The 57267-nt window shown below is 71.1% G+C and carries 51 protein-coding genes, 2 rRNA genes and 1 pseudogene (1 of these 54 only partly in view); 37 read left to right on the plus strand and 17 right to left on the minus strand.

The window, feature by feature from the left end:
• The 4 genes and pseudogenes from G3I56_RS43405 to G3I56_RS34725 all read left to right on the plus strand — a co-directional run.
• Nucleotides 1-105: ribosomal RNA gene (locus G3I56_RS43405) — 23S ribosomal RNA — on the plus strand; the annotation flags it as partial.
• Between the two features lie 106 nt (nucleotides 106-211).
• Nucleotides 212-328 (plus strand): 5S ribosomal RNA (gene rrf, locus G3I56_RS34715).
• Nucleotides 329-470: 142 nt separating this feature from the next.
• Nucleotides 471-1922: pseudogene (locus tag G3I56_RS45160) on the plus strand (hypothetical protein); the annotation flags it as partial.
• Nucleotides 1923-2159: 237 nt separating this feature from the next.
• Nucleotides 2160-2975, plus strand: coding sequence for a tetratricopeptide repeat protein (locus G3I56_RS34725; protein ID WP_164416088.1), 816 nt, complete (start codon nucleotides 2160-2162; stop codon nucleotides 2973-2975).
• A gap of 64 nt (nucleotides 2976-3039) precedes the next feature.
• Here the strand turns inward: G3I56_RS34725 and G3I56_RS34730 are convergent, their stop codons facing one another.
• Nucleotides 3040-4344 carry a DUF1015 domain-containing protein gene (locus G3I56_RS34730; protein WP_164416090.1) on the minus strand — a complete coding sequence of 435 codons (1305 nt, stop codon included), beginning with the start codon at nucleotides 4342-4344 and terminating at the stop codon, nucleotides 3040-3042.
• 73 nt (nucleotides 4345-4417) lie between these two features.
• Here G3I56_RS34730 and G3I56_RS34735 point away from each other — a divergent pair, with 73 nt between their 5' ends.
• The 4 genes from G3I56_RS34735 to G3I56_RS34750 all read left to right on the plus strand — a co-directional run bounded on the left by G3I56_RS34735 (nucleotide 4418) and on the right by G3I56_RS34750 (nucleotide 8485).
• Nucleotides 4418-5452 carry an HAD hydrolase-like protein gene (locus G3I56_RS34735; protein WP_164416092.1) on the plus strand — a complete coding sequence of 345 codons (1035 nt, stop codon included), beginning with the start codon at nucleotides 4418-4420 and terminating at the stop codon, nucleotides 5450-5452.
• A gap of 74 nt (nucleotides 5453-5526) precedes the next feature.
• Nucleotides 5527-6570, plus strand: coding sequence for an iron chelate uptake ABC transporter family permease subunit (locus G3I56_RS34740; RefSeq protein ID WP_164416094.1), 1044 nt, complete (start codon nucleotides 5527-5529; stop codon nucleotides 6568-6570).
• Nucleotides 6567-7631, plus strand: coding sequence for an iron chelate uptake ABC transporter family permease subunit (locus G3I56_RS34745; protein WP_343240139.1), 1065 nt, complete (start codon nucleotides 6567-6569; stop codon nucleotides 7629-7631). Before G3I56_RS34740 ends, G3I56_RS34745 begins: the two co-directional genes overlap by 4 nt.
• Nucleotides 7628-8485, plus strand: coding sequence for an ABC transporter ATP-binding protein (locus G3I56_RS34750; protein WP_164416096.1), 858 nt, complete (start codon nucleotides 7628-7630; stop codon nucleotides 8483-8485). Before G3I56_RS34745 ends, G3I56_RS34750 begins: the two co-directional genes overlap by 4 nt.
• 6 nt (nucleotides 8486-8491) lie before the next feature.
• Here the strand turns inward: G3I56_RS34750 and G3I56_RS34755 are convergent, their stop codons facing one another.
• Entirely contained in the window at nucleotides 8492-8839 is a 348-nt protein-coding gene (locus tag G3I56_RS34755; RefSeq protein WP_164416098.1) for an alkyl sulfatase C-terminal domain-containing protein, read from the minus strand.
• Between the two features lie 42 nt (nucleotides 8840-8881).
• Between G3I56_RS34755 and G3I56_RS34760 the strand changes: the two genes are divergently transcribed.
• The 5 genes from G3I56_RS34760 (at nucleotide 8882) to G3I56_RS34780 (ending at nucleotide 14271) form a co-directional block, all read left to right on the plus strand.
• Entirely contained in the window at nucleotides 8882-9226 is a 345-nt protein-coding gene (locus G3I56_RS34760) for a hypothetical protein (RefSeq protein WP_203691374.1), read from the plus strand.
• Nucleotides 9227-9233: 7 nt separating this feature from the next.
• Nucleotides 9234-10049, plus strand: a complete 816-nt coding sequence (locus G3I56_RS34765; protein WP_164416100.1) for a TlyA family RNA methyltransferase — start codon at nucleotides 9234-9236, stop codon at nucleotides 10047-10049.
• Nucleotides 10046-10951, plus strand: coding sequence for an NAD kinase (locus tag G3I56_RS34770; protein ID WP_164416102.1), 906 nt, complete (start codon nucleotides 10046-10048; stop codon nucleotides 10949-10951). The genes G3I56_RS34765 and G3I56_RS34770 overlap by 4 nt, the downstream gene beginning before the upstream one ends.
• Before the next feature lie 217 nt (nucleotides 10952-11168).
• Nucleotides 11169-12911 carry a DNA repair protein RecN gene (gene recN, locus G3I56_RS34775; protein WP_203691375.1) on the plus strand — a complete coding sequence of 581 codons (1743 nt, stop codon included), beginning with the start codon at nucleotides 11169-11171 and terminating at the stop codon, nucleotides 12909-12911.
• A gap of 229 nt (nucleotides 12912-13140) precedes the next feature.
• Nucleotides 13141-14271: a glycosyltransferase family 4 protein gene (locus tag G3I56_RS34780; protein WP_164416106.1), complete on the plus strand. Its 1131-nt coding sequence runs from the start codon at nucleotides 13141-13143 to the stop codon at nucleotides 14269-14271.
• Nucleotides 14272-14287: 16 nt separating this feature from the next.
• Here G3I56_RS34780 and G3I56_RS34785 read toward each other — a convergent pair whose 3' ends face one another.
• From G3I56_RS34785 to G3I56_RS34800, 4 genes are all read right to left on the minus strand, one after another.
• The gene (locus G3I56_RS34785) at nucleotides 14288-15931 is read right to left on the minus strand and encodes a PucR family transcriptional regulator (RefSeq protein WP_164416108.1); all 1644 of its coding nucleotides are present in this window, start codon (nucleotides 15929-15931) and stop codon (nucleotides 14288-14290) included.
• Nucleotides 15932-15997: 66 nt separating this feature from the next.
• Nucleotides 15998-17380: an FAD-binding oxidoreductase gene (locus G3I56_RS34790; RefSeq protein ID WP_164416110.1), complete on the minus strand. Its 1383-nt coding sequence runs from the start codon at nucleotides 17378-17380 to the stop codon at nucleotides 15998-16000.
• A gap of 211 nt (nucleotides 17381-17591) precedes the next feature.
• Nucleotides 17592-17807, minus strand: coding sequence for a DUF6243 family protein (locus G3I56_RS34795; RefSeq protein WP_343240141.1), 216 nt, complete (start codon nucleotides 17805-17807; stop codon nucleotides 17592-17594).
• A 69-nt stretch (nucleotides 17808-17876) separates the two neighbouring features.
• Nucleotides 17877-19682, minus strand: a complete 1806-nt coding sequence (locus tag G3I56_RS34800) for a glycoside hydrolase family 15 protein (protein WP_164416237.1) — start codon at nucleotides 19680-19682, stop codon at nucleotides 17877-17879.
• A gap of 533 nt (nucleotides 19683-20215) precedes the next feature.
• Between G3I56_RS34800 and G3I56_RS34805 the strand changes: the two genes are divergently transcribed.
• The 12 genes from G3I56_RS34805 (at nucleotide 20216) to G3I56_RS34860 (ending at nucleotide 34227) form a co-directional block, all read left to right on the plus strand.
• Nucleotides 20216-21883 (plus strand): CTP synthase, encoded by a 1668-nt coding sequence (locus G3I56_RS34805; RefSeq protein ID WP_164416239.1) that lies wholly within the window; start codon nucleotides 20216-20218, stop codon nucleotides 21881-21883.
• Nucleotides 21884-22007: 124 nt separating this feature from the next.
• On the plus strand, nucleotides 22008-22637 hold the full coding sequence (locus G3I56_RS34810) for an NUDIX hydrolase (protein WP_164416112.1): 630 nt from the start codon (nucleotides 22008-22010) through the stop codon (nucleotides 22635-22637).
• 181 nt (nucleotides 22638-22818) lie between these two features.
• Nucleotides 22819-24915: a tetratricopeptide repeat protein gene (locus G3I56_RS34815; RefSeq protein ID WP_164416114.1), complete on the plus strand. Its 2097-nt coding sequence runs from the start codon at nucleotides 22819-22821 to the stop codon at nucleotides 24913-24915.
• 143 nt (nucleotides 24916-25058) lie between these two features.
• Nucleotides 25059-26174 (plus strand): alanine dehydrogenase, encoded by a 1116-nt coding sequence (gene ald, locus G3I56_RS34820; protein ID WP_164416241.1) that lies wholly within the window; start codon nucleotides 25059-25061, stop codon nucleotides 26172-26174.
• A gap of 434 nt (nucleotides 26175-26608) precedes the next feature.
• Nucleotides 26609-27745 carry a ParA family protein gene (locus G3I56_RS34825; protein ID WP_164416116.1) on the plus strand — a complete coding sequence of 379 codons (1137 nt, stop codon included), beginning with the start codon at nucleotides 26609-26611 and terminating at the stop codon, nucleotides 27743-27745.
• Complete coding sequence (locus G3I56_RS34830) at nucleotides 27730-28323, plus strand: hypothetical protein (RefSeq protein WP_164416118.1); 594 nt, start codon at nucleotides 27730-27732, stop codon at nucleotides 28321-28323. Before G3I56_RS34825 ends, G3I56_RS34830 begins: the two co-directional genes overlap by 16 nt.
• 18 nt (nucleotides 28324-28341) lie before the next feature.
• Nucleotides 28342-29394, plus strand: coding sequence for a segregation/condensation protein A (locus G3I56_RS34835; protein WP_164416120.1), 1053 nt, complete (start codon nucleotides 28342-28344; stop codon nucleotides 29392-29394).
• A complete protein-coding gene (scpB, locus tag G3I56_RS34840) occupies nucleotides 29391-30053 on the plus strand; it encodes an SMC-Scp complex subunit ScpB (protein WP_164416122.1) in 663 nt (220 codons plus the stop codon). Before G3I56_RS34835 ends, scpB begins: the two co-directional genes overlap by 4 nt.
• Nucleotides 30053-31273 (plus strand): pseudouridine synthase, encoded by a 1221-nt coding sequence (locus G3I56_RS34845; RefSeq protein WP_164416124.1) that lies wholly within the window; start codon nucleotides 30053-30055, stop codon nucleotides 31271-31273. Before scpB ends, G3I56_RS34845 begins: the two co-directional genes overlap by 1 nt.
• A gap of 315 nt (nucleotides 31274-31588) precedes the next feature.
• Nucleotides 31589-32434, plus strand: coding sequence for an NUDIX domain-containing protein (locus tag G3I56_RS34850; RefSeq protein ID WP_164416126.1), 846 nt, complete (start codon nucleotides 31589-31591; stop codon nucleotides 32432-32434).
• Nucleotides 32431-33453 (plus strand): ADP-ribosylglycohydrolase family protein, encoded by a 1023-nt coding sequence (locus G3I56_RS34855; RefSeq protein WP_164416128.1) that lies wholly within the window; start codon nucleotides 32431-32433, stop codon nucleotides 33451-33453. Before G3I56_RS34850 ends, G3I56_RS34855 begins: the two co-directional genes overlap by 4 nt.
• 21 nt (nucleotides 33454-33474) lie before the next feature.
• Nucleotides 33475-34227 carry a nucleotidyltransferase domain-containing protein gene (locus tag G3I56_RS34860; RefSeq protein WP_164416243.1) on the plus strand — a complete coding sequence of 251 codons (753 nt, stop codon included), beginning with the start codon at nucleotides 33475-33477 and terminating at the stop codon, nucleotides 34225-34227.
• Here the strand turns inward: G3I56_RS34860 and G3I56_RS34865 are convergent.
• The 4 genes from G3I56_RS34865 to G3I56_RS34880 are packed head-to-tail and all read right to left on the minus strand — an operon-like array spanning nucleotide 34153 to nucleotide 36676.
• Nucleotides 34153-34953, minus strand: coding sequence for a nucleotidyltransferase domain-containing protein (locus G3I56_RS34865; protein WP_275406916.1), 801 nt, complete (start codon nucleotides 34951-34953; stop codon nucleotides 34153-34155). The two genes, G3I56_RS34860 and G3I56_RS34865, sit on opposite strands and share 75 nt — an antisense overlap.
• Nucleotides 34954-34975: 22 nt before the next feature.
• Nucleotides 34976-35383 (minus strand): Rieske (2Fe-2S) protein, encoded by a 408-nt coding sequence (locus tag G3I56_RS34870; RefSeq protein ID WP_164416130.1) that lies wholly within the window; start codon nucleotides 35381-35383, stop codon nucleotides 34976-34978.
• Nucleotides 35380-35964, minus strand: coding sequence for a DUF6529 family protein (locus tag G3I56_RS34875; protein ID WP_164416132.1), 585 nt, complete (start codon nucleotides 35962-35964; stop codon nucleotides 35380-35382). The genes G3I56_RS34870 and G3I56_RS34875 overlap by 4 nt, the downstream gene beginning before the upstream one ends.
• 34 nt (nucleotides 35965-35998) lie before the next feature.
• On the minus strand, nucleotides 35999-36676 hold the full coding sequence (locus G3I56_RS34880; RefSeq protein ID WP_164416134.1) for a hypothetical protein: 678 nt from the start codon (nucleotides 36674-36676) through the stop codon (nucleotides 35999-36001).
• Nucleotides 36677-36947: 271 nt separating this feature from the next.
• Here G3I56_RS34880 and aroH point away from each other — a divergent pair, with 271 nt between their 5' ends.
• From aroH to der, 5 genes are all read left to right on the plus strand, one after another.
• A complete protein-coding gene (aroH, locus tag G3I56_RS34885) occupies nucleotides 36948-37310 on the plus strand; it encodes a chorismate mutase (protein WP_164317736.1) in 363 nt (120 codons plus the stop codon).
• Entirely contained in the window at nucleotides 37307-38392 is a 1086-nt protein-coding gene (locus G3I56_RS34890; RefSeq protein WP_164416136.1) for a prephenate dehydrogenase, read from the plus strand. Before aroH ends, G3I56_RS34890 begins: the two co-directional genes overlap by 4 nt.
• Before the next feature lie 194 nt (nucleotides 38393-38586).
• Nucleotides 38587-39264 carry a (d)CMP kinase gene (cmk, locus tag G3I56_RS34895; RefSeq protein ID WP_164416138.1) on the plus strand — a complete coding sequence of 226 codons (678 nt, stop codon included), beginning with the start codon at nucleotides 38587-38589 and terminating at the stop codon, nucleotides 39262-39264.
• Nucleotides 39222-39947, plus strand: a complete 726-nt coding sequence (locus tag G3I56_RS34900) for a lysophospholipid acyltransferase family protein (RefSeq protein WP_343240142.1) — start codon at nucleotides 39222-39224, stop codon at nucleotides 39945-39947. Before cmk ends, G3I56_RS34900 begins: the two co-directional genes overlap by 43 nt.
• Before the next feature lie 91 nt (nucleotides 39948-40038).
• Nucleotides 40039-41511 (plus strand): ribosome biogenesis GTPase Der, encoded by a 1473-nt coding sequence (gene der, locus G3I56_RS34905; protein WP_164416142.1) that lies wholly within the window; start codon nucleotides 40039-40041, stop codon nucleotides 41509-41511.
• An 83-nt stretch (nucleotides 41512-41594) separates the two neighbouring features.
• Here the strand turns inward: der and G3I56_RS34910 are convergent, their stop codons facing one another.
• On the minus strand, nucleotides 41595-42068 hold the full coding sequence (locus G3I56_RS34910; RefSeq protein ID WP_164416144.1) for a hypothetical protein: 474 nt from the start codon (nucleotides 42066-42068) through the stop codon (nucleotides 41595-41597).
• A gap of 155 nt (nucleotides 42069-42223) precedes the next feature.
• Entirely contained in the window at nucleotides 42224-42997 is a 774-nt protein-coding gene (locus G3I56_RS34915) for a hypothetical protein (protein ID WP_164416146.1), read from the minus strand.
• 541 nt (nucleotides 42998-43538) lie between these two features.
• On the opposite strand from G3I56_RS34915, the gene G3I56_RS34920 reads away from it, so the two are divergent.
• Complete coding sequence (locus tag G3I56_RS34920) at nucleotides 43539-44252, plus strand: transglycosylase family protein (RefSeq protein ID WP_164416148.1); 714 nt, start codon at nucleotides 43539-43541, stop codon at nucleotides 44250-44252.
• 88 nt (nucleotides 44253-44340) lie between these two features.
• Here G3I56_RS34920 and G3I56_RS34925 read toward each other — a convergent pair whose 3' ends face one another.
• The 3 genes from G3I56_RS34925 to G3I56_RS34935 are packed head-to-tail and all read right to left on the minus strand — an operon-like array spanning nucleotide 44341 to nucleotide 48152.
• Complete coding sequence (locus tag G3I56_RS34925; RefSeq protein WP_164416150.1) at nucleotides 44341-44988, minus strand: ATP-binding cassette domain-containing protein; 648 nt, start codon at nucleotides 44986-44988, stop codon at nucleotides 44341-44343.
• Nucleotides 44985-47624, minus strand: coding sequence for an ATP-binding cassette domain-containing protein (locus G3I56_RS34930; protein ID WP_164416152.1), 2640 nt, complete (start codon nucleotides 47622-47624; stop codon nucleotides 44985-44987). Before G3I56_RS34930 ends, G3I56_RS34925 begins: the two co-directional genes overlap by 4 nt.
• Before the next feature lie 3 nt (nucleotides 47625-47627).
• Complete coding sequence (locus tag G3I56_RS34935) at nucleotides 47628-48152, minus strand: hypothetical protein (RefSeq protein WP_164416154.1); 525 nt, start codon at nucleotides 48150-48152, stop codon at nucleotides 47628-47630.
• Nucleotides 48153-48286: 134 nt separating this feature from the next.
• Between G3I56_RS34935 and G3I56_RS34940 the strand changes: the two genes are divergently transcribed.
• From G3I56_RS34940 to G3I56_RS34955, 4 genes are all read left to right on the plus strand, one after another.
• Nucleotides 48287-48862, plus strand: coding sequence for a hypothetical protein (locus tag G3I56_RS34940; RefSeq protein WP_164416156.1), 576 nt, complete (start codon nucleotides 48287-48289; stop codon nucleotides 48860-48862).
• Nucleotides 48837-50150 (plus strand): ABC transporter substrate-binding protein, encoded by a 1314-nt coding sequence (locus G3I56_RS34945; protein ID WP_164416158.1) that lies wholly within the window; start codon nucleotides 48837-48839, stop codon nucleotides 50148-50150. The genes G3I56_RS34940 and G3I56_RS34945 overlap by 26 nt, the downstream gene beginning before the upstream one ends.
• An 82-nt stretch (nucleotides 50151-50232) precedes the next feature.
• Nucleotides 50233-51228, plus strand: a complete 996-nt coding sequence (locus G3I56_RS34950) for a YafY family protein (protein WP_164416159.1) — start codon at nucleotides 50233-50235, stop codon at nucleotides 51226-51228.
• A gap of 402 nt (nucleotides 51229-51630) precedes the next feature.
• Nucleotides 51631-51843 carry an I78 family peptidase inhibitor gene (locus tag G3I56_RS34955; protein ID WP_164416160.1) on the plus strand — a complete coding sequence of 71 codons (213 nt, stop codon included), beginning with the start codon at nucleotides 51631-51633 and terminating at the stop codon, nucleotides 51841-51843.
• Nucleotides 51844-51868: 25 nt separating this feature from the next.
• Here G3I56_RS34955 and G3I56_RS34960 read toward each other — a convergent pair whose 3' ends face one another.
• On the minus strand, nucleotides 51869-52909 hold the full coding sequence (locus G3I56_RS34960) for a phosphatase PAP2 family protein (protein ID WP_164416162.1): 1041 nt from the start codon (nucleotides 52907-52909) through the stop codon (nucleotides 51869-51871).
• Between the two features lie 220 nt (nucleotides 52910-53129).
• A complete protein-coding gene (locus G3I56_RS34965) occupies nucleotides 53130-54326 on the minus strand; it encodes a mannosyltransferase family protein (protein ID WP_164416247.1) in 1197 nt (398 codons plus the stop codon).
• Nucleotides 54327-54636: 310 nt separating this feature from the next.
• Here G3I56_RS34965 and G3I56_RS34970 point away from each other — a divergent pair, with 310 nt between their 5' ends.
• Together G3I56_RS34970 and G3I56_RS34975 are read left to right on the plus strand one after the other, a co-directional pair.
• Complete coding sequence (locus G3I56_RS34970; RefSeq protein ID WP_164416164.1) at nucleotides 54637-56247, plus strand: MFS transporter; 1611 nt, start codon at nucleotides 54637-54639, stop codon at nucleotides 56245-56247.
• A gap of 481 nt (nucleotides 56248-56728) precedes the next feature.
• On the plus strand, nucleotides 56729-57267 hold the start of the coding sequence (locus G3I56_RS34975) for an acyl-CoA dehydrogenase family protein (protein WP_164416166.1). Its footprint extends 658 nt past the window's final position; only the first 539 of its 1197 coding nucleotides appear in the window; its start codon is at nucleotides 56729-56731; its stop codon lies off the right edge, out of view.

Here is a 57267-nt window from a genome sequence, read left to right on the forward strand (position 1 = left end):
TAGATGGGGTAAGGCTCCCAGTAGACGACTGGGTTGATAGGCCAGATCTGGAAGCCCGGTAACGGGTGGAGGTGACTGGTACTAATAGGCCGAGGGCTTGTCCTCAGTTGCTCGCGTCCACTGTGTTAGTTCTGAGACAACGACCGTTGTCGGCTTTCGAGCTAGAACATCTAACTGAAGAGTGTGCTTGTTCGCTCGAAACCAATAGGGTTTCGGTGGTCATAGCGTGAGGGAAACGCCCGGTTACATTCCGAACCCGGAAGCTAAGCCTTATAGCGCCGATGGTACTGCAGGGGGGACCCTGTGGGAGAGTAGGACGCCGCCGAACAATCTTTGGAGGACCCCTGGTCCCAGCGTTCACGCTGGGACCAGGGGTCCTTTTGTTTTTTAACAAGCGCACTGCCCGGAGCGCGCCGACTTGTCGGCTGCGCGAGAATGACTTGCGGTACCGATGACAGGAGTCACCCATCATGTCCACCAACTCTCCCGACGAGCGCCCGGAGCGCGACCAGCGCCGACGGGACAGTGGTGACCGCGGCGATCGTGGCGGGTACCGAGGGGCTCCCCGGCGCGACAACGATCGCCGCGACGACCGTGGTGCTTCTCCCGACCGTGGTGGCCGGCCAACGGGTGGCTACGGTCGTAGTGACGACCGGTCCGCAGCCCCTCGTCGTGACGACCGGGGCGATCGTCCCGCCGGCGGTGGTTTCCGCCGAGACGACAACCGTGGCGGTGGCGAGCGTGGCGGTCCTGCGCGCCGCGATGACCGCCGTGACGGAGACCGTGGTGCTCGTCCAACTTTCCGGCGTGACGACCGTTCGGACCGGCCGGAGCGCTCGGACCGTCCTGCGGGACCCCGCCGTGACGACCGTGGGGACCGTCCCGCTTTCCGGCGGGATGACAACCGTGGTGGTGGCGGTGACCGCGGTGGCTTCGTTCGGCGTGATGATGACCGTGGTGGTGGCGGTGACCGCGGTGGCTTCGTTCGGCGTGATGATGATCGTGGTGGGTTCCGTGGGCGGACGGATGACCGTGGTGGTCGTCCTGCCGGTGGTGGCTTTGCGCGTCGCGATGACCGTCAGGATGATCGTGGTGGTCGTCCGGCCAGTGGTGGTGGGTTCCGCCGCGACGACAACCGCGGTGGTGGCAGCGACCGCGGCGGTTTCCGTCGCGAAGATGACCGCGCTGGGTTCCGGGGCCGGAGTGACGACCGTGGTGGTCGTCCTGCCGGTGGTGGCTTTGCGCGTCGGGACGACCGTCAGGATGATCGTGGTGGTCGTCCGGCCGGTAGCGGCGGGTTCCGGCGGGATGACAACCGTGGTGGTGGCGGTGACCGCGGTGGCTTCGTTCGGCGTGATGATGATCGTGGCGGGTTCCGTGGGCGGACGGATGACCGTGGTGGTCGTCCTGCCAGTGGTGGCTTCCGTGGGCGTGACGATCGGCCGGCAGCTCCCCGTCGCGATGACCGACGTGATGACCGGCGGGACGGAGAGCGTTCCAGTTTCCGTCGGGATGATGATCGTGGTGGGTTCCGTGGGCGGACGGATGACCGTGGTGGTCGTCCTGCCGGTGGTGGCTTTGCGCGTCGCGACGACCGTCAGGATGATCGTGGTGGTCGTCCGGCCAGTGGTGGTGGGTTCCGCCGTGACGACAACCGCGGTGACCGTGGCGGATTCCGTCGAGACGATGACCGTGGTGGCAGTCCCGCCGGAGGTGGCGGCGGGTTCCGTGGACGCGATGACAACCGCGGTGACCGTGGTGGCTTCAAGCGTGATGACGACCGTCGTGAAGGTGACCGTGGCGGTTTCCGCCGGGACGACAGCCGTGGCCGGGACGACAGCCGGGACACCAACCGTGGTGAGCGCGGCGGCTTTGTCCGTCGGGATGATGATCGTGGTGGGTTCCGGGGCCGGAGTGACGACCGTGGTGCCCGTCCCACCGGAGCTGGCGGTGGCTTCCGGGGGCGGAGTGACGACCGTGGAGGCCGGCCCGGTGGCGGTGGCGGCGGTTACCGGGGACGTGACGACAGCCGGGGCGATGACCGGCGTGGTGGCGGGTTCCGTGACGAGCGTGACCGGGACCGGGAGCCGATCAAGCGGCTGCCGATCCCCGAGGAGGTCACGGGCGACGAGATCGACAAGGACGTACGCCAGGAGCTGATGAGCCTGCCAAAGGGGCTGGCGGAAGAGGTCTCCAAGAACCTGGTGATGGTCGCCCGGCTCATCGACGAGGACCCCGAGGGGGCCTACGGGTACTCGCGGGTGGCTCTGCGACTGGCCTCGCGTGTGGCCGCCGTACGAGAGGCGGCCGGGTTCGCCGCGTACGCGAACCAGAAGTACAGCGAGGCGCTTGCCGAGTTCCGTGCGGCTCGGCGGATGACCGGGCACGTCGAACTGTGGCCCGTCATGGCCGACTGCGAACGTGGACTCGGGCGGCCCGAGAAGGCGCTCGAGATGGCCGGCGCGCCCGAGGTGCACAAGCTGGACAAGGCCGGACAGGTCGAGATGCGGCTCGTCGCGGCCGGTGCCCGGCGTGACATGGATCAGCTCGACGCGGCCATCGTGACCCTGCAGAGTCCCGAGCTGGCCTCCAACTCCGTACAGCCGTGGACCGCGCGCCTGCGGTACGCGTACGCCGACGCTCTGCTCGCCGCCGGGCGTGAGGACGAGGCGCGGGAGTGGTTCGCCAAGGCCGTCGAGTCCGACAAGGACGGGAGTACGGACGCCGCGGACCGACTTGCCGAGCTTGAGGGCGTGGAGTTCGTCGACGCCTTTGACGAGAGCGAGGACGAGGACGGGGATGAGGGCGACCTTGATGACAAGGGCGTCGAGTCCCTCGAGGTCGAGTCTGCCGATGTCACCGAGTCTGTCGAGGTGACTGCGGTGGTCGAGGTGCCCGAGACGGTTGAAGCGGTTGAGTCCGCCGACGACAGCGACGACAGTGCTTCGGACGATGTCGAGGGTGACAAGCGCTGACCTGCGGTAAGCAGTAGATCGGTGAAGGGCGGGATCCCGGTAAGGGGTCCCGCCCTTCTGCGTTTCAGTGCGACAGCGTGCGCAGGACCAGGCCCGAGGCCGGTTTGGGGCCGAAGGACGTCGACTTGCGGGGCATCGTGACGCCCTGGCGGGCCAGGTCCCGTACGACCTCCTCGCGGACCGGGTGCATCAGGACGGCTGTACCGCCGTCCTGTTCGGCCTTCTCCACGGTGGCCGCCGTGTCGTGGATGTACGCGATGCGCGCAGGTGAGTCCTCGGGGATGCGCCAGATGTGGTCGAGGAGCGTGGCGTGCAGGACCGTCGCGTCCAGGGTGCGCCAGGCCTGCGGGCGGTCGGCCGGGATCGTACGGTCCAGAAGGGCCGGGTCCGGGCGGTCCACGAGGTGGAAGGCGCCGTCTCCGGCCAGGAGGAAGGCGTTGCCCGTAGTGGCCGCATCCGCGAGGGTGGTGAGGGCCTCTGGGAGCGCGGTCGTCAGGTGACGTACCCGGAAGTGGCCCGCCAGGGCCGCCAGGGCCTCGGAGACCGGCAGGCCGTGCAGGAGGCGGTGGATCGCACGGACGCGCAGGGGGTAGCGGGCGGTGTCCACGAGGAGTACCAGGCCGTGGTCCCAGGGGCTGGGGGACGGGTGCTCCGCGCGTAGACGCAGATACGTGGCCCAGCGGTGGTGGCCGTCGGCGATCAGGGCCTGGTGGTGTGTCAGGTCCGTCTGGATCCCTGCGAGTTCGGCGGGATCGGTGATCGCCCAGAGGCGGTGGCCGAAACCGTCCTCCGTGGTCGTCGAGAGCAGCGGAGGACGGGCGGCCGTGCGTTCGACCACCGCGCTCGTGGTGCACGGTGACGCGGTGGCGGAGTCGTCGCTGCGGTAGGTGAGGAGGAGGGGTTCCAGGTTCGCGTACGTGGCGCGCATCAGGGCCGCCCGTTCCGCGACCACGTGCGGCATGACGTCCTCGTGCGGCAGGACCACCCCCTCCGACGGCTCCGAGAGGCGCAGGGCGCCGATGACTCCGCGTTGGAGGTGGCCGGTCGTGTCGCGCTGTTCGTAGACGTACAGGGCGGGCTCGGGATCGGCGGTCAGGATGCCCTCGGCCAGCCAGTCGTCCAGGGTGTCGGCCGCCTGTTCGTTGCGGATGGACGGGGTGGCCGCCTGGGGGAGGATCAGCCGGACGATGTTGTGCGGGTCGGCCGATTCGAGGTGTATCAGGCCGTCCGGGCGCACGATGACGTCGTACGGCGGAGAGGTCACGGCGGCCAGGCTGCCGACCCGGTCGGGGTCGTAGCGCAGGCCCCGGAAGGGGGTCAGTTGAAGGCCCATGCGAGCCGGTACGTCCGCGGGACCTGCAGTGTTCATTGGTGCATCGTAGGGCTGTCAGTGGCATGGGGGATGATCGGGGGAAAGCCGGTCGAACGAGGAGCGATGCACAATGAGCCAGACCGTCAGGACGCGGCCCGAGGGCAGCGCGCGGGCCCTCAGTGAGGCGTACGACACGGCGCTGCTCGACCTCGACGGGGTGGTGTACGCGGGGGGCAACGCGATCGTGCACGCCGTCGAGTCGCTCGGTGTCGCGCGGGACGGCGGAATGCGGCTCGCTTATGTCACCAACAACGCGCTGCGGACTCCGGACGCGGTGGCCGAGCACCTCACCGAGCTGGGCATAGCGACGGAGGGGTCCGACGTCATCACCTCGGCGCAGGCCGTGGCCCGGCTGATCGCCGACCAGGTGCCTGCGGGGGCGCGGGTGCTGGTGATCGGCGGGGAGGGGCTGCGGGTCGCGCTGCGCGAGCGCGGGCTGGAGCCCGTCGAGTCGGCCGAGGACGAGCCGGTGGCGGTCGTGCAGGGGTACGGCGGGCCCGAGTTGCCCTGGGGACGGTTCGCGGAGGCGTGCTACGCCATCGCGCGCGGGGTGCCCTGGTTCGCGTCCAACACCGACCTGACGATCCCCGGCGCACGCGGGATCGCGCCGGGCAACGGGGCCGCGGTGGAGGTAGTGCGTATCGCGACCGGGGCCGAGCCCCAGGTGGCGGGCAAGCCGTTGCCACCGATGCACCGGGAGACGGTGCTGCGGACCGGCGCCGAGCGGCCACTGGTCGTCGGGGACCGGCTGGACACGGACATCGAGGGCGCGTTCAACGGGGAGGTCGACTCCCTGCTGGTGCTGACCGGTGTGGCGAACGGCGCCCAGCTGCTGGCCGCGCCGCCGCAGCACCGGCCCACCTATGTCGACGCCGACCTGAGGGGGCTGCTGACCGGGCAGCCGGAGGTGACGGAGGTGGACGCGGGCGGCGGTTTCCGCTGCGGGGGGTGGACCGCCGGCGCGGGGGAGGAGCAACTGGAGCTGACCGGGGACGGGGAGGTGCTCGACGGGCTTCGCGCGCTGTGCGCGGCGGCCTGGACGGCGGCCGGGGACGGCGTGTGCGGGCTGGACGGGGGGAAGGCGCTGGCGCGGCTGGGGCTGTGAGGGACGATCGTGCTCGGGGGGCGCTCGTGGGGACGGATGACGAGACGGTAGTCAGGGTAGGCTAACCTAACTACGTGTTTGTCGACAGTCCTCCTGAGCCGCGTGCGGAGACCGCCCCCGCGCCCCCGAAGCGTCGGACGATACGGGCAGTTGGGCTCCTCGTCTCCCTGGGGATCCTGCTTCTCGTCGCCCTCGCGAGCATCGCGATCGGCGCGAAAGAGCTGTCCCTGGAGCAGGTCTGGCACGGGCTGTTCCAGGGCTCGGGGACCTACGGGGACGTCGTCGTCGGCGAGCGCGTCTCACGCACCCTCCTCGGACTGCTCGTGGGCGCCGCGCTCGGGCTGTCCGGAGCGGTTCTCCAGGCGCTGACCCGTAATCCGTTGGCCGATCCCGGGCTGCTCGGCATCAACGCGGGCGCGTCGGCGGCCGTCGTCACCGCGATCACCTTCTTCGGCGTCACCTCGCTGGGCGGCTATGTGTGGTTCGCCTTCCTCGGGGCCGCCGCCGTCGGAGCCCTGGTCTGGTTCCTCGGGGGCAGCCGGGGTGCCACGCCTGTGCGGCTCGCGCTCGCCGGCACCGCGATCAGTGCCGCGCTCTACGGCTATCTCCAGGCCGTGATGATCACGGATGACGCCGCGCTCAGCAGGATGCGCTTCTGGACGGTCGGTTCGCTGGCCTCGGCCACGGACGACACCATCACGCAGGTCCTGCCGTTCATCGTGGTCGGCACGGTCCTCGCGCTGCTGCTCGCCCGGCCGCTCAACGCCGTGGCGATGGGCGACGACACCGCCCGCGCGCTCGGCGCGAACCTGAACCGCACCCGCGCGCTGTCCATGGCCGCCGCGACCGTACTGTGCGGGGCCGCGACCGCCGCCTGCGGTCCGATCGTCTTCGTCGGGCTGATGGTCCCGCACGTCGTACGGTCCTTCACCGGGCCCGACCTGCGCTGGATCCTGCCGTACGCGACCGTCCTCTCGCCGGTGCTGCTGCTCGGTGCCGATGTCGTCGGGCGGATGGTGGCCCGGCCCGCCGAACTCCAGGTCGGTATCGTCACCGCGGTCATCGGCGGCCCGGTCTTCATCTTTCTCGTACGACGGCGGAGGACGGCGCAGCTGTGAAGAGCAACCCCGCACTGCGAGGCCGCCGTGCCAGCCGTGTCGTACGGACCCCGGGCGGCCTCTCCCTCCGGCTGGACGTGCGCGCGCTGTTCGTCGTCGTGGCGCTGCTGCTGACCGTGCTCACCGCGAGCGTGGTGCTGATCGGCACCGGTGACTTCCCGATCCCGGCCGGGGACGTCCTCAAGACCCTGCTGGGCGACGGGAACGCGGGCCAGGAGTTCATCGTCAACGAGCTGCGGCTGCCCCGGGTCCTGGTCGGGCTGCTGGTCGGGGCCTCGCTCGGGCTGGGCGGTGCGCTGTTCCAGTCCATCTCCCGCAATCCGCTGGGCAGTCCGGACGTACTCGGCCTCAGCCAGGGCTCGACGGCCGGCGCGCTGGTCATGATCGTGCTGTTCTCCGGGAACGCCGCCCAGGTCACCGCCGGGGCGCTGGTCGGCGGACTGGTGACCGGGCTCGCCATATATCTGCTGGCCTGGAAGCAGGGCGTGCACGGGTACCGGCTGGTGCTCGTCGGCATCGGGGTCTCCGCGGTCGTCACGGCGGTCAACGGCTACCTGATCACCAAGGCCGACCTCGTCGACGCGGCCCGCGCGGTCGTGTGGATGACCGGATCCCTCAACGGGCGGGACTGGGACCAGGTCTGGCCGCTGCTGTTGCTGTGCGCGGTCCTCGTACCGGTGGTGCTCGCGAACGCGCGCGGGCTGCGGATGACAGAGATGGGCGACGACGTGTCGTACGCCCTCGGGGTGCGCGTCGAGCGCGTACGGCTGGTGCTGATGCTGGCCGCCGTACTGCTCACCGCGGCTGCCACGGCCGCAGCGGGGCCCGTGGGCTTCGTGGCGCTGACCGCGCCGCAGCTCGCCCGGCGGCTGACCCGCTCGCCGGGACCCAACCTGGTGCCGTCCATGTGTATGGGCGCCACCCTGCTGATCGTGGCCGACTGGGCCTCTCAGCGGCTCTTCGGCGCCGATCAGCTGCCCGTGGGGGTGGTGACCGGGGTGCTCGGCGGGGTGTATCTGCTGTGGCTGCTGGTTACGGAACGGAAGGCGGGGCGGATATGAGCGACTCCGCGAACGAGAACGTCAAGAAGGGCACCAACACCGTGAACCGCCTGTCCGCCGAGAGTGTGACCCTCGCCTACGACCAGCGTGTGATCGCCGAACAGCTGTCGGTGGAGATCCCTGACAACTCCTTCACTGTCATCGTCGGCCCGAACGCCTGCGGCAAGTCCACGCTGCTGCGGGCCCTGTCGCGGATGCTGAAGCCGAGCGAGGGCCGGGTGCTGCTGGACGGGCAGATCATCCAGTCGATGCCCGCGAAGAAGGTCGCGAGGACGCTCGGGCTGCTGCCGCAGTCGTCGATCGCGCCCGACGGGATCACCGTCGCCGACCTGGTGGGCCGGGGCCGTTACCCGCACCAGGGCATCCTGCGCCAGTGGTCCCACGACGACGAGCGGATCGTCCGGGAGTCCATGGAGTCGACCGGTGTCGCCGAACTCGCCGACCGATACGTCGACGAGCTGTCCGGCGGTCAGCGGCAGCGTGTGTGGATCGCGATGGCGCTCGCCCAGCAGACACCGCTGCTGCTGCTCGACGAGCCGACGACCTATCTCGACATCCAGCACCAGATCGACGTCCTCGACCTCTGCGCCGAGCTGCACGAGGAACAGGGGCGGACCCTGGTCGCCGTCCTGCACGACCTCAATCACGCCGCCCGGTACGCCACGCATCTCATCGCGCTGCGCGAGGGCTCGGTCGTCGCCGAGGGCGCGCCGGGCGACATCGTCACGGCCGGGCTGGTCGAGGAGGTGTTCGGGCTGCGCTGCCAGGTCATCGACGATCCGGAGACGGGGACGCCGCTGGTGGTGCCGGCCGCGCGCAAGGCCCGTACCAGGGCGACCGCGGAAGCCTCCTGAGGGCGGCTAGAGGAGTTTCCTGAGGCGGAGCAGGTCCCGCAGGCCCGCCTCCAGTTTGATGCGTCCGGAGCCCCACGCCTTCGCGAAGTTCAGCTCGCCGGCGACCATCGCCACCAGGTCGTCGCCGGACATGGTGAGCCGGATCTCGGCCTTCTCCGGGGGCGGGCCCTGGAGGGTGTCCTGGACCTCGATACGGCCGCCCCGCAGCCGTCCCACGAAGGTGACGTCCAGATCGGTGATACGGCAGCTCAGCGAGCGGTCCAGGGCCGCCGCCTCGCGTACGTCCCCGCTCGCGCCCGCCATGTTGTCCGAGAGCTTGTCGAGTGCGCTGCGGCACTCCTCAATCGTCGCCATCGCGAACGACGGTACCTCAGCCGTTCGCGGTAGCGTCAGGGCATGAACGACTCAGTGCGGTCGGCCGAGGGCCCGGAGGAGGCACCGGTTCCGATTTCGGATCCGGTTCCGGTCGCGGTGCCGGATGTGGATGCGGTTCCGGAGGCGGTCGTCGCGCCCGAGGCCGACCCCGACGCCCCGGCCCCGCTGAACGTCCCCCGCGCGCCCACGGGCAACGCCGACGTCGACGCCCTGCTCGACCGGCTCGGTGACGCCGACCACCTCGCCACGGACGGACACGTGGAGGTGTACGAGGATGTACACCGGGGGCTGCGCGACACGCTCACCGCGCTCGACGCCCGCCCGGGACCTCCGGCGCCCTCATCGACGTACGGCAATAGGAGCTGAACCGAACGTGGCAGGAGTGGCACGCCGCCGCCTTGACGCCGAGCTGGTGCGGCGGAAACTCGCCCGCTCGCGCGAGCACGCGAGCCAGCTGATCGCCGCCGGGCGGGTCACCGTCGGCAAGACCGTCGCGACCAAGCCCGCCACCCAGGTGGAGACCGCCGCCGCGATCGTCGTCGTGGCCGACGACAACGATCCCGAGTACGTCTCCCGGGGCGGCCACAAGCTGGCCGGCGCCCTGGAGGTCTTCGTACCGCAGGGACTGAAGGTCGGCGGACGGCGGGCGCTGGACGCCGGCGCGTCCACCGGCGGATTCACCGACGTACTGCTGCGAGCCGGTGCCGTACACGTCGTCGCCGTCGACGTGGGGTACGGACAACTCGCCTGGTCTCTCCAAAGCGATGAACGCGTCACCGTCAAGGACCGTACGAACGTACGCGAGTTGACGCTCGAAGCGATCGATGGGGAACCAGTGGATCTTGTCGTGGGGGATCTGTCCTTCATCCCGCTCGGTCTCGTGCTGCCCGCCCTTGCGCGGTGTGCGGCACCTGATGCCGATCTGGTGATGATGGTCAAACCACAGTTCGAGGTGGGGAAGGAACGGCTGGGCAGTGGAGGAGTCGTACGCAGTCCCGAACTGCGTGCCGAGGCAGTACGCGGAGTTGCCACCCGCGCCGGGCAGTTGGGGCTGGGTGTGCAGGGCGTGACCGCCAGCCCGCTGCCCGGGCCGTCGGGGAACGTCGAGTACTTTCTGTGGCTGCGGGCCGGCGCACCTGAACTCAACCCGGCCGACGTTGACCGTGCAGTGGCGGAGGGGCCTCGTTGACTCAGACCCGAGATCGTACTGTTTTCCTGCTCGCCCACACCGGGCGGCCGGCCGCGATAAGAAGCGCCGAGCTCGTGGTCCAGGGGCTGGTGCGCTCCGGACTCGGGGTGCGGGTGCTCGCGGCGGAGGCGGCCAACCTGCCCCTGCCGCCGGAAGTTGAGCTGATCGAGGAGGCCACCGCACAGTGCCTCGACGGGTGCGAGCTGCTCATCGTGCTGGGCGGTGACGGCACGCTGCTGCGTGGCGCCGAGTTCGCCCGGGCGTCCGGGGTGCCGATGCTCGGCGTCAACCTCGGTAGCGTCGGCTTCCTCGCCGAGGCCGAGCGCGACGACCTCGACAAGGTTGTCGACCGGGTGGTGACGAAGGCGTACGAGGTCGAGGAACGGATGACCATCGACGTCGTCGTCCACCAGAACGGGAACATCGTGCACACCGACTGGGCGCTGAACGAGGCGGCCGTGCAGAAGGTGTCCGCGGAGAAGTTGCTCGAGGTCGTGCTGGAGATCGACGGGCGGCCGGTCACCGGGTTCGGGTGTGACGGCATTTGCCTGTCGACGCCCACTGGATCGACCGCGTATGCCTTCTCCGCCGGTGGGCCTGTGGTGTGGCCCGAGGTCGAGGCACTGCTGATGGTGCCGATCAGTGCGCACGCGCTGTTCGCGAAGCCGCTGGTGACCTCGCCGGATTCCGTGCTCGCCGTGGAGGTTCTGCCGCACATTCCTCCGGGGGTGCTGTGGTGTGACGGGCGGCGGACCGTGGAGTTGCCTCCTGGGGCGCGGGTGGAGGTTCGGCGGGGGGCTGTGCCGGTTCGGCTGGCTCGGCTGCACCATGCGTCGTTCACTGATCGGCTGGTGGCCAAGTTCGCGTTGCCTGTTTCCGGGTGGCGGGGGGCTCCTCACTAGCGCCTGCTGTGGGGGGTGGCTCGGTCTCGTCGGTGGGTGCGGGCGCGCTGTGGTTGTTCGCGCCCACGCGGCGGAGCCGCACATCAGATACAGCCCCGCGCCCCTATCGGGGCACGTCCACTCCCCTGGGTGACATAGCGGGGCCGATCTTCTTTCGTTACCTGCGGGTTCTCTCATTCGAGGTGGGGGGCGTCGCACTTTGGTCGGCCGACCTCGTATGGTCGTGTTCGTGTTGGAGGAGATGCGGATACGGTCGCTCGGCGTCATCGACGATGCGGTCGTCGAGCTGTCGCCAGGCTTTACCGCCGTGACCGGTGAGACCGGTGCGGGTAAGACCATGGTCGTGACCAGCCTGGGGCTGCTGCTCGGTGGCCGGGCTGATGCGGCGTTGGTGCGGATCGGGGCCAAGAACGCGGTCGTGGAGGGGCGGATCACCGTGCCCCCGGGCGGTGCTGCCGTCGTACGGGCCGAGGAGGCCGGTGCGGAGCTGGACGACGGGGCGCTGCTCATCAGCCGTACCGTTTCCGCCGAGGGGCGCTCCCGGGCGCATCTGGGCGGGCGTTCCGTGCCCGTCGGTGTGCTGGCCGAGCTGGCCGACGAGCTGGTGGCCGTGCACGGGCAGACCGACCAGCAGGGGCTGCTCAAGCTGTCCCGGCAGCGGGCGGCGCTCGACCGGTACGCGGGGGACGCGGTCGCCGCGCCGCTCACCAAGTACGGGGAGGCGTACCGGAGGCTGCGGGCCGTCGCGAACGAGCTGGACGAGATCACCACGCGCGCGCGTGAGCGAGCCCAGGAAGCCGACATGCTGCGGTTCGGGCTCGACGAGATCGCCGCCGTGGAACCGCGGGCCGGTGAGGACACCGAGCTCGCCGAGGAGGCCGAGCGGCTCGGGCACGCGGAGGCGCTGGCCTCGGCCGCGACCGTCGCCCACGCCGCCCTCGCCGGTAACCCCGAGGATCCCGAGGGTGTCGACGCCGCCACGCTCGTCCACGGCGCCCATCGGGCCCTGGAGGCCGTACGGTCGCACGACTCCGCCCTGGCCGCACTCGCCGACCGGATCGGTGAGGTCGGCATCCTGCTCGGGGACGTAGCCGGGGAGCTGGCGGGATACGCCGACGACCTGGACGCCGATCCGCTGCGGCTGGCGGCCGTCGAGGAACGGCGGGCCGCGCTGACCGCGCTGACGCGGAAGTACGGCTCAGGCGTTGCCGGAGTGCTCACCTGGGCCGAGGAGGGCGCCGCGCGGCTGCTCGAACTCGACGGCGATGACGAACGGACCGGCGAGCTGACCGCCGAGCGGGACGCGCTGCGCGGCGAACTGAGCGGGATGGCGCAGGCGTTGACGGACGCGCGGACGGAGGCCGCCTCGCGGTTCGCGGACGCCGTGACCGCCGAGCTGGCCTCGCTGGCCATGCCCCACGCGCGCGTGTCGTTCGACATCCGCCAGACCGAGGACCCCGAGGGTGTCGAGGTCGACGGCCGTACGGTCGCCTACGGACCGTCCGGCGCCGACGAGGTCGAACTGCTGCTCGCCCCGCACCCGGGGGCGCCGGCCCGGCCCATCGCCAAGGGCGCGTCCGGGGGTGAGCTGTCCCGCGTGATGCTTGCCGTGGAGGTCGTCTTCGCGGGGACCGACCCGGTGCCCACCTATCTGTTCGACGAGGTCGACGCCGGGGTGGGCGGCAAGGCGGCCGTGGAGATCGGGCGCCGGCTGGCCCGGCTGGCGAAGACCGCGCAGGTCGTCGTCGTGACACACCTGCCGCAGGTCGCCGCGTTCGCCGACCGGCAGCTGTTGGTCGAGAAGACCAACGACGGGTCGGTGACCCGGTCGGGCGTGAAGGTCCTGGAGGGTGAGGACCGGATCCGGGAGCTGTCGCGGATGCTGGCCGGGCAGGAGGACTCGGAGACGGCGCGGGCACACGCGGAGGAGCTGCTGGCGACGGCTCGGGCGGACGGCTGACGTTCGAACAGCTGACGTCCTGTGGGGTCCCGCTCACCCGTGTGAGTGACCCGTCCCACCCCTCCGTGGTCCGGAACACCCGTACGTACTGGCATCCTTGAAGGAGCACGGAATACCCCCGTACACGGAGGAAGTGGCGCGGTACACCCCTTCCGCCCGAACCTTCTGTACGTTTCTCCGTGTCCTTTCTTCGTGACCGCCCGATGCCGAACCAGGAGCCCCCGGCCACGTGAGCCCCGCGAGCAGCCACTCACCGCACGGCCAGTCGCCGCTGCGCACCGTGCAGGTGCTCGGCGGCGGCAACGCCGGTAGCAGCGCGCACGTGCGTTCGCTGGCCGCGGGGCTCGTCGAGAGAGGCGTGCGCGTCACCGTGTGCGCCCCTTCCGACGCCGACAGTGCCTACGACTTCACGGGCGCCGGTGCCGAACACGTGCCCATCCCGCGCAGCAGCGACCCCGGCTCGGTGGCGGCGCTGCGCGCGGCCTGTTCGAACGCGGACCTCGTACACGCGCACGGGCTGCACGCCTCCTTCCGGGCCGCGCTCGCGCTCAGCGGGCGCCGCACTCCGCTCGTCGTCACCTGGCACAACCGCGCCTACACCGAGGGGCCCCGCGCCCAGCTGCTGAAGGTGCTGGAGCGGCGGGCCGTGAAGGCCGCCGCCGTTGTCCTCGGGACCTCCTCCGACCTGGTGGACCGGGCCCGGCGGCGCGGGGCCAGGGACGCCCGGCTGTCCGCCGTGGCGCTGCCCGCCCCGCGCGGGGCCCTGGGCCGGGACGAGTCCGACCGCTGCAAGACGCGGGCCGAACTCGGAGCCACGGACCGCCCGTTGCTCATGGCCGTCGGCACCCTCGACCGGCACCGGGGGTACGACGTCCTGCTGGACGCCGTACGCGCGTGGCGCGGTCTCGATCCCGCGCCGCTCCTTGTGATCGCCGGGGAGGGGCCGCTGCGGGCGGAGTTGCAGGGCCGCATCGAGAACGAGGGACTGCCGGTCCGGCTCATCGGGCGGCGCGACGACGTGAGCGAACTGCTCCTCGCCGCCGATCTCGCACTTCTGCCCAGCCGTTGGGAGTCGCGCTCCGTACTCGCCCAGGAGGCCCTCCACGCGCGCGTGCCGTTGATCGCGACCGCCGTGGGAGGCGTTCCGGAGCTGGTCGGGGACGCGGCCGAACTCGTTCCGTACGGCGACTCGGTGGCGCTCGGCAGGGCCGTCGTACGGCTCCTCGGGGACCCGGAGCGCCAGGAACTCCTCCGGGAGCGGGGCGTCCGGCAGATCGGCACCTGGCCCACCGAGGACGAGACCGTCGCCCAAGTGCTGAGCGTCTACGACGAGTTCACTCAGCCCCGGCCGCTGAGCTGAACGGGCTGCTGCGGATCTAGGCCACGTGCCTGCGGGCCCGTAGTGCCAGGCTCAACGCCAGTACCGTCTGCGGGTCGTCGAGGTCCGTGCCCAGCAACTCCCCGATCCGCGCGAGGCGGTTGTAGAGGGTCTGGCGGTTGAGATGGAGCTCGCGGGCTGTCTCCGCCTTGCGGCCCGCATGGGCCAGATACGTCTCCAGGGTGGGCAGCAGCGGCGGCTTGGAGCGGTCGTCGTGGGTACGCAGCGGGCCGATCGCGCGGTCCACGAAGGCCGCCAGGTCGGGCTGGTCGCGCAGGCGCCACAGCAGCAGGTCGATGTCCAGGCGACGGGCGTCGTACCAGGGGCGGTCCGGCAGGCCCTGAGCCGCCGTCGCCGTCTCCGCCGCGTGCCGCAGACCCGCCGAGGCCGCCGCCCAGCCGCCGGCGACGCCGACCACGACGACCGGCGGCCGGGCACCCGGGCGCTGCATCCCGGCGCGCTCCACACCCGCCCGCAGCGCCGCCGCGACCCGGTCGGCGACCGCCGGGCGCTCCGCCTCCGTACGCAGGCCCACCAGCAACGGCACGCGCCCCTCGACCGGCCGTACGCCCAGCAGTACCGGTACGCCCACCGACGCCAGCTCCTCAGTCACCGCCCGCGCCAGCACCGCCCAGCCGCCGCCCGGTGACACGGTGTCGCCGAGCCGCATCACCATCGGCAGGAGCAGGCCGGAACCAGGCTTGAAGCCGAGGACGCGGGCCTGCGCGGGCGCGGCCTCCGCCTCGACGCGGCCCTCGGCGAGGTCGGTGAGGAAGTCGCCGCGGCCACGCGCCGCCAGCTCCTCCTCCTGGCGGGCCTGCATCAGGACGACGGCCAGGATGCCCGCGGCCCGCTCGGCGGCCATCCGGTGCACGGGAGCAAGAGGTTCGAGGACGGGCAGCAGCACCAGGCGTGCGCGGACCGAGCCGGTGCCGGGGCCGCCCCCGGGGACGTCGACGAGTACGGAACCGGCGGACGGCGGCGCGTCCTTGTGGTGGGCGCGAAGCCCCTCCCACACCTGGAGCGGGTCGGCGCCCTCGGGACCGGCGCCGGCGGCGTACAGGAGCTGGCCGTCCGTCGTCTCCAGGAACACCGGGTTGCCGCTGAAGTCGGCCAGGATGCCCAGGACCTGCGGGATGCCGCCACCGCCGAGCAGGGCCTCCGTGCAGCGCCTGTGGACCTCCTCGGCCCGCTGGAGCAGTGCGTAGTGGCCGTTGACGATCTCGGTGTGGATCTCCTCGGTGACGGCCACGAACGGCACCTCGCGGTGCAGCTGGACCAGGGGGAGACCGGTCGAGCGGGCCGTCTCGACGAGGGCCGCGGGCAGCCGGGTGAAGCGGGGGCCCAGCTCCACGACGAGCGCCGCGATGCCCCGCTCGGCGAGGGTACGGACGAAGGCGCGTTGCTCGGCCGGACGGGTGCCGAGCCCGTACCCGGTCGTCAGGAGCAGCTCGCCGCCCTTCAGCAGCGAGGCGATGTGCGGGACCTCACCCGCGTGCACCCAGCGCACGGTCCGCCCCAGCCGGTCGGCGCCCGCCAGGATCTCCGGCAGCCCGCTGCGCAGCCCGGGCAGCTCCAGCGCCCGCCGCACGGTGATGCCGGCGCCCCGGTTCTCGAAACGGCTGTCCGCGCGGCTGTCCATGCAGCGGACGCTACCCGCACCTACGTACGGTTGACGACCCGCGCATCGGCGGCACCACCGGCTCGTCTACGCCGGAACGATGTTGTGGTTGAAGCGGAACACGTTGTCCGGGTCGTACTGGCGTTTCACCGACGCCAGCCGGCGCGTGTTCTCGGCGCCCAGGCCCGCGATCACGCGCTCCGCGCCCTCGTCCCCGATGAAGTTGAGGTAGACCGCGCCGGTGCTCCACGGCCGGACAGCGGTACGGACGTCGTGGACCCACTGGACGCAGCGCTGGTCGTCCGCCGGGTCCTCCCAGATGCCGAAGGGGTGGACGGCCCACGGGGCGTCCCGGTAGGGGACGGGGTACTCGGACGGGCCGTCGGCGACCGAGCCGCCCAGCGGGAACAGCACATGCGTGGTGCCCGTCGGCGCCGGTACGGAGTTCCCCGCGGCACAGAACACGGCCACGAAGTCGTCGGGCGCACCCGTCAGATACTCCGCCGACCAGTAGTTCCGCATGCCGGGCGGGTCGTCGAGCATGCACTGCAGGTCCGCGTACGGGATCGCGGTGACGACCGCCGCCTCGTGGGGCAGCGCCAGCAGCGGTTCGGCGAGCTTGCGCATGTCCTCCTCGGGACCCGCGTACGCCAGCAGAGCGCCGCACAGCAGTTGTCCGACCAGGTGCGGCGGTACGAACTCCTCGGGCGGGCCGGTGAGATAGATGACTCCGCCGCTCGCCTCGACCGGGCCCGCCTCGATCATGTCGCGGTAGGTGCGGGTCGCCTCCTCGCCGAACTCCGGCAGGTATAGGACCAGGGCCATGGAGAACGCGGGCAGCTCGTGCAGCTTCAGGGTCAGTGCGGTGGCGACGCCGAAGTTTCCGCCGCCGCCGTGCAGAGCCCAGAACAGCTCCGGGTTCTGCTCGGCGCTCGCGTGCACCGCGGTGCCGTCGGCGGTCACCAGGTCGACGGCGATGAGGTTGTCGACGGCGAGGCCGCAGGAACGCTCCAGCCAGCCGCTGCCGCCGCCCAGCACGAAGCCGCCGACCCCGGTCGTGGAGACCCGGCCGCCGGTGGTCGCCAGCCCGTGCGGCTGGGTCGCCCGGTCCAGGTGGCTCATCAGGGCCCCGCCCTGGACCCGTACGGAATGGGCCGCCCGATGGACGGTCACCTCGTGCATCCGGCGCAGATCGATCACCAGACCGCCGTCGTTCAAGCTCATGCCCGCCACGCTGTGGCCGCCGCCGCGCACCGCGATCGGCAGGTCCAGATCGCGGGCGAAGCGTACGGAACGGGCCACATCGGCTTCGTCCGCGCACTGCGCGATCACTGCCGGACGCCGGTCGATCATGGCGTTGAACACGGTTCGGGCATCGTCATATCCCGGATCCCCCGGGGCGAGCACGTCGCCGGTCAGATCCTCGCGCAACGCGGCGAAAGCCGCGCCGGCCTTCGAGGGGGAAGCCATGGCCGTCCCCTTCCGACGCAGGGGCAGGTGTGTGTTTCCAGCCTAGGCGCTCTGTAGGAAGGGCGCCGTTTCGAGCCGCAAATGTCAGGTTCCCGCACCCCTGGGGGGTGCGGGAACCTGATGGCAGCTGTTGTAGGTTCCGCGTCGGGCTGTCCGCCGCCGAGGTCGTTCTGACCAGCGGGTTTCGTGGAGAGCGACCGGCGGCGGTATGTCAGCTCTGTGCGGTGTCGTCGCCCGACTGTCCGGCGGCCTCGGCCGCGCCTGTCTTCTCGCGCATCTTGCGCACCAGCTCCGCCTTCTGGTCGGCCGCGCCCTGGCGGTCGAGATTGCGGTGGGGACCGTTGTTCTGCCGTTCGGCGCGGGACAGCTTCTTGCGCTTGCCGCCGCCCATGCCCACGGGGTTGTTGATGTTCTTGCTCACGGTCACGGGTTCTCCCGGTAATGATGTGAAGTGATCTACGGATTCATCGGCGGGATCCGGGATCCCACAAGGTGTTCAGCCGCCGTACGCCCCCGAAGCCGTCAGCCTCAGGGCCGTGTCGATGAGCGGGACGTGGCTGAAGGCCTGGGGGAAGTTGCCCACCTGGCGCTTGAGGCGCGGGTCCCACTCCTCGGCCAGCAGGCCCAGGTCGTTGCGGAGGGCGAGGAGCTTCTCGAAGAGCTTGCGGGCCTCGTCGACCCGGCCGATCATCGCCAGGTCGTCCGCCATCCAGAACGAACAGGCGAGGAACGCGCCCTCGTCGCCCGGCAGACCGTCGAGGTTCTCGTCGCCGCCCGAGGTCGTCGGGTAGCGCAGGATGAAGCCGTCCTCGGTGGACAGCTCGCGCTGGATGGCCTCGATGGTGCCGATGACGCGTTTGTCGTCGGGAGGCAGGAAGCCCATCTGCGGGATCAGCAGCAGGGAGGCGTCCAGTTCCTTCGAGCCGTACGACTGCGTGAAGGTGTTGCGCTCCTTGTCGTAACCCTTCTCACACACGTCCCGGTGGATGTCGTCACGCAGCTCGATCCACTTCTCCAGCGGGCCGTCCGCGTCGCCGGACTCGATGAGCTTGATCGTGCGGTCCACCGCGACCCAGGCCATGACCTTCGAGTGCACGAAGTGACGGCGCGGGCCGCGCACCTCCCAGATGCCCTCGTCGGGCTCGTCCCAGTGCTGCTCCAGGTAGCGGATCAGCTTGAGTTGGAGCAGGGAGGCGTAGTCGTTGCGGGCCAGACCCGTCATATGGGCCAGGTGCAGGGCCTCGGTGACCTCGCCGTACACATCCAGCTGGAGCTGGTGCGCGGCGCCGTTTCCGACCCGGACGGGGCCCGAGTTCTCGTAGCCGGGCAGCCAGTCCAACTCGGCTTCACCCAGCTCCCGTTCGCCCGCGATGCCGTACATGATCTGCAGGTTCTCGGGGTCGCCGGCGACGGCGCGCAGCAGCCACTCGCGCCAGGCGCGGGCCTCGTCGCGGTAGCCGGTGCGCAGGAGGGAGGAGAGGGTGATGGCCGCGTCGCGCAGCCAGGTGTAGCGGTAGTCCCAGTTGCGCACGCCGCCGATGTCCTCCGGGAGGGAGGTGGTGGGAGCGGCCACGATGCCCCCGGTCGGCGCGTACGTCAGCGCCTTCAGGGTGATGAGCGAGCGGACGACGGCCTCCCGGTAAGGGCCGTGGTACGTGCACTGATCGACCCACTCGCGCCAGAACTCCTCGGTGGCGTCGAGGGACTGCTCCGGCTCGGGCAGCGCGGGCGGCTGCTTGTGCGAGGGCTCCCAGGAGATCGTGAACGCGATCCGGTCGCCCGGCGCCACCGTGAAGTCGGCGTACGTCGTCAGGGACTTGCCGTAGGTCTCGGCGGTGGTGTCGAACCACACCGAGTCGGGGCCCGCGACGGCGACCGTCCGCCCCTCGTGCTTGTGCACCCACGGCACGACACGGCCGTACGAGAACCGCATGCGCAGGGCAGAGCGCATCGGCACCCGGCCGCTGACGCCCTCCACGATGCGGATCAACTGCGGGGCGCCGTCGCGGGGGGGCATGAAATCGGTCACTCTGACAGTGCCGCGCGGGGTGTCCCACTCGGATTCGAGGATCAGCGAGTCGCCCCGGTAGCGGCGGCGGGCCGCTACGGGCGGTGCCGCGTCCGCCGCGTGCGCGGGACCGAGGCGCCAGAAGCCGTGCTCCTCGGTTCCGAGCAGTCCCGCGAAGATGGCATGGGAGTCGAAGCGCGGGAGACACAGCCAGTCGACTGTGCCGTCCCGGCAGACCAACGCGGCGGTCTGCATGTCCCCGATGAGTGCGTAGTCCTCGATGAGCCCGGCCACGTGCAACTCCAGTCGAAAGGCCACGTCGCCCCCAAAAAAAGGAAAACGGGGGTCTCGATCTTGCGGTCAAGGGTTCGTTGTCCAGCATCGTTGAGCGGTGAAGCAAACACCAATTTTTGCTCAACGGACTGACGAGCGCTCGTTGTTCCGGGGTTACGGGCGGGGGTGGTGCCGTGTTGCCGGCCGGGCTCGGCAGCGAGTGTCCGAGGAGCATACGACGCACTCAGATGATCCGCGTGCCGCTCCGGACAACCCGGGTCCGCTGAACGAGTGAAGCTCGGGTGAGCGGACACTGTTTCGGGTGAGCGCCGGACAGGGTGATGGTGACTCGTGTACGGGATGCGTGGCCGCGTGTGCGCGGAGCGTGGCCGGAAGCCATCTCCCCGGGTCGCTGATACCCTGGTAGCCCGTGGACCGGTGGGCAGGAAACCCCCGAACCGCAGCGACGGCTCCCCAGCGAAAACCCGGAAAGCTCCGGGCCCGGGCGGCCGTACCGCACCCCAGACCGCGACCACGGGAGCCCCACCTTGGCCATGACACCCGCTGCTTTTCGAAACAGCAACGCCACGACGACCAAGCACATCTTCGTCACCGGGGGTGTCGCCTCCTCGCTCGGCAAGGGTCTGACCGCCTCCAGCCTCGGCATGCTCCTCAAGGCGCGCGGACTGCGGGTCGTCATGCAGAAGCTCGACCCCTACCTCAACGTCGACCCCGGCACGATGAACCCCTTCCAGCACGGTGAGGTGTTCGTCACCCATGACGGCGCCGAGACCGACCTGGACATCGGCCACTACGAGCGCTTCCTCGACCGCGACCTCGACGGCTCGGCCAACGTCACCACCGGCCAGATCTACTCGACGGTGATCGCGAAGGAGCGGCGCGGCGAGTACCTGGGCGACACCGTCCAGGTCATCCCGCACATCACCAACGAGATCAAGCACCGCATCCGCCGGATGGCCACCGACGAGGTCGACGTCGTCATCACCGAGGTCGGCGGCACGGTCGGCGACATCGAGTCGCTGCCCTTCCTGGAGACCGTGCGTCAGGTCCGTCACGAGGTCGGCCGTGACAACGTCTTCGTCGTCCACATCTCGCTGTTGCCCTACATCGGCCCCTCCGGCGAGCTGAAGACCAAGCCGACCCAGCACAGCGTGGCGGCCCTGCGGAACATCGGTATCCAGCCGGACGCGATCGTGCTGCGCTGCGACCGCGAGGTCCCCACCGCGATCAAGCGCAAGATCTCCCTGATGTGCGACGTCGACGAGGCCGCGGTGGTGGCCTGTCCGGACGCCCGCTCGATCTACGACATCCCCAAGACCGTGCACCGCGAGGGCCTGGACGCCTATGTCGTCCGCAAGCTGGACCTGCCCTTCCGGGACGTGGACTGGACGACCTGGGACGACCTCCTGGACCGGGTCCACAACCCCGCCCACGAGATCAACCTGGCCCTGGTGGGCAAGTACATCGACCTGCCCGACGCCTACCTCTCGGTCACCGAGGCGCTGCGCGCGGGCGGTTTCGCCAACCACGCGCGTGTGAAGATCAAGTGGGTCACCTCGGACGACTGCAAGACCCCGGCGGGTGCCAAGAAGCAGCTGGAGGACGTGGACGCGATCTGCATCCCGGGCGGCTTCGGCGACCGCGGTGTGTCCGGCAAGGTCGGCGCGATCCAGTACGCCCGCGAGCACAAGATCCCGTTGCTGGGGCTGTGCCTGGGCCTCCAGTGCATCGTCATCGAGGCGGCCCGCAACCTGGCCGGCATCGAGGACGCCAACTCCACCGAGTTCGACGCCGCCACCGCGCACCCGGTCATCTCGACGATGGCCGAGCAGCTCGACATCGTGGCGGGCGACGGCGACATGGGCGGAACGATGCGCCTGGGCATGTACCCGGCCAAGCTCGCCGAGGGCTCCATCGTGCGCGAGGTGTACGACGGCAAGGAGTACGTCGAGGAGCGCCACCGGCACCGCTACGAGGTCAACAACAGCTACCGCGCCGAACTGGAGAAGCAGACCGGTCTCCAGTTCTCCGGCACCTCGCCGGACGGCAAGCTGGTGGAGTACGTCGAGTACCCGCGCGAGGTGCACCCCTACCTGGTGGCCACGCAGGCCCACCCGGAGCTGCGCTCCCGCCCCACCCGCCCCCACCCCCTCTTCGCCGGCCTCGTCAAGGCCGCCGTCCGGCGCAAGACGGGCAAGTAACGCAAGGGCTGTACGGTGACCGGGGTGCGCGCCTTTGGGGGTGCGTGCCCCGGTTTTCTGTGCCGGCTCCGGGGCCGGTTTCTTGTGTACGGGCGGGACGCGGGATGCGGAAGGACAAGTCGACATGACCACCATCAAGGACACTCCGGAGGAGTGGGAGATCCGGGCCACGGAGACCCCCTTCGTGGGCAACAAGACCTCCGTGCGCACCGACGAGGTGGTCATGCCCGACGGCTCGGTCGTGGGCCGCGACTACCAGGTGCACCCCGGCTCCGTGGGCGTTCTCGCCCTCGACGCCGAAGGCCGGGTCCTGCTGATCCGCCAGTACCGCCACCCGGTCCGCCAACGGATGTGGGAGATCCCGGCCGGGCTGCTCGACGTACCTGGCGAGAACCCGCTGCACGCCGCGCAGCGCGAGCTGTACGAGGAGGCGCACGTCAAGGCCGAGGACTGGCGGGTGCTGACCGACGTCTACCCCACGGCGGGCGGCTGCGACGAGGCCGTACGGATCTTCCTGGCCCGGAATCTGTCCGAGGCCGAGGGACAGCGCTTCGAGGTCGAGGACGAGGAGGCCGACATGGAGCACGCGCGCGTGCCCGTCGACGAGCTCGTCCGGGGTGTCCTCGCAGGCGAACTGCACAACAACTGCCTCGTCGTGGGCGTCCTTTCGCTGGTGGCGGCCGAGAGGGGCGACGGACTCGACGCACTGCGCCCCGCCGAGGCGCCGTGGCCGGCTCGGCCGTTCGAGGCCTGAGGAGGCCTGAGGCGCTCTCAGGGGTCGTCGGCCGTGTCTGGTGTGAACATCGCCTGATCCGATCGGGCGACCTGCCAGCCGCGCTCCGCGCAGATCGTTGCAGAGCGTGAACTAGGCTCTGGAAACGCCCGAACCGGAGTCCCGGCGGGCTTGCGCGTGCAGGTGGACGGGAGTGTGGCCCGTGGCGGATCAGGCGGTGGACACAGACGGCGCGAAGCTGTCCGGAAACGATCGGCCGCCCGTTCCAACGGACAGTCAGTTTCTCGGTAGGACAAGAGAGTTGAAGGAACTGCGCGCCGACATCGAGCGCGCCGGACTCGACACTCTCGCGGGCCGGAAAGCACCCCGCGCGCGCGTGCTGCTCATCGCCGGCAAGCCCGGCTCGGGCCGCACCGCGCTCGCCGAGGAGCTGGCCCGGCAGGTCGCGGACAGTTACCCGGACGGTGTGCTGCGCGCCCGGCTCGCCGAACCCGACGGCACGCGCGTGCCGACCGAACGGACCGCTCGCGAGCTGCTGACCGCCCTGGAACTGCCCACCCCGCCCGGCGCCGACGAGGACGAGCTGTCCGAGGCGCTGCGCGACGCGCTGGCCGACCGGCGGATGCTGCTCCTGCTCGACGACGCGGCCGACGCCGAGCAGGTCGACGCGCTGCTGCCGGACAACCCCGACTGTCTGGCCGTCGCCGTCTCCGGGGGCCCGCTGACCGGGATCTCCGACGTCCGCCCGTGCACGCTGGGCGGCCTCGACACCAAGTCGGCCGTGGAACTGCTCGAAGGCTTCACCGGGTCGGTGCGCGTCACCGTGGACCCGCGCTCCGCCGAGGGGCTCGCCGAGGTGTGCCAGGGGCAGCCGGCCGCGCTGATGCTGGCCGGCGGCTGGCTCGCGGCCCGGCCCCAGGCGGCCGTCTCCGACCTCGCCAAGCAACTGCACGCAGAGGGCGACGAGGGCACCGCCCTGAGCCGCGTCTTCCGCCTCGTGTACGCCTCACTGCCTACCCCGGCCGCCCGGATACTGCGACTGCTCGCACTGGCCCCCGGCGGCCTGGTCGACCCGCAGACGGCCTCGGCGCTGGCCGGCTGCTCTGTCGGCGGCGCCCGCGCCACCCTGGACGACTTCGTCGCCCTGAGCCTCCTGACGGCCGTGGAGTCGCCGCTGCCGCAGTACGAGGTCCCAGGCTGCCTGCTGCCCCTCCTGCGCCCTCTCGCGGAGTCCCAGGACCGCCCGGCCGAGCTCCAGTTGGCCCGGGCCCGGATGCTGGAGCGGACGGTACGGCTGCTGGTGTCCTGCCGGGCGATCACCGAGACCGACAGCCCGCTGGCCCGCGAGAAGCTGCTCGGCACGCCCAGCTCGCTGCGCTTCCCGAACCCGAGGGCGGCGGCGGACTGGCTGGAGATCCGCCGGCCCGCCCTGCTCGCCGCGGCCCGCCTCGCGGTGGCCGACGGGGAGCTGGACACACTGGCCCGGCGCCTGATGTCCGCCCTGGTCAAGGCGATGGTCGCGCACGTCGGCACCCAGGCCGCCGCGCCCGACCTGTACGGCGTCCACCGCCTCGTCCTCGATGTCGCCGAGCGCCGCGAACTGCCCCGCGAGCGGGCCGCCGCCCTGCTGAACCTCGCCGACCTGGACGCGCAGACCGGCCGTACGAACGACGCGCTGGCCCGCTACCGGGCCGCTCTGGACGCCGGTCGCGAGGCGAACGACCCGTATGCGACCGGGCGCGCGATGGAATCCGTAGGGGGCGCGCACCAGGAGCTCGGGGACTACGACCGCGCCGCCGACTGGTACGGGCGTGCGCTCGCCCAGCGCCTGGCGCGCGACGAGCGCGAGGACGCCGCCCGGCTGTACGGCCGTATCGCCACCGCGCACACCTATGCGGGCCGCTACGGCGAGGCGCTGCGCAACTGGCGGGCCGCGGTGGCCGGTCACCGCAAGAACGGCGATGTGGCCGCGCACGCACGGGCGTTGAGCGAGGTGGCGCGGGTCCAGGAGTACGCGGGACGGCCCGAGGAGTCGCTGGGTACCTGCCAGGAGGCGCTGGAGTGGGCGCGCCGCGCCGACGACGTACGGCTGCAGGCGGCGCTCCAGCTCCGGTCGGCCGACACGTTGGAACACCTCGGCGATCCGGTGGCGGCCAGGCTGCACCGGGCCGCCGCCGAGCGGCTGCTGAGCGAGGAGCCGGACCCCCAGGAGAGTGAGCCGGACGCCCCCGAAGGTGATCCTGACCTGGAACACGACGCTAACGCCTACGAAATCCGTAGTACATCAGTCGAAGATTGATGCTTTGAAAGGCTAGACACCGAGAACGCCTTCATTAGACTGGCTCTACCGCGCCTTCTCCTGCGGTCTCCTGGTGTGCCCACGCACGTCCGGGTATGTATTGCTATGCCCCCGCACCCTCTGAGCCAAGGACCGTGATCGACGTGAAGGTCGGCATCCCCCGCGAGGTCAAGAACAACGAGTTCCGCGTCGCCATCACCCCCGCCGGCGTGCACGAACTGGTGCGCCACGGCCACCAGGTCGTCATCGAGCGGAACGCCGGCGTCGGCTCCTCGATCACGGACGACGAGTTCGTGGCCGCCGGCGCGCACATCCTTCCGACGGCCGACGAGGTGTGGGCCAGTGCCGACCTGCTGCTGAAGGTCAAGGAGCCCATCGCCGAGGAGTACCACCGGCTCCGCAAGGACCAGACGCTCTTCACCTACCTGCACCTGGCCGCGTCCAAGGAGTGCACCGACGCGCTCGTCGGGTCCGGCACCACGGCGATCGCCTACGAGACCGTCGAGCTGCCCGGTCGCGCCCTGCCGCTGCTCGCCCCGATGTCGGAGGTCGCCGGCCGGCTGGCCCCGCAGGTCGGCGCGTACCACCTGATGCGCTCGGTCGGCGGGCGTGGCGTGCTCCCCGGCGGCGTCCCCGGCACGCAGCCCGCGCGGGCCGTCGTCATCGGCGGCGGCGTCTCCGGCTGGAACGCCACGCAGATCGCCGTCGGCATGGGCTTCCATGTCACGTTGCTCGACCGCGACATCAACAAGCTGCGCGAGGCCGACAAGGTCTTCGGCACCAAGGTCCGGGCGATCATGTCCAACTCCTTCGAGCTGGAGAAGGCCGTCCTGGACGCCGACCTCGTCATCGGCGCGGTGCTCATCCCCGGTGCCAAGGCCCCGAAGCTGGTCACCAACGAGCTGGTGTCGCGGATGAAGCCGGGGAGCGTTCTCGTCGACATCGCGATCGACCAGGGTGGCTGCTTCGAGGACTCGCGTCCCACGACCCACGCCGAACCGACCTTCCCGGTCCACGGATCGGTCTTCTACTGCGTCGCCAACATGCCCGGCGCGGTGCCCAACACCTCGACCTACGCGCTCACCAACGCCACGCTGCCGTACATCGTGGAACTCGCCGACCGCGGCTGGGTGGCCGCGCTGCGCCGCGATCCCGCGCTCGCCAAGGGGCTCAACACTCATGACGGCAAGGTCGTCTACCGCGAGGTCGCGGAGGCGCACGGGCTGGAGCACGCCGAGTTGGACTCGCTGCTCGGCTGACCTTCCCGGCCCCTTCGTAGGTGCTCCCGGTCGACTAAACGACCAAGTCATCAGCGGGTAAAAGGCGATACGTCAACAGGGATCGTCAACACCCCGCACCCCGCCGGACCTTGGCCGACAGGGTCCGGCCGGATGTGTGTATGGTCACTTTGCGAAGCTCGTTCAACTCGCCTCGAACGTAACGCTTCAACCGATTCGCGCACCGGTGAACCCTGCCGTGCGACGGCCGTACGCCCTTGACAGAGGGATGTTTCATTGCCGACACATCGGGCCGGGTCCGGCGGATTGTGTTGCTGCGAACGGCCGACACGCCATAGAGTCGCCAACCGTCGGCATGGTGCCACGCTGACCTATCGAGAAGTTTCCTGGTCACCAAGGAGGTAAGACGACTTGTGAATGAGTCGACATTTACTCCCGGGGGTGGTCAACCAGGAATGCCGGCGCGGCAATCGGGCCCCGTAGGGCTCGCGGCGGTCGGCTCCGTCGCTGTCCGCACCTTCGCAGCCCATCAGGGTCACCAGATGTCCGGGGTGACCCAGCCAGGACACATGAGCATGGATGGCCATCACGTGAACGCCATGGCCGGCGACGGTAGTGGCGGGGTCCACAACCACTTCGCCGACTACGACGAACTGCCCGACGGGCACTTCTACGACCCCGACGCCGAGTACGAGCCCGATCCGGAGTACGCGGCCACGCTCGCGCCCGACGCGGCCCGTCAGCGCCGCGAGCGCATCGGCCCCACCGGACGCCCGCTGCCGTACTTCCCGATCCCGGGTCCGCTGACCAGTCACGGGCCCGCGACGATCGTCGCGATGTGCAACCAGAAGGGCGGCGTCGGCAAGACGACGTCGACCATCAACCTGGGTGCGGCTCTCGCGGAGTACGGACGCAGGGTCCTGCTGGTCGACTTCGACCCGCAGGGCGCCCTCTCCGTGGGCCTCGGTGTGAACCCGATGGAACTCGACCTGACGGTCTACAACCTGCTCATGGAGCGGGGGATGTCCGCGGACGAGGTCCTGCTCAAGACGGCGGTCCCGAACATGGACCTGCTGCCGAGCAACATCGACCTCTCCGCGGCCGAGGTGCAGCTGGTGTCGGAGGTCGCGCGCGAGTCGACGCTCCAGCGCGCCCTGAAGCCGCTGATGGCCGACTACGACTACATCGTGATCGACTGTCAGCCCTCGCTCGGCCTGCTCACCGTGAACGCCCTGACGGCGGCTCACAGGGTGATAGTGCCTCTGGAGTGCGAGTTCTTCGCGCTGCGCGGTGTCGCGCTGCTGACGGAGACCATCGAGAAGGTCCAGGAGCGGCTGAACCCGGAGCTGGAGCTCGACGGGATCCTCGCCACGATGTACGACTCGCGCACGGTGCACAGCCGTGAGGTGCTCGCACGTGTCGTCGAGGCCTTCGACGAGCACGTCTACCACACGGTGATCGGGCGCACGGTCCGCTTCCCGGAGACCACGGTCGCCGGCGAGCCGATCACCACGTACGCCTCGAACTCCGTCGGTGCCGCCGCCTATCGCCAGCTCGCCAGGGAGGTGCTCGCCCGGTGTCACGCCGAGTGAGTCTGCCGGGGGCCGACGAACTGTTCCGCACCACCGGGGGCATGGCGCTCCAGTCGTCCAGCCCCAGGCGACAGGCCAACGGTGAGGCCCGGGTGCCGGCTCCCGCAGGGGAGAGGGACGGGGCCGCCGCTGAGGACGCGCCGCACTCGGTGCCCGTCCAGGGCGGCGACGGCGACGGCGACGAACATGTCGCCACCGGCGCGGACCAGTCCGGCGCCGGTGAGTCGCGCAGCCGGGGGGCCGTCGCGGAGCGTCCGATGCGCCGCCAGGGCGAGCAGGAAGGTTCTGCCTCCGGGCAGCAGGGGCCGTCGCCGCAGTCGGTCTCGGCGTCCCGCAAGCGTGGAAGGGCCCCCTCGCGGCGGCCCAGCGGGCGCGAGCGGCACGACGAGAAGATCACGGTGTACGTCTCCGCCGAGGAGCTGATGGACCTGGAGCACGCGCGTCTGGTGCTGCGGGGCGAGCACGGCCTCGCGGTCGACCGCGGGCGGATCGTGCGCGAGGCGGTCGCGGTGGTGCTCGCGGATCTCGAGTCCCGTGGCGACGCGAGCATCCTCGTACGACGGTTGCGCGGGCGCTAGCGGTAGCCTGCGAGGGCCATGACCTCGAACGACGCCCCTGCCCCCGGCTCCGCCGGTCGTCGGCGTGTGCTGGGGCGGGGTCCGGGGGGCGCACCGCCGGTTTCGGCCGGATCCTCGGTCGGACCTTCGGCTGAATCCTCGGTCGAAGAGGCGGCAGAAGTAGCAGAAGTACCGGAGGCCCCGGTTCCATCGATGGAACCGGGACCCGGGCCGGAACCGTCCGCCGGGCCTGTCGAGCCCGCCGCGCCGGACGAACCCGATGACGGGGTCTTCAAGGTCCGGCTCGCCAACTTCGAGGGGCCCTTCGATCTCCTCCTCCAGCTGATCTCCAAGCACAAGCTGGACGTCACCGAGGTCGCCCTCTCCAAGGTGACCGACGAGTTCATGTCGCACATCAGAGCGATGGGTCCGGACTGGGATCTCGACCAGACGACCGAGTTCCTGGTCGTCGCGGCCACTCTGCTGGACCTGAAGGCCGCGCGGCTGCTGCCCACCGCCGAGGTCGAGGACGAGGCCGACCTGGCTCTGCTGGAGGCCCGCGACCTGCTGTTCGCGCGGCTGCTCCAGTACCGCGCGTACAAACAGGTCGCCGACATCTTCAGCCGCCGCCTCGACGACGAGGCCCGCCGCTATCCCCGTACCGTCGGACTGGAACCCCACCACGCCGAACTGTTGCCCGAGGTCGTCATCAGCATCGGGGCGGAGGGGTTCGCGAAGCTCGCCGTGAAGGCGATGCAACCCAGGCCGAGGCCGCAGGTGTACGTCGACCACATCCACGCGCCCCTGGTGAGCGTGCAGGAGCAGGCCCAGATCATGGTCGCCCGGTTGCGGGTGCTGGGCCACGCCACCTTCCAGGACCTCGTCGAGGACACCGATGACACGCTGACCGTCGTGGCGCGCTTCCTGGCCCTGCTGGAGCTGTACCGCGAGAAGGCCGTCACCCTGGACCAGGAGACTGCTCTCGGGGAGCTGGTGGTGTGCTGGACGGGCGGGGAGGGTGACCGGGAGCCGACGGTCACCGACGAGTTCGACCGGCCGCCGGAGCCGGCGAAGGAGGAGAAGAAGGCGTGAGCGAGGAGACCACCGAGGTGCCGGCCGGACTGCGGACCGTCGCCGATCTCGATCTCAGGCCCGCCCTGGAGGCCGTCCTCATGGTCGTGGACGAACCCGCGACCGAGGAACACCTCGCGAAGATCCTCCAGCGGCCCCGGCGGCAGATCGCGGACGCCCTGCGCGCGCTGGCCGACGAGTACACCGTCCAGAGGCGCGGTTTCGAGCTGCGACTCATCGCCGGCGGCTGGCGTTTCTACTCTCGGCCCGAGTACGCGGCGGCCGTCGAGGGCTTCGTCCTGGACGGGCAGCAGGCCCGGCTCACCCAGGCGGCGCTGGAGACGCTGGCGGTCGTCGCGTACCGGCAGCCGGTCAGCCGCAGCCGGGTCTCGGCGGTCCGCGGAGTCAACTGTGACGGGGTCATGCGGACCCTGTTGCAGCGCGGTCTGGTCCTGGAGGCGGGGACGGAACCCGAAACAGGTGCGATCCTGTACAGGACGACGAACTACTTCCTGGAGCGGATGGGCCTGCGAGGCCTGGACGAACTCCCGGAGCTCGCACCCTTCCTTCCGGAGGCGGACGCGATCGAGGCCGAGACGCAGGAAGGTGTTCCGTCGTTCGATCCGGATGCTCCCGATGCTCCGGGTGCAGACGACGCAGACGACCAGACGGAATTTTGATGCGAAGCAGTAGCGGCAGCGGTAGCGGTGGCGGCAAGAGTGGTGGCGGGCGCGGTAACTCCCGCGGCGCAGGCAACGGCGGGGGCGACCGGCGGGGCCAGGGCCAGGGCCAAGGGCGCGGTCAGGGCCAGGGGCGCGGTCCGGCTCAGGGGCGAGGCCAAGGCTCAGGTCAGGGCCAGGCTCAGGGACGCGGCCAAGGCCCAGTTCAGGGGCAGGGTCAGGACAAGGCCCAGGGGCGTCCCAGTAAGCCGCGTCCCGAGGAGCGCCGCTACGACGTGGGGCCGGCCGCGACTCCGGACGGCCCGAAGTCCGGGCGCGGTGCCTCCGCGCGTGGCGGTGCCAAGGGCGGGCCCAGGCAGGGCCACAACAGCACCGGACGCGGGCGCTGGGTCCCGGCGACCTCTCGCGAGTACGACGCGCGGGCCGAGGAGCGCAACCGGGAGCGGTACGCCGACAAGAAGGACGTCCAGCTGCCCAAGACGTTCCCGGGTGCCGAGCAGGAGGGCGAGCGGCTCCAGAAGATCCTGGCGCGCGCGGGCTACGGTTCCCGGCGGACCTGCGAGGAGCTGATCGAGCACGCGCGCGTGGAGGTCAACGGCGAGATCGTGCTGGAGCAGGGGCTGCGTGTCGACCCCGAGCACGACGAGATCAAGGTCGACGGGCTGACGGTGGCCACGCAGTCGTACCAGTTCTTCTCGCTGAACAAGCCCGCGGGCGTCGTCTCGACGATGGAGGACAACGAGGGCCGGCAGTGCCTCGGCGACTACGTGACGAACCGCGAGACGCGGCTCTTCCACGTCGGCAGGCTCGACACCGAGACCGAGGGCGTCATCCTGCTCACCAACCACGGTGAGCTGGCGCACCGGCTGACCCACCCCAAGTACGGCGTGAAGAAGGTCTACCTCGCGCACATCGTGGGCCCGATCCCGCGCGATCTGGGCAAGCAGCTCAAGGAGGGCATCCAGCTGGAGGACGGGTACGCGCGTGCGGACCACTTCCGGGTGGTCGAGCAGACCGGCAAGAACTACCTCGTGGAGGTCACCCTTCACGAGGGCCGTAAGCACATCGTGCGCCGCATGCTCGCTGAGGCCGGCTTCCCGGTCGACAAGCTGGTGCGCGTCTCCTTCGGTCCGATCACCCTGGGCGACCAGAAGTCGGGCTGGCTGCGCCGCCTGTCCAACACCGAGGTCGGCATGCTGATGCAGGAAGTCGATCTGTAGACGCGCGGAGGGCTCGTGGCCGGCGTCGACTGCTTGCGCCCGAGTGCTTGTGTCTGCGGCCGATCCCGGAGCTTTCCGGGGTCGGCCGTTTTCGTATGGCCAGGAAGGCCGCCGAAGCACTCCTGGTCGCCCGGGAGGGCATTGGGCACCCCTCCCGGCCTCACGGTCCTCCCGGGCGCTTGAGGGGCCACTGAGGGGCTTCTGCCGTATGGGAGTCGTCAAGAAGGGTTGTGCGGTCCGCTCGGGCTCTTTATAGTCGGTATGACTATTGGTCATGGTGACCATAAAGAGCGACCGCGAAGGGGGCGGGCGGGCATGACCGCACCTGTGAACGGAACGGCGCGGGGCCGGGCCCCCGAGGGGTACGACAAACACGCCTTCGAACCTTTCGGCGTCACCGTCGATCTGGCCGTCCTGACCCTCCGCGCGGGCGCGCTGCACGTGCTGCTCGTCGAGCGCGGTCACGAGCCCTACGCCGGCCGCTGGGCACTGCCCGGAGGCTTCGTCCTGCCCGACGAGTCCGCGGAGACGGCGGCCCGGCGTGAACTCGCCGAGGAGACCGGCCTGTCGGACGTGTCCGGGCTGCGCCTGGAGCAACTGCGCACCTACAGCGAACCCGACCGCGACCCGAGGATGCGCGTCGTGTCCGTGGCCTTCGCCGCGCTGTTGCCGCACGCGCCCGAACCGCACGGCGGCGGGGACGCGGCGCAGGCCCAGTGGCTGCGGTACAACGCCCTCGGGCCGCTCGCCTTCGACCACGACCGCATCCTGGCCGACGCCCACGACCGGGTCGGCGCCAAGCTGGAGTACTCCTGCATCGCGACCGCCTTCTGCCCGCCCGAGTTCACCCTCGGTGAGCTGCGGCAGGTCTACGAGACCGTCTGGGGCACCGCGCTCGACCCGCCCAACTTCCGCCGCAAGGTGCTCGCCACCCCCGGCTTCGTCGAACCCGTACCGGGCGGCGCACGTCTGACCGGCGGCCGGGGCAAGCCCGCCGCGCTGTACCGCGCGGGCACCGCGGACACCCTGCACCCGCCGCTGCTGCGCCCGACCACGTCGGTGTCGCGCGCCTCGCCCCCGTCGTCCTCTTCTCCCTCCTCCCCGTCCCCCTCCTCCCCTTCGTCACAGTCCCCCTCGTCACCGGAAGGACGCCCCGCATGACCACCACGACCGTCAGGAAGCGCGCCGCTAGTGGGGCGTTGATCGGGCTCGCGCTCGGCGACGCCCTGGGCTTCCCGACCGAGTTCAAGGACATCCCGTCGATCCTCGCCGCGTACGGCCCCTGGCGGCGGATGGAGCTGCCCACCCCCGCGATCGTCACCGACGACACCCAGATGACGCTGGCGCTCGCGCACGGTCTGCGCGCGGCGATGGACCGGGGGCTGCTCGCCCCGGCCGGGATGGAGCGGCCGGTGCGCGAGGAGTTCGTGAAGTGGTTCCGGTCGCCGGACAACAACCGGGCGCCCGGCCGCACCTGCCTGGTCGCCTGCGAACTGCTGGAGAACGAACGGCTGCCCTGGCAGGAGGCCAGCCAGATCGGTTCCAAGGGCTGCGGAGCCAACATGCGCGTGGCGCCCCTCGGCCTGGTCGCGGCTCTGAGCGACGAACAGCGCGCGGGCGCAGCCCAGTTGCAGGCCGCGCTCACCCACGGACACCCGACGGCGCTGGCCGCGTCCGACCTCACCGCCTACGCCGTACGGCTGCTCGCCCACGGCGCCGGCCCGGCCGAACTGGTGACCCTGCTCCGTACGCACGCGCACGAGAGCCGTAGCCGCTACTACCACCGCTGGCTGGGCGACCTGTGGACGCACAGCCACGATCCGAGCCCCGAGCACTTCATCGCCCGCGGCTGGGACGAGTGCCTGGCGATCCTGGACCGGCTCCAGTTCGCTGTCCGCACCGCCTCACCCGAGGACGACCCCTGCCTCGCCACCGGCGCCGGCTGGACGGCCGAGGAGGCCCTGGCGACCGGCCTGCTGTGCTTCCTGCTCTTCCCCGACGAGCCCCTCACGGCCCTGCGACGCGCCGCCTGCACCTCCGGCGACTCGGACTCGATCGCCTGCCTGACCGGAGCCTTCGCCGGCGCCCACCACGGCACCGACGCCTGGCCGACCCGCTGGGCGGACCGCATCGAGTACGGGGGTGACCTGCAGACCCTGGGCGCGCTCTGGGACGCTTGACGGATGAACGACGCGCTGGGCCTGGCCGACCTCCCGGATCTCGACCTGACGTCGGTGGTCGCCGAGCAGCCCGACCCCGTGCTCTTCGCCACCGTCTCGGGCGCCCACCTCTACGGCTTCCCGTCCCGCGACTCGGACGTGGACCTCCGGGGTGTCCATCTGCTGCCGACCGCCGACCTGGTCGGGCTCCGGGAGCCGGCGGAGACCCGGTCGCGGATGTGGGTGCGGGACGGCGTCGAGCTGGACCTCGTCACCCACGACCTGCGCAAGTTCGTACGGCTGATGCTGCGCCGCAACGGCTATGTGCTGGAGCAGTTGCTGTCCCCGCTGGTGGTGCACACGTCCGACGCGCACCGGGAGCTCGCCGCGCTCGCCCCCGGAGTTCTCACCGGTCACCATGCCCACCACTACCGGGGCTTCGCGGTCACACAGTGGCGGTTCTTCGAGAAGAGCGGTGAACTCAAGCCGCTGCTCTACACGTTCCGTGCGCTGCTCACCGGCATTCAGCTGATGCGCGCCGGTGAGGTGCAGGCTCATCTGCCCACCCTCGTCGAGGAGATCGGCGAGGCCCCCGCGTATCTGCCGGAGCTGGTCGCGGCCAAGGCGGAGCGGGAGCACGGGCCGGCCGGCGTCGACCACGCGCGCGTGGCGGGCGATGTGGAGGGACTGCACCGGGTGCTGGACGAGGCGCAGGCCGCCTCAACGCTGCCGGACGCCCCCGCCGCCCACGACGCCCTGCACGACTTCGTCGTACGGGTCCGGCTGGCAGGCTGAGGCGCGCCGGGTGCGGACGAGGAAGTCCTCGACGCGCCGGTGGTCCGGTTCCTCGGGGAGCGGGCTGCGGTGGGACGCGGTCTCGGCCTCCGCCGCGAGGCGGTTCATCCGGGACTCGACCTCCGGCCACGGCACCTCGCCCCGCTTCACCGCCAGCAGCGGGCCGCGTTCGTCACCGACGTCGATCGTCAGAGTGCCCGTGCGCAGCAGATCGCGGCAGCTCGTCAGGAGGCGCAGCATGTGCATCGCGTGCTTCCAGCGCGGGGCGCCGTGGACGCGGACGTCCGCCTCCAGCTTCTTGTGCTGGCCCAGTGCGTAGCGTGCGAACGTCTCGTGCGTCCGGCGGGAGAGGAACGCCCCGCGCAGGGCGAGGAGTTCGTGGCCCGTGTCGTCGGCGTACTCCACGAGGGGGGAGTGGAGGCACTCCAGGATGTTCGGGTTGGCCCGCAGAGCCAGTGCGCAGAAGCGTTCCAGCTCCCAGCTGAACTGCTCCTCCGCCGGGCCCTCCACATGCGTGGGCGGCTTCTGGAACCTCCAGAACAGGGGAGTGGGCGCGAGGAACACCCCGCGCCGGTCCGTGTCGCTGCCGTCCGTCGCCAGGCCGAAGGCGCGCGAACCCATCACACAGGCGTAGACCGTGTGGTCGCGTACCAGGGTCTCGGGGCTTTCGGAGCCGTCGGAGCCCTCGCGGCTCTCGGGGCCTTCGGGGTCGGAATGCGGGCGCATTCCGGGAGCGTACGTGGGAACCTCACGCCAGGCGGATCGAATTTCCCGCCACCGTGATCTTCTTCGCGGCCAGCGGCTGTGTCGCCGGGGGGTTGGCCACCGAACCGTCCGTGATGTTGAACTTGCTGCCGTGGCAGGTGCAGTTGATGGTGCCGCCCGTGACGTTGGCCACGGGGCACTGCTGGTGCGTGCAGATCGACGTGAAGGCCTTGAACTCGCCCTCCTTGGGCTGCGTCACCACGACCTGCTCGTCCTTGAAGATCTTCCCGCCGCCGACCGGGATGTCGGCCGTCGTGGCCAGCTCCTGTCCGGGGGAGCCGGCGGAGTCGGACGAGGACGCGGATTCGCCGCCGTACTCGCTGCATCCCGCTGTGAGCGCCGCCGCGCCCGTCGCGAGGATGACCGTGCGTCGCGTCGGGCCTTGCGTCATGTCGTCACTCCGAAGTTGCGGAAGAACCAGAGGGCGGAGGTGAGCCAGAGGATCGTCAGGGCGGTGAAGACCAGTCCGCCGACGACCGGCAGCAGCCAGCCGGGCAGCCGGTCCCAGCGAAGCAGCAGCATCTTCGCACTGAAAACACCGAAGAAGAAGCAACCCAGGAGGGAGTGCCACATCACACGTGAATCGTATGTTTGATATCCGAACGCGTACAGACAGTGCACCGCCACCGGAACCGCCACCAGGAACGCGATCCGCCCCGACCAGCGGTGCAGGGTCGCCGACCAGCTCGGGCCCGGCAGTTTCCCGTACACCATCAGCGCCGACACGACCTGGACGAGCGCGAAGCCGAACGCCGTCGTCGCGAGCCAGGACTTCACCGCGCTCGTGCTGCTGAACCCGGCCAGGTTGAAGGCGGTGCCCTCCGGGTCGTGGACCTTGCCGTACACCCCCAGGCCCACCGCGACGGCGGCGGCGACGAGCGCCGGGACGAGGTAGCGGGCGGCGCTCGGGCCGCTGGGGGCCGGCGGACGCGGAGGGAAACTCTGGGTGGCGGCGTTCGGGTCCACGGTCATTTTCGGCTCCCTGCAAGGAGTAAGGAGTGGGGTGTCAGGGGGTGACCGGGCGGGCCGTCAGCCGCTGGCCGTCGATCGTGACCGCGCCGGTCTCCGGGTCGATCCGGGGCGCGGGGGAGGGCTTGCCGTCGCGCGTGAGGATGCCGACCTGCTCCCCGGTCGACAGCACGATCCAGCCGCCGTCGACCTTGGCGTTCCGTACGGTCGCGGTCGCCCGGTAGAGCCCGGACGGCTTGACCGCCTTGTCCGCGGTGAAGGCGTAGTGCCCGCCCTCGATGTCGACCGTGCCGCGGATGCTCTTGCCCTTGAGGGTGCCGTTCAGTACGGAGCCGCCGTCGCCGGTGAGCTTCATGGAACCGTCGGCCCCGACATCGCCCTTCAGCCACGACTCCTTGTCACGCCCGTCGCAGAAGTACGCGATCGCCCTGCCGTCGCGCAGCGAGACCGACACCGCGGACGAGTCGTCGTCCGTACGGCCCGCGTAGTCGGAGTTCGGCGCGGGAGTCCTGGTGGGCGACGGGGACGGGGTCGCGGGTGGGGAAGGCGATGGAGACGCCTTCGTGGCGGAGGGCGCCGGCGACACCTTGTCGGCGGGTGAGTCGGCCTGGGACGTGGCCGCCGGTTTCGTCCCGGTCGTCGCATTGAGCGACAGCATGAACAGGGCCAACAACAGTCCCGCGAGCAGTGTGAAAAGCGGTCCGGTGCGTTTCATCGGGCCTCCCCCGAGGCGAGTTTCCTGCTATCAGAGCGGACCCGCGCCCCCGCGTCCAGAGCGCACGGGCGTGTTCGCACTCCAACTCGCGGATTGGGGCGAATCGGGTGACATTGGCAGAGCCCGGTGCGAGCCGCGCGACGCGTCTCAGCGTGCGGGCGCCGCGCGTCCCTTCCGCACCGGCTGACTAGGCTGGATGGACCAGGAGCCGATCCGTGGATCCGAACACATGGATCAGCTCCGCATACGCACATCAGCGAGGAGCATCACCGTGGCGGTACGAGCGGTCCGGGGCGCCGTCCAACTGGACCGGGACGAGGCCGGGCACATGGACGAGCGGGTCAGCGAGCTGCTCACCGCGGTCCTGGAGCGCAACAGCCTCACCGCGGACGACCTGATCAGCGTCTGGTTCACGGCCACCCCCGACCTGCACAGCGACTTCCCGGCCGCCGCGGCCCGCAAGCTCGGCATCGTCGACGTACCGCTGATCTGTGCCCAGGAGCTGGACATCGAGGGCGCGATGCCACGGGTGGTCCGGATCCTCGCGCACATCGAGTCGGACCTGCCCCGCGCCGACGTCGCGCACGTCTATCTCGGTGCCGCGGGGGCCCTGCGCAAGGACATCGCCCAGTGAGAACCGCACTCGTCATCGGCACGGGCCTCATCGGTACGTCCGCCGCGCTCGCCCTCGTCTCGCGCGGCGTCGTCGTCCACCTCGCCGACCACGACCCCGAGCAGGCCCGTACGGCGTCCGCGCTGGGCGCCGGTACGGACGAGGCGCCTCAGGGGCCGGTCGACCTCGCGATCATCGCCGCGCCGCCCGCACACGTGGCCGGCGCCCTCGCCGACGCGATGCGCCGGGGTGTCGCACGGGGCTACCTCGACGTGGCCAGCGTCAAGGGTGGCCCGCGCCGCGAGTTGGAGGCGCTGGGCCTCGACCTGGCGTCGTACATCGGCTCGCACCCCATGTCCGGCCGCGAGAAGTCCGGTCCGCTGGCCGCGACCGGCGACCTCTTCGAGGGCCGGCCCTGGGTGCTGACGCCGACCCGCGACACCGACACCGAGGTCCTGAACCTCGCCCTCGAACTGGTCTCGCACTGCCGTGCGGTTCCCGTCGTCATGGACGCGGATGCCCACGACCGTGCCGTGGCCCTCGTCTCCCACATGCCCCACCTGGTCTCCAGCATGGTCGCCGCGCGGCTGGAGAACGCGGAGGAGGCGGCCGTACGGCTGTGTGGGCAGGGCATCCGGGACGTGACCCGGATCGCAGCCTCCGATCCCGGCATGTGGATCGACATCCTCTCCGCCAACCCCGGTCCGGTCGCCGATCTCCTCACGGACGTCGCCGCCGACCTGGGTGAGACGGTCCAGGCGCTGCGGTCCCTCCAGTCCTCAGACGAGGCGAAGCGCCGCGAGGGAATCTCCGGGGTCGAGGACGTCCTGCGGCGCGGGAACGCCGGGCAGGTCCGGGTGCCCGGCAAGCACGGGTCCGCTCCGCTGGTGTACGAGGTCGTGGCCGTTCTCATCGACGACCAGCCCGGGCAGCTGGCCCGGATCTTCGCCGACGCGGGGCGGGCGGGGGTCAATATCGAGGATGTGCGTATCGAGCACGCCACGGGGCAGCAGGCGGGGCTTGTGCAGTTGATGGTGGAGCCGAAGGCCGCGCCTGTGCTTTCGGCTTCGCTGCGGGAGCGAGGGTGGGCGATCCGGCAGTAGTGAGCGGTGTTGGTGCCGGCCTTGCTGGGGACTGCGCCCCCAGACCCCCGCTTCGGCCCTGAAGGGGCCTCGTCCTCAAACGCCGGACGGGCTGAGTACGTGTGCGGCCGGACGAGTGACTCGCACCCAGTAACCTTGTCCGGGGCACCAACCGGCCCCACCCCACCACCCCGGACCAGGAAGGTGCCTCCACAGTGGATCGCGCCGCAGTGATTGTCGCCATTGACGGGCCCTCCGGCACAGGCAAGTCGAGCACGTCGAAGGCCGTTGCCGCGCAGCTCGGGCTGAGCTACCTGGACACCGGGGCCCAGTACCGGGCGATCACCTGGTGGATGGTGACCAACGGGATCGACATCACGGACCCTTCCGCGATCGCCGACGTGGTCGGCAAGGCCGAGATCGTCTCCGGTACGGACCCGGGGAACCCGACGATCACCGTGGACGGCACCGACGTCGGCGGCCCGATCCGCACCCAGGAGGTCACCTCCAAGGTCAGCGCGGTGAGCGCCGTTCCGGAGGTGCGTGCCCAGATCACCGAGTTGCAGCGTTCCATCGCCGCGTCCGCCGAGAAGGGGATCGTCGTCGAGGGACGGGACATCGGGGCGACCGTGCTGCCCGACGCCGACCTGAAGATCTTCCTCACCGCCTCCCCGGAGGCGCGTGCCGCCCGCCGCAGCGGTGAGCTGAAGGGGGCCGACGTCAACGCCACCCGTGAGGCGCTGCTGAAGAGGGACGCGGCCGACTCCAGCCGTAAGACCTCGCCGCTCGCCAAGGCGGACGACGCGGTGGAGGTCGACACCTCCGAGCTGACCCTGCAGCAGGTCATCGAGTGCGTCGTCACCCTCGTCGAGGAGAAGCGGGACGCGAAGTGAGCGACCCGTCGAACGTTCCGTCGCTGCGAAGTGCCGAGGTCGGGCGGCGCATCGGCGTCGGCCTGATGTACGGGCTGTGGAAGCCGCGCGTCCTGGGCGCCTGGAAGGTCCCGGCGACCGGTCCGGTGATCCTCGCCGTCAACCACTCGCACAACATCGACGGCCCGATGGTCATCGGCGTCGCGCCCCGGGGATCGCACTTCCTGGTCAAGAAGGAGGCGTGGATCGGCCCGCTCGCCACCTTCATGCGCGCCACCGGACAGCTGGAGGTGGACCGCTCGACCGCCGACCGCAAGGCGATCACCCAGGCCCTGGGTGTGCTGGCCAGGGGCGGGGTCCTCGGGATCTTCCCCGAGGGCAGCCGCGGCGACGGCGACTTCGCCTCGCTGCGTTCTGGGCTCGCCTACTTCGCCGTTCGCAGCGGTGCGAAGGTGGTTCCGGTGGCCGTCCTGGGAAGTACCGACCGGCGCGGACGGTTGATAAAGGGGCTGCCTCCGCTGCGCAGCCGCGTCGACGTGGTCTTCGGTGACCCGTTCGAGGCGGGGGACGGCACGGGGCGGCGTACGCGTGCGGCGCTGGACGAGGCGACCGTACGCATTCAGAAGCAGCTCACCGCGCACCTGGAGAACGCCAGACGGCTCACCGGCCGGCAGGAAAACGCCGGGCGCCCCGCTGAGCGCTGAGCGACACTTGAGTACTTGAGCGGTTTCAGTAGTGGATCACCCGATACGGGGTGGTTCCACCGATCACCACGATGAACGAGGTACGGACTTCATGAACGACCACATTCCCTCCGAGAGCTCGGGAGAGTACGAGCACGGAGAGCTTGGCGATGCCGAGTACGCGGAGTTCATGGAGCTCGCCGCGGTGGAGGGCTTCGACGCCGAGGAGATCGAGGGCGCACTCGACGAGGCGGGGCACGGGCCGCTGCCCGTCCTGGCGGTCGTGGGGCGGCCGAACGTCGGCAAGTCGACGCTCGTCAACCGCATCATCGGGCGCCGCGAGGCCGTCGTCGAGGACAAGCCCGGCGTCACCCGCGACCGCGTCACCTACGAGGCCGAATGGGCCGGACGGCGCTTCAAGATCGTCGACACCGGCGGCTGGGAGCAGGACGTCCTCGGTATCGACGCCTCCGTGGCCGCGCAGGCCGAGTACGCGATCGAGGCGGCCGACGCGGTCGTCTTCGTCGTCGACGCCAAGGTCGGCGCGACCGACACCGACGAGGCGGTCGTCCGGCTGCTGCGCAAGGCCGGCAAGCCCGTCGTCCTGTGCGCCAACAAGGTCGACGGGCTGAGCGGCGAGGCCGACGCCACGTCCCTGTGGGCCCTCGGACTCGGCGAGCCGCACCCCGTCTCCTCGCTCCACGGCCGCGGCACCGGCGACATGCTGGACGCCGTCCTGGAGGCGCTGCCCGAGGCGCCCGCGCAGACCTTCGGCGTCGGGGTCGGCGGCCCGCGCCGTATCGCCCTCATCGGGCGCCCGAACGTCGGCAAGTCCTCGCTGCTGAACAAGGTGGCGGGCCAGGAGCGCGTCGTCGTCAACGAGGTCGCGGGCACCACCCGTGACCCGGTCGACGAGCTCATCGAACTCGGCGGCGTCACCTGGAAGTTCATCGACACGGCGGGCATCCGCAAGCGCGTCCACCTCCAGCAGGGCGCCGACTACTACGCCTCGCTGCGCACGGCCGCCGCCGTGGAGAAGGCCGAGGTCGCGGTCATCCTGATCGACGGCTCCGAGAACATCTCCATCCAGGACCAGCGGATCGTCACCATGGCCGTCGACGCGGGCCGAGCGATCGTCCTCGCGTTCAACAAGTGGGACACGCTCGACGAGGAGCGCCGCTACTACCTGGAGCGGGAGATCGAGACCGAGCTCGCCCAGGTCGCGTGGGCGCCCCGCGTCAACGTCTCGGCGCGCACCGGCCGGCACATGGAGAAGCTGGTCCCGGCGATCGAGGCCGCCCTCGCGGGCTGGGAGACCCGGGTCCCGACGGGCCGGTTGAACGCCTTCCTCGGCGAACTGGTCGCCGCCCACCCGCACCCGGTCCGGGGCGGCAAGCAGCCGCGCATCCTGTTCGGCACCCAGGCGGGCACCATGCCGCCGCGGTTCGTGCTCTTCGCCTCCGGCTTCATCGAGGCGGGCTACCGCCGGTTCATCGAGCGCCGCCTGCGCGAGGAGTTCAGCTTCGAGGGCACGCCGATCCACATCTCGGTGCGGGTGCGCGAGAAGCGCGGCAGGAAGAAGTAGCAGAAGCAGCAGTCGTACGTCTCGTACGTGACTGAGGGCGGCCCCGGATGGGAGCCGCCCTCAGTCACGTGCAGGTGCCGTGGTCACACGCCCCGGCGGGGGCCCGGTGGGAGGGCTGCCGGGATGTGTGTCATCCCGGTGTAGTGCTGCTGGCGTCCGCCCGTCGGCCATACGGCGGTCGGGGTCGCCGTCTGCCCCTGCTGCGCGTCGAGTTGACCGACCCGCTGCCACACGGACTGCTGCCCGCCGCCCTGGCTGCCCTGACCGCCGTTGCGCGCGCTGAGCGCCCCCGCGCTGTAGGCGCTGTACGAGCCCGTGCCCGAGCCGTACGAGCCGCCGTACGGGGTGAGGCCGTTCGGGCTGGCCCCGAAGGCCGAGAAGTCCAGCTCGTCCTCGCCGCTGCGGTCGCCCGGCAGCGAGCGGAAGGACTTGCCGTACTCGGCGTAGAGCGAGTCGTAGATCGGCGTGGCCGATGGGCCACTGGGATAGTCCTGGGTCGACCGCGCGGACGGGATCGGCTGATAGGACTGGCGGCGGGGGACGTCATAGGTGTGCACGTACGTCCAAACGACCCCACCGCGCATCGGATGCGGCCGACGCCCGGACAATGCGGGGCGCGCGAAGCGCCCCCGAAGGGGCGCGGGGAACTGCGCGACCAGCCACACTCAACCGGAAGTCGCCACCGTGCCGAACCACTCCCGGTCTACAGCGCTCACGTCCCCGCCAGAGGCAGAGCGCTGGCGACCAGCTTGCCGATGCCCGCCGCCTTGTCCAGCGCGTCCCGCAGCAGGTCCTCGCGGGGCTGGCGGCCGATGGAGCCGACCGGCGCCGCGAACATCAGCACCTGCTGGTGCTTGTTGGCGGCGGCGCGCCAGCTCTCGGTGACCTGGAGGGGCTGGTGTGCCTGCCACCAGGCCACCGCGGAGCCGCCGTTCGGGCCCGGCTGGAGTACGGCGTGCAGCTGGCCCGCCGCGAGCAGCACCGACCAGCCGTGCAGCACGGGCGGCACCTCCGTGAGCTCGGTCAGCGGCATGAAGCCCTGCTCGATGAGGAGCGGCAGGAAGTCGTCGCCGGCGCCGGTCGCGCCGGGGCGGACGATCGGGGCGGTCGGTTCGACGACCAGGGCGGGGTGCAACTCGCCCTCGATCAGGATCAGTCCGCTGGTGACGCCCAGTACGGCCTGCTCGGGTGCGGCCATCGGGGCCTCCTCGTCGGCGTTGATGGAGCGGACCGCGCCCTGGAGCTGCTCCTCGGTGACCTGGACGACCTGCGACGGCAGGCAGCCCGCGTGGGCGAAGGCGAGGACGGCGGTCTCGTCCCCGATGAAGAGGACGGTGCTGGTGCGCTCCTGGGCGGAGTCGCCCGGCGTGCGGCAGGACGTGCAGTCGTAACTGCCCGGGGCGTTGTCGCCGGCGAGCAGGCGGTCGGCTTCTTCGTCGCCGATCTCGGCGCGGACCTCGTCGCTGACATCGAGCATGCGCGGCACGGGTGGCTCCCTCGGGATGCGGTGCGTGGCGAGGCCGGGTCGCCCCCGGCCGGTGAGCCCGGACAGTCCGGGCTCATGAAGAGGACAACGGCGATCTGTGTCAGGGGTCACGCTGCACGGCGAACGTAATCGAACCAACCTGCGCGCACGGTCACGTTGGGTGCGGAATCGGGCACTCCATGTCAAGTAACGGGCAGGTTACGGAAGTTGGTTTGGTGAACTGACTCACAGTTTGTCCGAGTAGCTGGTTGATAAATCAGGAAATGCGCGAATTAAGTGGGTGGCCGGAATTCGCCGATACCCACGGTAACTATGAACTGGCCTGGGACAACAGGGAGTTGGTTGATATCACCCCGTCAGGGTCCATAGATTCCTCCGCCGAGTGCACCTAGCACCGCTTGGGTACGTCCGTCGGCAGCGCAGAACCAGACACCGCGCAGCACCACCGCCGACGGACGGGGCGGAGGCGTGCCGACCGCGTTCACTGCGCGGCCGACGCGCCCCGGTCAGGGGGAGCCCGGGTCTGTGGAGAGGGATCTACATGTCCGAATGTGCCGATAGTTACACCCGCAGGACGCGCAAGACGGCGGTCCTCGCCGGAGCGGCACTGCTCGCTCCGCTCGGCCTGCTGGCCGCGACCGGCAACGCCGCGGCAGCGGACAGCGGGGTGTGGGACCGCATCGCCCAGTGCGAGAGCGGCGGAAACTGGCACATCAACACCGGCAACGGCTACTACGGAGGACTCCAGTTCTCCGCCGGCACCTGGCGCGCCTACGGCGGCACGGCCTACGCGGCCACCGCCGACGGGGCAAGCAGGTCCCAGCAGATCGCCGTCGCCACCAAGGTCCAGGGCTCCCAGGGCTGGGGTGCCTGGCCGACCTGTTCGGCGCGCGCCGGCGCCGGCGGGAGCGCTCCCGCGGTCTCGGGCTCCGACTCGGGCTCCGGTTCGGCCACCACCAAGTCCACCAAGCCGACGAAGAAGTCGGTCAAGCCGTCCAACGGGCAGTCGACCGGGAAGGCGAGCGGTTCCGGTGGTTCCGCCGCGTCCGAGGCTCCGTCGAAGGCACCGGAGCGTTCGACGGCCCACGTCGGTCGCAGCTCGTCCCGCGGCGACTACACCGTCCGCGCGGGCGACACCCTGAGCGGCATCGCCGCCCGGTACACGACCACCTGGCAGCACCTCTACGCCGCCAACAAGGCTGTCATCGGCGACAGTCCCGACCTGATCGTGCCTGGACAGAGGCTCGACTTCTGAGCCGCTCCCCCTGCTTCGGGCACGGTGCCCCACCCGCTCCTCGGACCGGGTGGGGCACCGGCGTCCCACGCGGCGGTCCTGCCGCCGGTCATCCGGAGGGGCCGGCCAGTTCGGCGGCCTCCCCGCTGAACACGACGGTGCCACGCCGGAGTTCGTACACGAGGGCCCGGCGGCCGTGCAGGACGGGCGGCAACCGCTGCTCGGCGACGATCACGCAGGCGTCCAGCGCGCTCAGCAGTTCGTACGTGCGCGCCGCGACCGCCGGTGACATGCCCTGCGCGGGTTCGTCGACGAGCACCACGCGTGCACGTGCCGACATGACGCGGGAGAGCGCGAGCATGCGCTGCTCACCGCCGGAGAGGGTGCCCGCGCGGCGCGACAGCAGGGGCCCCAGCTGCGGATAGGCGTCGAGCGCGGGGACGGGATCGCCCGGCCCCAGTTCCAGGTTCTCCCGGACGGTCAGCGACCCGAACACGGCCTGTCTTTCCGGCACCAGGCGCAGACCACGCCGGGCCCGCTCGTACGCCGGCATACGGGTCACGTCGGCCCCGTCCCACACCACAGCGCCCCCGGACAGCGGTACCGCTCCGGCGAGGGCGCGCAGGACGGTCGTACGGCCGGAGCCGTTGCGGCCCAGCAGGACGGTGATGCCCGGACCGGGGGCGTCGAGGGAGACGCCGTGCAGGGCCTCCAGCGGGCCGTACCGCACGCGCGCGTGCCGCAGGGAGAGGGTCATCGGCCCACCGTCGCTTCCAGGGCGGCGAGGATCTCGCCGGGCGGTCCGGACGCGACGATCCGGCCCGCCGTGAGGACGTGCACCTCGTCGGCCAGGTCGGCGACCAGGTCGAGGTCGTGCTCGACGACCAGCAGGGCGGTGCCGTCGGCGGCGAGGGCGCGCAACACCCGGGCCAACGCGCCGACTTCCGCGGTGTCGAGTCCGGCGGCGGGTTCGTCGAGGAGCAGGACGCGCGGGCTGCCGGCGAGTGCGCGGGCCAGTTCGACGCGGCGCAGGGTGCCCGTCGGCAGGCCGGCCGCGGGCAGCGCCCGTACCGCTCCGTCGAGCCCGAAGAGCCGCAACGCCCGTTCCACCGCCGACGGATCGGATACATCGGATACACAGCCCTGTTCGGCGCCCACGCGGACGTTCTCGGCGACGGTCAGCGACGGGAAGACGGCCAGCTGCTGGAAGGTCCGCGCGACACCGAGCCGGGTACGGGCATGGGCGGCGAGCCGTGTGATGTCCCGCGCTCCGAAATGCACCTCCCCGCGCGCGGGACGCACGGTTCCGGCGAGACAGTGGAACAGGGTGCTCTTGCCTGCCCCGTTGGGCCCGACGACCGCGGTGACCCGCCCCGGCCGGACGTCGAGATCCACCCCGTCGAGCGCCGTGAAACCGCTGTAACGGACGTGAAGGCCCCGCGCGCGCAGGAGCGGGGCAGGGGAGGGCGAGCCCCTGGGAGGGGCGGTCCGGCGCAGTGGTGGGGGAGGCGGCGGCTTTGGGACCGGTCGTGCGTCCTCGCTCCACAGCCGCCCCCGTACAGCGACTCCCAGGGGTGTCAGCCGCGCCATCCGCCCCGCTCGCAGGCGTTCCGTCGCCGCCCGCAGGGCCTCGTACGGGCCGCCCGGGAAGCGGCCCACCAGAGCCGCCAGAACGCCGATCAGGGCCGCCGCCATCCCACCCCGTGCCCCCGCGTCCAGCCCCACCAGCAGTGCCGCGGCGGCCAGCGCGCCCAGGGTGCTGTCGGCGCCCAGGACCACGACCGCGGCGAACCACAGCAGCCCGCGTACGGGGTCGAACGCGCCGGGGTCGAAGGCGCGCAGGCCCATGGTGAGCAGGGCGCCGCCGAGGGCGGCCAGGGCGGCGCCCGTGACGAAGGCCAGCAGTTTCAGGGACGGGACCCGCACTCCCGCCGCCGACGCGCCCGGCTCGTGGTCCCGCATCGCGGCCAGGGCCCGGCCCGTGCGGCCCGTGCGCAGGAACCGTGTCGCCAGCAGCGCGCCTGCGAGCAGAGCCAGTTCCAGGACGTAGTAGGCGCGGTCGCCCTCGAAGCCCGCCGGACGGTTCACGGTCAGGCCCGCGATGGCGTACGGCTGCGCGAGGACGAAGCGGCTCACCCCGACGCCCACCGCGAACGTGGCCAGCGCCAGTGCCAGACCGTGGCGCCGGATCGCCGGCCAGCCCGTCAGCAGGCCCAGGGGAGCCACCAGGAGCACCGCCAACGCCAGCGCGGCCAGTTCCGGCAGGCGGCGGGGCAGGCCCGGGAAGCGTCCCGCGGCCAGCAGGGCGGTGAACAGGGCGCCCAGACCCGCGTACGCCGCCTGGCCCAGCGAGATCTGGCCGCCCCGGCCGGTCACCACCACCAAGGACAGCAGCACCACGCCAAGCGCCGGCACCTGGACCGCCGTATGCAGGTCAGGGCCCGCGAAGCCCAGCGGGAGCAGGAACAGCACCCCCGCCACGATCCACGCGCCCGGCGGGGTCGGCACGCGGGCCGTCACGGTGCGTGGCAGCGCGTCGCGCGTGCCGATCCGGGGCAGCACCAGGGCCGCGACGAGCAGCGCGACCACGAAGAGGTTGCTGCCGACGGCCTGGAGCAACGGCTGTGCCCAGCCCGCCGGGTGCAGCCGGGTCAGCTGGCTCTGGGCGACTCCGAGCCCCAGGGCGACCAGTACCGCCACCGGGAGGCTGCGCATCCGGGCCGCCACGGCGACGGCGACCACCTCCATCACCAGCAGCGGCATGCCGTACGGGTCCAGCCGGACGTACGGGGCCAGTAGTACGCCGGTCAGGCCCGCGGTGAACGAGCCGAACGCCCAGCCCGCCGCGGCCACCCGGTCCGCGTCGATGCCGTTCAGCACCGCCAACCGCCGGTCGTCGACCACCGCGCGCAGCTCCCGCCCGAACCGCATCCACCGTGTGACCGCGCCCACGGCAGCCGCCAGCACCAGCGCCACCGCGAGCTGCCCCCACGGATCCGCCGACACCAGCTCCGGCGCGTCCGCGCGTGCCCCCGGCCCCCACACCAGCGCGGCCCCGCCCACCAGCAGTACGAACACGCCGATCGACGCGACCAGGGTCCGCGCCGGCTCGCCGCCCAGGACCGCGAGCGGCCGGAACACGAACCGCTCCAGGGCGATGCCGATGGCCGGGGCAAGCACGAGCAGCGTCACCAGCGCGCCCAGCCACAGCGGCCAGCCCCACTCGACCGTGCACTGCCGCAGCGCGTACGCGCACACCATCGCGATCGCGCCGTGCGCGAGGTTCAGCACGCCGGTCGCGCGGTAGGTGACGATCAGACCGATCCCGGTGAGCGCCGCCGCGCTGCCGACCGAGAGACCCGCGAGGGTGAGGTCGTACGTCAGGGAGGTCATCGGTCAGTCGTCCGCCGAGTCCGGCTCGCAGATCGGGCAGGGGGCCAGTTCGCCGGTCGCCAGGAGCTTGCCGTCCACCGGTACCGCCTCCGGCTTCCCGGCGACCAGCGGGCAGTCCGCGCGGTGCCAGAGAGTGCCGCCCGGGATCATCAGCAGACGGCCGCTGACGGCCACGGGAGCGGTGACGGGCTCTCCGGCGGCCTCGGTGGGCTCGGCGGCCACCAGGAGGCCGTACAGCTCCTCCACGCGGGCTGCTGCGAGCGCTTCACGGCCGTGGGTGAGAAGGACGGCGCCCGCGACGATCAGCGCCGCGCCGGGGACCGTGCAGGACGCGAGGTAGGGCAGCTGCCGCTCGGCGAACCGCTCGCCCGAGACGCCGTACCAGCCGAGCACGCACAGCACCGCGCCCGCCGCCAGCGCGGCCCAGCCCGTCCAGAGGACGGGATGCGCGGTCCGCAGCCGAGCCGATCGAGCTGTCCTCGTCCTGGGCGTCCTGGGCGTCCTGGGCGTGCTTGCCGTCCTTGGCATCCTTGGCTCCCACACGTCGTGTGTCCTGGCTGTGTCCGTCCGAGCCGGCCAATGGCTTGCACTATGCCCGCTGTCGGTCGACCCTGAAAGCTCCGGGCACCCATGGCCCGGACCGACACCCGGTGGTGAGCCAGATGGTTCTCGGGAGCGACCTCAGGCGGGGGAACGCACGGCGGGGTACGGCGATGACGGCCGCTCTGTTGTTCCTCCTCGGCCCCGCCCTCGCGGCGTGCAGCGACGACGGCGGTGGCGCGACGACATCCACCCCTTCCGCGTCCACGGAGCCGACGCAGACGACGGAGACGAAGGAACCGACGGAGACATCCGCGGAGCCGGGTGGCGACAGTCCGGCCGACCCCGTCGCCGCCGAGAAGGAGATCCGGCGGAACTGGGTGAAGTTCTTCGACCCGGCCGTCTCCCTCGACGACAAGAAGGCCGTCCTGGAGAACGGCGACAAACTGGGACTGCTGCTCCAGGCGTTCAGTGGCGACCAGCGGGGCGGACAGGTCGAGGCGAAGGTCGACGACGTCAAGTTCACCTCGCCGACCGCCGCGAACGTGAACTACGCGCTCCTCCTCGACGGTGCTACGGCCCTGCCCAACGCGTCCGGCACCGCCGTCGAACAGGGCGGCACCTGGAAGGTCTCCCTGAACACGCTCTGCGCGCTGGTCGGGCTGAGCGGCGATGCGACGGCGGCTCCGGGCTGCTGAGTCGGCCGCCCTGGGACTGCTGCTCCTGCTGAGCGCGGCCTGCGGCAGCCGTCTCCCGGAGAGCGACTTCGAGCACCGCGGTAGGTCGACGACACCGGCGGCCGGTACGACGCCCCTGCGTGTCGGCATCATCACCAGCGCCACCAGCCCGGTCGGCGCCGCCGCCTTCACCGGCCCCCGCGACGGCGCCAAGGCCTGGTTCGACCGTCTCAACGCGCGCGGGGGCATCGACGGCCGCCCGGTCGAGGTCCGGCTGTGCGACGACGGCGGCAGCGGCGTCGGCAACAACGAGTGCGTGCACCGGCTGATCGACGGGAACGACGGGAACGACGGGAACAAGGTCGTCGCCCTGGTCGCCACCACCGCCCTCGACTACGCGGGCGCCTCCCGCGTCTCCCACGCGCGCGTGCCCGACATCGGCGGCCAGCCCATCGGCGCGGCCTACGACACCTACCCCCACCTGTACGGCATCTACGGCAGCCTCGCGCCCCGCGACGGCACCCCGGGCTGGGGTGGGCTGCTGTACGGCGGCACGGAGGTCTACCGCTACTTCGCGCGCGTGCACGGTGCCCGCACGGCCGCCGTCGTCTCGTACAACCAGGCCGCCTCGGCCGCGTACGCCCGGCTGGTCGTCCGGGGGCTGAAGGCGGAGGGCTACGACGTGGTCGCCGAGGAGGTCGACTTCGCGCTGCCCAACTTCCGCGCGGCGGCGGCCGACCTGAAGGAACAGGGCGCCGACCTCGTCTTCGACGCCCTCGACACGCACGGCAACGCGCGACTGTGCGAGGCGCTGGACGACGTGGGCGCCGAGATCACCGCCAAGGTGACGAACGTACAGAACTGGACCTCCACCGTCCCCGAGGACTACAAGGACTCCCCGCGCTGCCGCAACGCCCTGTGGGCGACCGGGGCGAGCCGCGACTACGAGGACACGGACCAGGCGGCCGTACGGGACTTCCGCGACGGCACCGAGAAACTCGGTACGCACTCGCAGTGGCAGCTGGAGGGGTGGGCGGCGGCAATGTGGTTCACGGAGGCCGCCCGGGCCTGCGCGCAAGCCGGAACGGGCGTCACGCGCGCGTGTGTCGACGACTTCATGAACCGCAGCCAGGGATACACCGCTGACGGTCTGCTGATTCCGGTGCGGTTCGAGCGGTCGGCCGAACCGCCGCGAACGCGCCGGACGTGTCTGTCGGTGGCTCGATGGCAGGACGGCAGGGGCTGGGTCTCCCAGGGGGACATGAACGACAACTGCTTCGATGTGCCACAGCTGGCGTACCGGCCATGACCGTTGGAGAGGTTGAGAAGGCCGAGAAGGTCGAGAAGGTTGAGGACAGTGGCTGTCCGCGACCGCTGGCAGACTCGCTCCCATGTTGGAGACCTCCGCACGGCTGCTGCGACTGCTCTCGCTGCTCCAGGCCCACCGCGAATGGACGGGCCCCGACCTGGCCGACCGCCTCGGGGTGACCCCGCGTACCGTCCGCCGGGACGTGGACCGGCTGCGCGAGCTGGGCTATCCCGTGGCCGCCAGTCCGGGCACAGGTGGCGGCTACCGGCTCGGCGCCGGGGCCGAGTTGCCGCCGCTGCTGCTGGACGACGACGAGGCGGTCGCCGTGGCCGTGGGGCTGCGGACCGCCGCCGGGCAGGGCATCGAGGGCATCGGCGAGACCTCCGTACGGGCACTGGCCAAGCTCGAACAGGTGCTGCCCGACCGGCTCCGCCGACGGGTGGGGGCCCTGAACGCCTTCACCGTGCCGATGCTGCGCGGGCCACAGCTCTCCGCCGTCGACCCGGCCGTCCTCACCGAACTCGCCCACCTCTGCCGGGACACGGAACTGCTGCGCTTCGAGTACCGGGGACACGAAGGATCCGTGACCCGGCGTACCGTCGAACCGCATCGCCTGGTGTGCACCGAGCGGCGCTGGTATCTGGTCGCCTGGGACGTCGACCGCGCCGACTGGCGTACGTTCCGCGTGGACCGCGTCACGCCGAAGCCGCCGCACGGACCGCGCTTCGCTCCTCGTACGCCCCCGTCGGACGATCTCGCTGCCTATGTCTCCCGAGGCGTCTCCACGCGCGCGTACGCCTCGCACGCCGTCGTCCGGCTGCTGGTGCCCCTCGCGGAGGCCGCGGCGCGGATCTCGCCCTCCGCCGGGACGCTGGAGCCGGACGGCGAAGAGGCCTGTCTGCTGCGCACCGGGGCCGCGAACCTCGACGTGATGGTCATCCACGTCATGGTCATGGGCTTCGAGTTCGAGGTGCTGGAGCCCGCGGAACTCGTCGACGTGATCATGACCTCCCGGGACCGGCTGTCTCGCGCGGTGGAACGATCCGCGCGAACTCGGAGCAGCTCAGAGGCGCTGTAGTGAAGATGTGATGCGCGGATTATGTGGGGAAAACGTGAGTGTTTTATACGTTCTGCCGTCGGGTCGGCGGCCGAGGCGCGTGGCATCAGCACGTATGGCGTGTGTAAGACGCGCGTAAGGCGTCCTGGTGGGGGCCGCCGACGCAATTTGCTGTCTCCCAGTTGCTCTTCCGGCGATCGTGAAAGGGGTTTATCGCGGCTCGCGAAGGCTTGGCGAATTACGTTCGAATGGCCGTCGGAAGTATGGGTGACCAGCTCTCGTGTATGCCGAGCGCGTGATGATTATCGCCCGAAGTGGATGGCGTGATCTTGTGACAGAAGCGTGACCGGAGGCGTACCGAGTGATGCGTGGTGCCGGGGTCCGGGCTTCCCCGGCTGCCGGTGGGCGCCTACCGTGGCGGGCATGTCACCGATTCCCAGGACCGAAGAACCCCAGGACAGTCCGGACACCTATGTCGGCCTCGACGTGGCGGGGGCCGAGCGGCTCGCCCGGGAGCGCGGCTGGTCCGCGGTACGGTCACTGCCCCCCGGGGCGATCGTCACCATGGAGTACCGGTCGGGGCGGCTCAACTTCGAGGTCACCGACGGCAGGGTGACGCGCTGCTGGAAGGGCTGAGACCGGCCGGCACGCCCCCGGTGGCTCAGCTGTTGCCGGGCAGGGGGCGGGTCGAAGGGTTGCCGGTGGCCCGCGGGGCGCGGTCCGCGTGCGGCGGGCGGCGGCTGCCGGCCGGGGTGACCGGGCTGCGCTCCGAGCGGATCGCGTGCGTGCCCGGGGCCAGGTGCGGAGGGTGCGCGGGCGTCCGGGACGACGAACGGGCCGCCGGAGCGGTGTTCTCGCGGGCCGTGACCTCTTCCTCGGCGGTCGCGTACGGCTTGAACATCGCCGGCGAGCCCACCCGGGCCGGGACGGGCGCGGTGCTGGGACCACGGGCACGCCTGCGGTCGCGCAGGTCCAGGATCCAGGTCTCGGTGCGGGTGATCAGCGGCTCGCACCACGGCAGCGCCAGCAGGACCAGCAGGCCCGCGACCCAGCCGAGGATGACATCGCTCAGCCAGTGTGTACCCAGATAGACCGTGGTGAGGCCGACGCCGAGCGACATCAGTGCCGAACCCGCGGACAGCCAGCGCCTGGTCCACGGGGTCGAGGCCAGATAGGCCAGGATGCCCCAGGTCACCACGGCGTTCGCGGTGTGACCGCTGGGAAATATATCCCCGCCCATGCCCATCTCGTTCGAGCCGATGGTGGTCGCGTAGTGCGGTCCGAGGCGGCCCATGCCGATCTTGGCGGCACCGACCGTGACGTTGAGCAACAGCAGCGCGGCGCCGAACGTGAGCAGCGGGCGCAGGGTGTGCTGACGCCAGGCGCGCCAGCCCAGCCAGGCCGAGATCATCACGGCGGTGGGGCCGCGCTGACCGAGCACCACGTAGTAGTCGAGGAAGGCGTGGATCTCCGGCCACTGCTGGTAGGGCCGGAAGAACATGACCTGCCAGTCGAGCCGGACCAGCCATGAGGTGATCACGACGGCCCACACGGTGGCGAGATAGAAGGCCAGGGTCGCGACAAGGAGCGCGATCCTGTGCCGGCTCATCTTCGGCACATCGATGTGGGTCGGCCGTCCCGGTTCACGGTCCAGCCTCGCGAACACCCGGTCCAGACGGGCGAGGTTTCGTTCGGTACGCACCCAATCGACGTTACAGCGAGTGAGCTCGGATCTCCGCCCAATCCGCGGCTTTGTAATGACGATGTGATGTGGGATTGCTCTCAGGGCGATGTTTAATTCCCTGGAATCCCTATTCGGCGACTCCTCTTCCCCCATTTCCATTGATCATGCGGCGGTGTTGTTTTATGGCTCTTTCGAATTGGTTCACCGGATGGTTGTCCGGAATTCGCCGGGCGGTCGCTCAGGGTGGACCGGAGCCGTTCAGCCAGAACGCCCCGTAGATCGCGGAGGCCACCGCGACCACGCCCGTCACCACCACCGACCTGGTGGTACGCGGCCGGGCCAGCGCCTGGGCGAGCGGCAGCAGGAGTGGGAACGCGGGCAGCAACAGGCGTGGTTTCGAGCCGAAGTAGCTCGACGCGCACAGGGCGAGCACGGTGACGACACCCGCGTACACCAGCAGCGGCAGCGGCTGGCGCTGTCGTACGCAGCTGACGAACAGCCGGATCAGCAGGCCCACGCCGATGATCAGCCCGACCCCGGCGAGTGCCGACGGGAACGACGTGAACTTGTCGGCGACGAAGCGGGCGAACGCGACGCCGCCGTCGAAACCGTTGCGCCAGCCGGCCTGGACGTCCAGGTAGCCCAGGGGGCCCTTGCCGGTACGGTGGCCGACCCACAGGACGTAGCCGGCGGCGCCGAGCGGCGCGATCAGCATGCCGAGGGCGCGCCGCCAGACGGGCGCGCCGTGCGAGTCGGGCGCGCTTCGGTCCCCTTCGGACGAGGTACCGAACGAGGCCTTGAGCGGCGTACCGAACGACGTACTGAACGGCGTACCGAGCGACGTACTGAACGAGGCGATGGCCGTCACCCACACCGCCGCCACCACCGCGAGTCCCACCGGGCGGGTCAGGCCCGCCAGCAGGGCGAGGGTGCCCGCCGTCAGCCAGCGGCCGGTGAGGACCGCGTACAGGGACCAGGCGGCCAGGGCCGTGAACAGTGACTCGCTGTACGCCATCGACTGGACGATCCCGACCGGCAGCACCGCCCACAGCAGCACGGCGCAGACGCCGACCCGGCGGCCGTAGACGTGGTCCGCGACCGCGAACACGCCCCAGGCGGCGGCGAGTGACGCGAGGGCACTGACCACGAAGCCCGCGTCGGCGTACGACATCGGGGTGACGGACGCCAGCAGCCGCTCCAGCCAGGGCAGCAGGGGGAAGAACGCGAGGTTCGAGTGCACGTCACCGTTGGGGAGGCGCACCTCATAGCCGTAGCCGAGTTCGGCGACCCGCGTGTACCAGAGCGAATCCCAGCGGGCGGTCAGCAGCGTGTACGCGCTCTTGTCCCGCGCCGCGCTCCACACGGCCAGCGCGACCAGGCCCAGCACGCGGACGGCCGCGTACCCGAGGAGGGCGGGCGCGGCACGGCGGAGCATGGGCGGTGCGGGCAGCGAGCGGGTGCCAGGATCTGTCACCGGTCGATTATCGACGGCGTACGGGACGAGGACGGGCGCGGAGGCGGGCGGCCCGCCGGGTGCGTGGTGCACGACACACAGGTCCCGCGGACGGGTGAGAGGTCCGCCACTTTTCGCCGCCACGAACTCGCGTACGCTGTCGGACCACTCGCTTTTCGCCGTGCGGCCCCGAGGACACCTGTCACCGCTCCTCCTCGGCCGAAGCCGAAGTCCCCCGGGGAGTCCCCACCCCGCGGACCGTCGAACGCGAGGGAATCTTGGAGGTACGTACATGTCCGGGACGGCCACGGCCGCCGCTGCGCTGCGCCGTCGGGCGGCCGGGGCGAGTGCCAACCGCTGGGTCGTCCTGTTCGTCCTCTGTACGAGCCTGCTGCTCGTCGCGGTCGACGCGACCGTGCTGCACGTGGCGGTGCCCGCCGTCAGCGAGGACCTCCGGCCCGGCGCGATAGAGCTGCTCTGGATCGTCGACATCTATCCGCTGGTCTGCGCCTCGCTGCTGATCCTGTTCGGCACGCTGGGCGACCGGGTCGGCCGCAGACGGATCCTGCTCCTCGGGTACGGGCTGTTCGGCGTCGCCTCCGGCCTGGCCGCCCTCGCCGACAGCGCCCCGGTACTGATCCTGGCGCGGGCGCTGCTGGGCGTCGGCGGCGCGATGATCATGCCGGCGACGCTCTCGATCCTGCGCCAGGTCTTTCCCGAACGGCGCGAACGGGCGCTGGCGATCGGTGTCTGGAGCGCGGTGGCCGCGGTGGGCGCGGCGGTCGGTCCGCTGCTCGGCGGCTTCCTGCTGGAGCACTTCTGGTGGGGTTCGGTCTTCCTCGTCAACATCCCCCTGATGCTGGTCAGCCTGCCGATCGGCCGGCTGCTGCTGCCCGAGTCGCGCGGCGAGGGGGTCGACGGCCCGTGGGACGTGGTCGGCGCGCTGACGGCGGCGGGCGGGCTGTTCGGCGTCGTGCTGGGCGTGAAGCGGCTGGGCGGCGGCGAAGGGGCCGGGAACTTCCTGACGGTCGTGCCGCTGGTGGTGGGCGCGGTGCTGCTGGTGCTCTTCGTACGGAGGCAGCGGCGGCGTACGCATCCCTTGGTGGACCTGGGGATGTTCGCGCGGCCCGCGTTCAGTACGTCCGTCGGGTGCATCGTGCTGGCGATGCTCGCGCTGGTCGGGCTCGAACTGATCGCGGCGCAGTACTTGCAACTGGTGCTGGATCTCTCGCCGTTGCAGACGGGGCTACGACTGCTGCCGCTGACGGTGGCGGCGATGGCGGCCGGACTCGCCGGGGCGCGGCTGCTGCGGAGGTTCGGGCCCCGGACGATGGTGTGCGCCGGGTTCTGTCTCACCGCGGCGGCGGTCGTGCTGCTGACGGCGATGGGCGGCGAGGACAACGCGGGGCTGCTGCTGTCCGGGTTCGTGCTGTTGGGCTTCGGCCTGGAGACGACGCTCTTCGGGGCGTACGAATCGATGCTGAGCGAGGCTCCGGCGGCGCAGGCGGGCGGGGCGGCGGCGATCGGCGAGACGTCGTACCAGCTGGGCGCGGGGATCGGGATCGCGCTCCTGGGAAGCGTGATGAACGCGGCGTACGCGCCGGGGGTGGGGTCGGTGCCGGGGGTTCCGGCGTCGGCGTCGGCTGCGGCGGGGCGTTCGCTGGGCGAGGCGTACGAGGTTGCCGGGCGGCTCGGGGGGTCGCCTGGGGATGCCCTGCGGGCGGCGGCTCGGGACGCGTTTGTGCACGGGCTGCATGTGACGTTGCTGGTGAGTGCGGGGTTGTTGCTGCTGGGGGCGGTGATGGCGTTGCGGTTGCCGCGGGCGATGCAGTGTGGCGGCGCCGCTGAGCCGGTGGCCGTGCCTGGCCCCCGGGAGGTCGCGGGGTCCCGCGTGTCGGTGTGAACGCCGGGGGTCTCCCACCCACGCACCACCCGTGACGGTCACTTGAGGGGTGGACGTTTCCCGTGGGGGTGCGGGAGCGTCGGCGGGTGGCGGGTGGCGAGTGCGGGATGCGGTGGGTTGGACGGGGGCGGGGTGTTGCCTTGGGCTGGTGGATCGCTGGGGCCGGCTGCCGCCGTCGGCGCGCGTACCCCTACCAGCGACGCCTGCCTTGGCAGGTCTCAGCCACGGGTGGTGGTGGGGTGCGGGGGAGGGAAAGGCAGTGACCGCCTGTCGACCGGGTCCGCAGGGGTGGGCGGGGTGCGGAAAGCTGTCACGGGCAGCCGTCGACGATAGGTTCGTCTCGCGGGCCACGGGGACCTGTCGTCAGGGCCGCGCGGGCGTGGGCGGGCGTTCGCTGGACGTGCGGCACACTCCGTCGTACCGTCGGGATCAGCGTCGTAACTAGCGGTGCTAGTTTAACCGAGTTGTCGGAGGGCTCCCTGTGGCCGCGTTCGTGAACCTCCCCCCGTTCGACCCCGCCGACCCGCTCGGCCTCGACGACCAGTTGGACGCCGAGGACCTGGCGGTCAGGGACACCGTGCGGACCTGGGCGGCCGACCGTGTGCTGCCGTATGTCGCCGGGTGGTTCGAGGAGGGTGAGCTGCCGGACATCAGAGGGCTCGCCCGTGAACTGGGCGGCATCGGCGCCCTGGGGATGTCCCTCACCGGGTACGGCTGCGCCGGCGCGTCCGCCGTGCAGTACGGCCTCGCCTGCCTGGAGCTGGAGGCCGCCGACTCCGGAATCCGCTCCCTCGTCTCCGTGCAGGGCTCGCTCGCCATGTACGCCATCCACGCCTTCGGCAGCGAGGAGCAGAAGCAGCACTGGCTGCCGAACATGGCCTCCGGTGACGTCATCGGCTGCTTCGGGCTGACCGAGCCCGACCACGGCTCCGACCCCGCCGGAATGCGCACGTACGCCAAGCGGGACGGCAGCGGCGGCGACTGGGTGCTCAACGGCCGGAAGATGTGGATCACCAACGG

The sequence above is a fragment of the Streptomyces sp. SID12488 genome, assembly GCF_010548275.1.
Taxonomy (GTDB): Bacteria; Actinomycetota; Actinomycetes; order Streptomycetales; family Streptomycetaceae; genus Streptomyces.

Excerpts from the sequence above, each read along its gene's own strand:
- G3I56_RS34845 (WP_164416124.1), top strand. The coding sequence starts at position 30,053 with ATGCGAAGCAGTAGCGGCAGCGGTAGCGGTGGCGGCAAGAGTGGTGGC.
- G3I56_RS34725 (WP_164416088.1), top strand. The coding sequence starts at position 2,160 with ATGAGCCTGCCAAAGGGGCTGGCGGAAGAGGTCTCCAAGAACCTGGTG.
- G3I56_RS34825 (WP_164416116.1), top strand. The coding sequence starts at position 26,609 with ATGCCGGCGCGGCAATCGGGCCCCGTAGGGCTCGCGGCGGTCGGCTCC.
- G3I56_RS34945 (WP_164416158.1), top strand. The coding sequence starts at position 48,837 with ATGCGACGGCGGCTCCGGGCTGCTGAGTCGGCCGCCCTGGGACTGCTG.
- der (WP_164416142.1), top strand. The coding sequence starts at position 40,039 with ATGAACGACCACATTCCCTCCGAGAGCTCGGGAGAGTACGAGCACGGA.
- G3I56_RS34805 (WP_164416239.1), top strand. The coding sequence starts at position 20,216 with ATGACACCCGCTGCTTTTCGAAACAGCAACGCCACGACGACCAAGCAC.
- G3I56_RS34950 (WP_164416159.1), top strand. The coding sequence starts at position 50,233 with ATGTTGGAGACCTCCGCACGGCTGCTGCGACTGCTCTCGCTGCTCCAG.
- G3I56_RS34760 (WP_203691374.1), top strand. The coding sequence starts at position 8,882 with ATGAACGACTCAGTGCGGTCGGCCGAGGGCCCGGAGGAGGCACCGGTT.
- G3I56_RS34810 (WP_164416112.1), top strand. The coding sequence starts at position 22,008 with ATGACCACCATCAAGGACACTCCGGAGGAGTGGGAGATCCGGGCCACG.
- G3I56_RS34940 (WP_164416156.1), top strand. The coding sequence starts at position 48,287 with ATGGTTCTCGGGAGCGACCTCAGGCGGGGGAACGCACGGCGGGGTACG.
- G3I56_RS34755 (WP_164416098.1), bottom strand. The coding sequence starts at position 8,839 with ATGGCGACGATTGAGGAGTGCCGCAGCGCACTCGACAAGCTCTCGGAC.
- G3I56_RS34790 (WP_164416110.1), bottom strand. The coding sequence starts at position 17,380 with ATGGCTTCCCCCTCGAAGGCCGGCGCGGCTTTCGCCGCGTTGCGCGAG.
- G3I56_RS34925 (WP_164416150.1), bottom strand. The coding sequence starts at position 44,988 with ATGACCCTCTCCCTGCGGCACGCGCGCGTGCGGTACGGCCCGCTGGAG.
- G3I56_RS34930 (WP_164416152.1), bottom strand. The coding sequence starts at position 47,624 with ATGACCTCCCTGACGTACGACCTCACCCTCGCGGGTCTCTCGGTCGGC.
- G3I56_RS34865 (WP_275406916.1), bottom strand. The coding sequence starts at position 34,953 with ATGCGCCCGCATTCCGACCCCGAAGGCCCCGAGAGCCGCGAGGGCTCC.
- G3I56_RS34970 (WP_164416164.1), top strand. The coding sequence starts at position 54,637 with ATGTCCGGGACGGCCACGGCCGCCGCTGCGCTGCGCCGTCGGGCGGCC.
- G3I56_RS34920 (WP_164416148.1), top strand. The coding sequence starts at position 43,539 with ATGTCCGAATGTGCCGATAGTTACACCCGCAGGACGCGCAAGACGGCG.
- G3I56_RS34875 (WP_164416132.1), bottom strand. The coding sequence starts at position 35,964 with ATGACCGTGGACCCGAACGCCGCCACCCAGAGTTTCCCTCCGCGTCCG.
- G3I56_RS34750 (WP_164416096.1), top strand. The coding sequence starts at position 7,628 with ATGAGCGACTCCGCGAACGAGAACGTCAAGAAGGGCACCAACACCGTG.
- G3I56_RS34870 (WP_164416130.1), bottom strand. The coding sequence starts at position 35,383 with ATGACGCAAGGCCCGACGCGACGCACGGTCATCCTCGCGACGGGCGCG.
- G3I56_RS34965 (WP_164416247.1), bottom strand. The coding sequence starts at position 54,326 with ATGCTCCGCCGTGCCGCGCCCGCCCTCCTCGGGTACGCGGCCGTCCGC.
- G3I56_RS34785 (WP_164416108.1), bottom strand. The coding sequence starts at position 15,931 with ATGGACAGCCGCGCGGACAGCCGTTTCGAGAACCGGGGCGCCGGCATC.
- G3I56_RS34730 (WP_164416090.1), bottom strand. The coding sequence starts at position 4,344 with ATGAACACTGCAGGTCCCGCGGACGTACCGGCTCGCATGGGCCTTCAA.
- G3I56_RS34955 (WP_164416160.1), top strand. The coding sequence starts at position 51,631 with ATGTCACCGATTCCCAGGACCGAAGAACCCCAGGACAGTCCGGACACC.
- G3I56_RS34835 (WP_164416120.1), top strand. The coding sequence starts at position 28,342 with ATGACCTCGAACGACGCCCCTGCCCCCGGCTCCGCCGGTCGTCGGCGT.
- G3I56_RS34735 (WP_164416092.1), top strand. The coding sequence starts at position 4,418 with ATGAGCCAGACCGTCAGGACGCGGCCCGAGGGCAGCGCGCGGGCCCTC.
- recN (WP_203691375.1), top strand. The coding sequence starts at position 11,169 with ATGGTCGTGTTCGTGTTGGAGGAGATGCGGATACGGTCGCTCGGCGTC.
- G3I56_RS34850 (WP_164416126.1), top strand. The coding sequence starts at position 31,589 with ATGACCGCACCTGTGAACGGAACGGCGCGGGGCCGGGCCCCCGAGGGG.
- G3I56_RS34935 (WP_164416154.1), bottom strand. The coding sequence starts at position 48,152 with ATGCCAAGGACGGCAAGCACGCCCAGGACGCCCAGGACGCCCAGGACG.
- G3I56_RS34855 (WP_164416128.1), top strand. The coding sequence starts at position 32,431 with ATGACCACCACGACCGTCAGGAAGCGCGCCGCTAGTGGGGCGTTGATC.
- G3I56_RS34880 (WP_164416134.1), bottom strand. The coding sequence starts at position 36,676 with ATGAAACGCACCGGACCGCTTTTCACACTGCTCGCGGGACTGTTGTTG.